Origin of the sequence: Halococcus salsus (assembly GCF_009900715.1) — an archaeon.
Lineage (GTDB): Archaea > Halobacteriota > Halobacteria > Halobacteriales > Halococcaceae > Halococcus > Halococcus salsus.
Map to the genome: position 1 here is coordinate 1 of NZ_JAAAJC010000004.1, position 55,139 is coordinate 55,139.

Sequence of the window (55,139 nt, forward strand, 5' to 3'; positions counted from 1 at the left end):
TGCCATCGTCGCGGAGTCGACGGCGGGTCACTTCGAGGTACGGAACACGCGTATCGGGGTCGACCCCGACGGGGTTCGGGCCGTACTGGGCAAGGAGCCCGACGGCGGCGCGTACGAACCGCCGGCCGAGCCCCACTCGGCCGTCTTCGAGGACGTGAGCATCACCGGCGATGCCGGCGGCAACGAGGCGATCAGGCTCGTCGGCCGCCCGGATTCCGTCGTCGATGGCTGTCGTTTCAAACAGGAGGGAGGGAACCGCGACGGGGTCGTCCTCGTCGACTCGCCTGATACGGCCATCAGCGACACGGTCTTCGACGTCACCGGGACCCCGGTCACACGGGAGAACTCGCCGGGCGTCGACGACTTCACCGTCGAGGACATCTCATCGGTCGATGCGCCCTCGGAGGGGACGGGTTCGGACGACACGGACTCCAGCGACGACGCCGGCGGGACGGGGTCGGAACCCGGGCTCCGCTGGAGTTCCTCCGGCGAGCTGACGATCGAGGCACCGGGGGACGGCGGGGCGTCGTATCTGCTCACCGTCGGCGACAACCTCGAACCGAGCACCGACAACGGCGCGACGATCGACGACACGGACGACGTTTCGCGGAACACGGCCATGGGACAGGTGGGCGACGGCGGCATCGACTCGTACACGTTCGACGGCGGCATCCTCGCGTTCGAGATGGACGGCGACGCGGCGCTCACGCTCAACGGCCAGGAGATAACCGCCGACCAGCTGCCGGACAACACCATCACGATCGCGAGCGACGGGGGCCCGAGTTCGTACCGTCTCGCGGTGAGCGTCGCGCTCGGCAAGAGCGACGCGATGAACGCGACCGTCGACGACAACGACGACCTCTCGGGCTCCCACGCGACGGGCCAGGTCGACGGCGGCGGGCGGGACAGTTACGGTTTCTCCGGCGAGATCACCGGTTTCGACCTCGATGGGAACGCGACGGTCTACCGGAACGGCGAGGAGGTCGACCCCGACGACCTCCCGACCGAGACGCTCTCGATCACGAGCGTCGGCGGGTCGACGTCGTATCGGTTCACGGTCGGCGACGACGTCGAGCGAACCACGACGAACGGCGCGACCGTGGACGACAACGACGTCGTCGACGGGAAGACCGTCACCGGGCAGGTCGGCGGTGGCGGTCGTGACAGCTACTCGATCTCGGGTGGGATCGTCTCGTTCGAGATGGACGGCGACGCGCTGGTCTACCTCAACGACCGGGAGATGGAGGCCGGCCAGTTCTCGAACAACACCATCACGATCGCGAGCGACGGGGGCCCGAGTTCGTACCGTCTCGCGGCGAGCGTCGCGCTCGGCAAGAGCGACGCGATGAATGCGACCGTGGACGACAACGACGACCTCTCGGGTGCCCACGCGACGGGGCAGGTCGACGGCGGCGGCCGGGACAGTTACGGCTTCTCCGGCGAGATCACCGCCTTCAGCCAGGACGGCGACGCGTCGGTCTACCTCAACAGCGAGGAGGTCGACCCGGACTCGCTCCCCGACAACACCCTCACGGTTTCGAGCCAGGGTGGGCGATCCACCTACGAGTTCACCGTCGACGGCGACGTCGGGAAGACCACGACGAACGGCGCGACCGTGGACGACAACGACACCATCTCCGGAAACACCGTCTCGGGCCAGGTCGGTGGCGGCGGCCGGGACAGCTACTCGATCTCGGGGACGGTCTCTGCGTTCGACATCGACGGGGACGCCGCGCTCTACTTCAACGACGAGGAGGTCGCGCCCGGCGACGTCACGAACCGATAGTCGGGCGACGGGGTCGGCTACGAGAGGGGCGCACGAGACGTCGAAGCGTCCATCCTACTGATTCGACGCCCGCGTCTCTATACCACTCGATAGATTCGGGAGTCTAGGCTCAACTACCGTCGGCCCGATACGCGACCAATGTCGGAACGGGTTCTCGCCGACGGGGAGGAGGGCGAGCAGGGATCCACCGAGCGCTCCCTGTCGCGGGCGTACGCGAAACTCGTCGGGATGGCCGACCGTCGGGAGGAGATCCTCGGCCGGTTCCTCGAACGATATCGGCACAGCAGTCGTCTCTCGCCGGTCCGAACCCTCGCGTTCTGGTCGGCGATCGTGCTCCCCTGCATCTATCTCCCGCTGTTCGCGACCGGACTGTCGAGCGGGGCGAAACGCCACGCGTTCGTCATCCTCCTCGCGCTGAACTACCTCGCCTTCCTCGCGGGCTACGACCACCGCCCGTGACCACGGCCAATCTATAACTGGCCGAGCCCCGAAGTCGCCTCACAATGGCTATCGAGAGCCCACGGGAACGCCGTCACGAGGAGATCGAACGGATCGTCGAGGCGAAGGGTGCCGTGACGCCGACGCGCGACGAGGCCGACAAGTACACCGTCGTGGGGGCGGCCCACAGGCGAACCTTCGCGGACTGGCTCACGCCCATCGGGGCCCACTTCGTCTGTCACCGAAACGATATCCCGGCGGCCGACGCCGATTCGTGGACCGTCGCGCTCACGGGCGACGCCGAGGGGAGCCTCACGATGGCCGACCTCCGGGACTATCCGACGGTGGCGGTCGCCCACACGATGGAGTGTGCCGGCAACGGTCGTGGCCAGCACGACCCCGAAACGGGAAGCGTCCAGTGGGGGTTCGAGGCCGCGGGGACCGCGGTCTGGACCGGGGTCCCAGTGAGTTCGGTGCTCCGCGACCACGGCATCGACGCGGCCGACGGTCGCTGGCTGACCGCCGTCGGGGGCGACCCGTCCGACGCCGAGGACATCTTCGCCCGGTCGATCCCGCTCTCGAAGGCGCTCGACGACTGTCTCCTCGCCACCGAAATGAACGGCCAGCCCCTCCCGCGCGAACACGGCTTCCCGGTTCGGCTGATCGTTCCGGGCTGGTACGGCGTCAACAACGTGAAGTGGGTCGACGAGCTCCGGGTGATGGAGACGATGGTCCACGAGGACTCGCTCGACCGGCCGGGGAAACACGATTTCTGGCAGCAGGTCTCCTACCGGATCCATCCCGAGGGCGCCGATCCCGCCGTCAACGACACCGTCGAGACGACCGACACGTGGGAGCAGATCGAGGGCGCGGTCGACCACCCCTACACGTTCGACACCAACGTGATGTCCGTCATCGGCCTCCCGGACGGCGAGGCTCCCGTCACGCCTCGGGACGACGGCACGGTCGAGGTTCGCGGGGTGGCGTGGGCCGGCGACGACCGCGTCGAGCGCGTGGAGCTGTCGACCGACGGCGGCGAGACCTGGGCGGACGCGGAGCTGTTCGGGCCCGACTACGCGGGCGCGTGGCGGCTGTTCCGGTACGACTGGCCCGCCGACGCCGGCCGGCACACGCTCTGTTCGCGCGCGACCGACGAGCGCGGCCGCCGCCAACCCGCACGGATCAGCGGTCCGGAAGAGTGGCGGGACGCGCTCGACGACGACGCGTACCCGTGGAACCAGGGCGGGTTCGCGGCGAACGCCTTCGAGCCGAACGCGGTCACGGTCGAGGTCGAGAGCGGTCCCACCTCGACCGAGTAGCCCTCCGCTCCGGAACGACCCGGCGCTACGCCTCCGTCACCGCCGGCAATCGGCCAGTCGCGCCGAGCAGGGCGAGACCGACGACGACGCCCGCGAGAACGACTGCGAGTCCCTGGAAGACGGCATCGTAGCCGATCCCGAGTTCGACGACCTCGCCGACGAACCAGCTCCCGAGCGCCTGGCTGAACATCATCCCGCCGCTGAACGTGGCGTAGGCCCCGCCGCGGTGTTCATCGGGGAGCGCGGAGAGCAGGAAGGCGTCCGCCGCCGGGAACATGCTGTGGATCACGTAGCCGATGACGGCGCTCAGCACGACGATCCCCGCGAGCCCGTTCGTGACCGTGAGGAGGAGTAGACAGCCGACGAAGGCGACGATCACCCCGAGGATGTACGGCGCGACGCGCACCCGGTCGACGATGGTGCCGCTGAGCCAGAAGGCGGGCACGCCGGCGGCGAACATCACGGTGAGGAGGGTGCGCGAGAAGCCGGGCGAGAAGCCGCGGGCGGTTTCGAGGTACGACGGATAGAAGTTGAACAGCCCCTGCCAGACGAAGCTCGCCGCCCCGAACGTCACGACCCCGACGACGATCAGTCGCCACTCGGCGACGACCGCCCCCCGGAAGTTCCGATCGACGCCGCTGGCCGCCGGGAACTCGACGCGTTTCGCGACCCGATAGAAGACGGCGGTCGTGACGAGCGCCACGACCGCGACCGCGACGAAGACCACGCGCCAGGAGACCGTCAGCGCGAGCGTGACGAGCGGCGCGGCGAGCACCGCCGCGACCTGGCTCGCGGTGCCGTGGATCCCGAGCCGGCGGCCGACCTCGCTGACGTAGAGTTCGCTGAGCAGTGGGTTCGCGGCAACGAAGTACGCGCCCGTCGCCGTCCCCAGCAGGAAGGCCCCGGCCCCGAGGGTGAGAACGGAGTTCGCGAGCGCCGCGACGACCGACGCGCCGGTCAGCATCGCGCCCGAGAGCAGCACGACGTGGTGGCGCGGCAGGACCGTCAGGAGGTAGCCGACGGGGATCCGCGGCAGCGCGCTCCCGGCCCAGACGAGGGTCACGACCAGCCCGACGGTTCCGGGCCCGATCGCGAAGGCCTGCTGGAGCGGTTCGACCAGCGGCGCGTAGACGACGCGAACCAGATTGACCAGGAACGCCATCGAGCACAACGACGTGAAGAGCCTGGCCTTGGACACTGCTCGACCCGACGTCGTGACGGGGTTCAACCCTTCCGGAACGCGACGGACACCACAGGACCGCACCACCGACTCCGTCGACGATCGCCCGACTCGGCTCGGGCGAGGGGCACCGTCATCGACCGGCTGCCGAGAGCGCGACGACGCGGCCGTCGCCGTACATCACGTAGATCTCGTCGACTCCGTCGCCGTCGGTGTCCGCGATCCGAGGGTGTTCCCAGATCGGGACGTTCCGCTCGTAGGTCCCGCGCACCGAACCGTCCGCCGGGTCGACGACCGAGACGGCCCCGCCGTTCGTCACCGCGACGAGCTCCGGGTTTCCGTCGCCATCGACGTCGCCCATGCTCGGCGGTGGTACGACCTGGATGTCCCCGGTATCGAGCGTCGTGGTCCACTCGGTCGCGCCGGTGGCCGCGTCGAGGCTCCGGAGCTTGCCGTCGCGTGCGACCGCGTACACCTCCGGTCGGCCGTCGTCGTCCCCGTCCCCGAACGCGTGAACCGCCGCGAAGTCGCCGAGGTCTCGCTGCCACTCGACACGACCGGTGCGTCCGTCGACGGTGACCACCTGTCCCGTCACCGTTCCGACGACGACCTCGACCGCCGGGTCCGCGTCGGTCTGCCCGGTGACCATCCACGTGATGGTTCCGTCCGACGGCGGGGACCGACGCCAGGCGACCGTGCCGTCGGGCTCGAAGACGACCAGCGCCTTGGCACCGAACCCGACCGCGAGCTCACGGGTGCCATCGCCCGTGAAGTCGGCGAGCGCCGGCTGGGCGTTGACGTAGCCGGGAACGGTGCGTCGCCACACCGTCGTCCCGTTCGCGTCTCGTACGACGACCGTTCCGCTCGTGTCGACACCGATGACCTCCTCGTCCTCGTCGCCAGTGAAGTCCGCCACGATAGGCTGGGTGTAGCCGTAGGACGCGAGGGGATAGCTGAAGCGTTGGCGACCGGTGAGCGCATCGAACCCGTGTATCAGGTTCTCGGTCGTCTCGGCAAGCACTTCCTCGGTCCCGTCCCCGTCCAGGTCGGCGATCGCGGGGTCGGCGACCGAGTGAATCGTACAGTTCGTCGCGGGCACCTGGTAGTTCCAGAGCCTCGCGCCCGTCGTCGCGTTGAGCGCGACGAGCGCACATTGCGCCGAGCTGTAGTTCCCACTGATGGGGGCGTAGACGACCGGGTGGCCGTCGACCCGTCCCGCCGTCGGTGCGTGGTGGTTGCCCAGCACGGGTCGCTCGGTGTCGCTGACCCACAGCGTCCGGAGTTCGCCCCCGCCCGTCCCTATCGTGACGCCGTACGCCACGACGCCACCGAGCGCTATCGCCACGACGACGAGCACGACCGTAGTCCTCCTCCGCATTCCGTTCGGTGCACGACGGGGCAGGTGCTAAGCCATGTGGTTCACGTCTCGATAGCGGCCGCCGGACGGCCACGCGACGAGTCGTACGAGAGCGCGACGACCCGCCCGTCGCCGTACATCACGAGGACCTCGTCGGTCCCATCACCATCGAGGTCGACGAGCGTCGGATGCGTCCAGACGGCGACGTCGCGTTCGTAGGACGCGAGGCGGTTCCCGTTCGCCGGGTCACGGACCGAGACGGCCCCGCCGTTCGTCACGGTCACGAGTTCCGACTCACCGTCGCCGTCGAGGTCCCCGAGTGCCGGCGGCGGGGTGACCGAATCCTCCGTCGAGAGACCCGCGTGCCACTCGACCTCGCCGGTCCGCGCCGAGAGCGCGTCGAGGTTGCCGTCGCCGGTCGTGACGTAGAGTTCTTTCGACCCGTCCCCGTCGCCGTCGCCGAGCGCGTGGATCGCGGGTCGGTTGTTCGAGGTGTTCCAGCGCCACTCCGTCGCCCCGGTCGCCCCGTCGAGCGCCGCCACACCGTCTCCGGTGGCGACGAACAGCGTCTGCGCCCCGTCGACCGACCCGCTCGCCGCGAAGGCGGCGTAGACCGAGCGCTCCCAGACGACGCTCCCGTTCGGTTCGTAGAGCGTGACGTTCCCCGGCGCGCTGACGGCGACCTCCGGACCGCCGTCACCGTCGAAGTCCGCCCTCCTCGTGTCGGCGGTCACGCCGGCCGCGACCCGGTCCCGCCACGCGACGGTTCCGTTCGGCCGCACCGCGAACACCGAGCCGTTGAAGTCCGCGACGACCGCTCTACGGGCCGGTTCGGCGAGGACCGCGGGCGCGCTGTAGCCGAACGAGGTGAGGTCGAAGCGGAGGGTTTCGGTCCCATCGTTCACGTCGTAGCCGTAGAGCACGTTCTCGGTCGTGGGAACGAGCACGTCCGGTTCACCGTCGCCGTCGAGATCCGCGATCGTCGGGTCGCCGATACCGTGAGTGGCACACGACCGGTTCCGGATGGTCCGCTCCCACTCGACCGTCCCAGTACCATCGAGCATGACGAGCGCGCACTTCGCACCGGACGAACCGCCGACCGAACTCACTGGGGCGGCGATTATCGTCCGATTGTTGGTCCGGACCGCGGCCACGGAGTGGTGGTTGACCTGGTTCGGCCGCGGGGTGTCGCTCACCCACTCCTCGGTGAGCGTCCCACCGGACGCCGTAACCGTATCGTAGCCGACCACCGCCGCCCCGGCGAGCGCGGCGACGACGACGGCCACGACCAGCCCGGTCCGCACCTGCATACCCGCTCCTGTCCTCGTGCCCGAATAAGGTCTCGCGTTGGTCCCCCCGATTCGAGACCCGTACTACGAGTCGTACGAGAGCGCGACCACCCGGGCGTCGTCGTAGATCACGAATATCTCGTCGTCGCCGTCGCCGTCAAAGTCAGCCACCCGCGGGAAGGTGTTGATCGGGACGTCACGCTCGTAGGAGTCGACCGTCTCGCCGTTCGCCGGGTCGATCACGAGGACGCGGCCGGCGGCGGTCACAGCGACGAGTTCGGGGTCGCCGTCGCCGTCGAGGTCGCCGAGGCTCGGCGGCGGCATCACCCGCGCGTCCGTCTCGGCCGTGAGTCTGGTTCGCCAGTCGAGGCTCCCGTTCGCGGCGTCGAGGCTCCGGAGCACGCCGTCCCGCGCGACCACGTAGACCTCCGTTCGACCGTCGCCATCGCCGTCGCCCATCACACGGACCGACGCCCCCTGCGCACTGAAATTCCGCCGCCACTCGACCGACCCGTTCGCGCCGTCGAGCGTGACCACCTCACCGAAGAAGGTCGCGAAGGTGAGTTCGAGCGGGGCGTCGTCGTCGGCCTGCCCGGTCGTCATCCACTTCGTGGCGCTCGCGTTCGGGATCGCTTGCCGCCACGCCACACTCCCATCTCGTTCGAGGACGATCGCCTCACCGCCGAGCTGTCCGATGGCGATCTCCGGATCGCCGTCGCCGTCGACGTCGGCGATCACTGGCTGGCGGACGCGGGCGTCGCCGAACGACCGCTGCCACGCGATGCTGCCGTCGTCCGCGAACGTGAACACGCCGCCACCGAGGTCGACGACGACCGTCTCGTTGCCCGCTCCCGGGAGGAGGTCGCCGACGAGGGGTTTCGAGTAGCCGTACGACGAGAGGTCGCGACGGAACTCGACGCTCCCGTTTCGGAGGTCGTAGGCGACGACCTCCTCGGCGCTCGTCGCGGCGATCACTTCCGTCTCGCCGTCGCCGTCGAAGTCGGCGATCGTCGGGTCCGAAATCGAGTGGATCGTACACTCCTCGGCGGCGATGGTTCGGTTCCAGCGCTCGGTGCCGTCGCCGTCGAGCGTGGTCAGTCGACACGTCGTCCCCCGCCGGCTGTTGATCGGCACCACGACGAACGACTCGCCGTCGACGAACGCCGCCGCCGGTGTGTGGTGATTGGATTCGAGGACCGCCGGTGGGGTGCTCACCCACCGCTCGGAGAGGGTTCCGTTGTCGGCGCTCCGGCCGGTGGGGTCGCCGGTGTCGGTCAGTCCGACGACCGCCGCACCGACCAGCCCGACCAGAACGACGGCCACCACCAGCGCGGTCCGGGGACGCATTGGTCGGGAGTATCAGCAGTCGATCATAAGCGCTCGGCTTGGCCGCCCGGATTCGAGGATCGGACCAATACACCAGATCAGTTACCTTTTTGTGTCCGTCGCCGAAGCCGCGGTATGAGACCGCGTCGGGCAGCCGCCGTTCTGCTCTCCCTGCTCGTCGCCGCGGTCGGGACCGCGAGCGCCCACCAGATCCAGGGTTCGCGGTTCGCCGCGCCCATTCCGCTGAGGTTCCTGTTCGGCGGTGCGGGCGTCACGGTCGCCATCACCGCCCTCTGGGTCGGCCGAACCGGCGACGCGACGGGCGGTCGAACCTGGCGCACGCCGCTAGCGATACCACATCGCGTCGCGACCGCGCTCCGCTACGGCGCGAAGGCCGTCTTCTTCGCCGGCTTCCTCGTCACGATCGGGCACGGTCTCGTCGGCCCGCAGATCGAGGCCGAGAACTTCTCGACGGTGTTCGTCTGGTCGGTCTGGATCGCGGGGCTGGGGCTGTTCTCCGTTCTCTTCGGGAGTCCGTGGCGGGTGCTCTCGCCCTGGCGTGCGGTCTACGACGCGCTGGTCCGCCTCGAAGGCCGAGCGATCCGGCTGGTCGACACGTATCCGTCGTGGCTCGCGTCGTGGCCGGCGGTCGTCGTCTTCGTCGTCGGCATCGGCGTCCTCGAGAACCTGACGGTGGTCCCGCGCTCGCCGGCGTCGACCGCGGTCGTCGTCGCGGGCTACGCCGCGGCCATGATCCTCGGCGGGGTCGTCTTCGGCGAGGAGTGGTTCGAGCGCGCCGACGGACTGGCGGTGCTCTATCGGCTGTTCGGCCGGGTCTCCCCAGTGACGTTCGTCGAAGCCCGAGGTGGCTACCGACTCCGACTCCGCCCGCCGTGGACGGGCTGTACGGACGCGGTCGCGGACCTCAGCCTCGTGGCGTTCGTCGTGGGGACGGTCTACACCGTGAGCTTCGACGGCTTCACGAGCACGCCGGAGTACCAGAACCTCCTCTTCGGGTTACGCGATTTCCTCGATACCGGACCGACCACCAGCGTCCTGATCTACGTCGTTGGGCTGGGTGGATTCCTCGTCGCGTTCGTCGTCGTGAGTATTATGATGGCGCAACTGAGCGCCCGGGAGTCAGCCTGGCGGGAGACGGCGCTGGCGTTCGCGCCGACGGTCCTCCCGATCGCGGCGGCCTACGAGGTCGCCCACTACTACCCGCTCGTCGCCGAACGCCTCGGCGTGCTCGCCGCGCTCGCGTGGTCGGTCACGATCGCACCGGCGGACCCCGTGACGGTCCTCGGCTGGCTCTCGCTCCCGGCGTTCTGGGGGTCGCAGGTGCTCCTGATCGTCGTCGGCCACGTTATCGCGGTCGTGGCCGCCCACGCCGTCGCCGTCGAGCGCTCGACGAACCTCGCGGCGGCTCGCCGGACCCACCTCCCGCTCGTGGTGCTGATGGTCGGCTACACCGTCCTCTCGCTCTGGATCGTCTCGCGACCCGTCGTCTCGTGACGATTCGATAGGCACACCAGAATCGTTATTCGCCCGAGCGCGTATTCTCGATCGATGCACTGCCGCCGGTCCCGCCGCACCGCCGCTTCGCCCGATCCGTGGGTCGAAACGCCGGCTCGTGGCCGAACCGACCGACGGCCGGCGGGGCGCGAGCGATGACGCCCGCCCTCCACCTCGCCCGTTTCGCCGTCGCCGAGTGGCCGGGGGTCGGAACGTTCGCCCTCCCCAGCGTGCTGGTGGTCGCGGGTATCTCCTCGGTGGCCATCGTGGGGCTCGGCGTGGCGGCGCTCTCCCAGCGACGCTCGCGGTCGTACCTGCTGATAACGCTGGCGCTCGCGACGCTGCTGGTGCGAACGCTGGTCGGGGGGCTCGCACTCGAAGGGATGCTGAGCATGCACCTCCACCACCTGATCGAACACGCCTCCGACGGGGTGATGGCGGTCCTGCTCCTGGCCGCAGTCTACTTCGCCCGGACCGCGAACCCACGCTCCGACGAGGACACCATATGAACGGAACCAGACGCCGCGTCGCCCGCTGTGTGCGGGCCACGCCCGGCATCCATTTCAACGAACTCGTCCGAACGCTCGACCTCGCCCCGGGCCAGGTCCAGTACCACCTCAAACGCCTCATCGCGACCGACTCGGTGGTCGACGAACAGCGCTACGGCCGAACCCACTACTTCGCGCCCGAGGTCGACGACTGGGAGCGCGGGGCGCTCTCGCTGGTACGCCGCGAGACCGCCGGCGACGTCGTCGCCGCTCTCCACGACCGAGGCCCGATGTCGCCCGGTGCACTCGCCGACGTCCTCAACGTGGCCCGGAGCACGCTCGAGTGGCACCTCGACCACCTCGCCGAACAGGACGTCGTCCGCAAGGACCGCGACGAGCGAAACCGCGTCACGCTGGTGCTCACCCGACCCGACGAAACCGCAGCGCTCCTGCGAACCGTCCAGCCCTCGACCGCCAGCCGGATGGTCGACCGCTTCACCCGACTCGCGGACCACCTGCTCGACGACGCGGACCGGTAGGCCGCTCGGCGGCTCGACTGGACATCGGTGGCTCGGTGCTCGCCCAGCGCCACGGGACGGCTATCGCGACCGACGACGGTCGTCTCCCGGCGAACGTCGCCGTTGCAGGTCGGAACTATCATCCTCTGTGGCCCGTCTCACCCGGATAACCGACGAAAACCGCGACCCGCCGCTCGAATGACAGACTACGATCCTATTGTCGAGTTATCATAAAATATGCAATATATCTTATGCTGGTTGCCGACCTCCCCTTACGGGAGGGAGAACAATGAGTTCGAACATCGAATCCAGTCGGGAAGACACGCCGCTCGCGGCGAGCTGGCGTGTGCTCGCAGGTGTCGGGACGCTCATCGCAGTGCTCGGCCTGATCGCGATCGTTTCACCGTTCATCACCGGCGTCGCGCTATCGGTGCTACTCGGCGCACTGCTCGTCGTCGGCGGGGTGGGTCACGGGGTTCACGCCGTCTCCGCACGGGGCTGGCGGGGGTTCGTCTGGGAAGCCCTGCTCGCGGTGCTCTACGTCGTCGGCGGCGTGGCGCTGTTCGTGAACCCAGTCGTGGGGCTGTTGACCCTCACGCTCGTCCTGGCGGCGTTCTTCGTCGTCGAGGGCGTCGTCGGGGTCGTGCTGGGGCTCCGACTCCGCCCGGCGGATGGGTGGGGCTGGATGTTCGCGAGCGGGCTCGTCGGCGTCGCCGCCGGAGCCGTGGTCTGGCTCGGCTGGCCGTCGACCGCGCTCTGGGTGATCGGCCTCGTCTTCGGCATCAGGCTGCTCGCGGCCGGCAGCGCGATGGTCATGCTCGCGATGGGGTCCCGCCGGGTGGCTCGCGAGACCCGATCGATCGGGGCCACGCCCCGCGGTGGCTGAGCGGCCGATGGATCCGGACGACTCGTCGGTGACCACGCGACACGACCAGCGATGACCGCGGACGAAGACCGGGAACCGGTCGGCGGGAGGGGGCGGTCGTGAGCTTTCTGACCGTGCTTCCACTCGCGGTCGTGATGGTCTCCGGCCCGCAGATCCTGAGTGTCGTCTTCCTCGCCACGAGCAGGGAGTGGCGACGCAACTCGCTCGCCTTCGTCGCTGGCGCGGCGGCGTCGGTATCGCTCGTCGTCAGCCTCGCGTTCCTGCTCGGCTTCGGTGCCGTCGGGACGGGCCGGTCGCGCCCGGTGCTCCACGTGCTGATCCTGGTCGTCATCCTGGCCGCCATGGTCTCCACGTACCTGCAGCGCGAGCGATCGGAGCCCCCGAAGTGGATGGGACGACTCGAACGCGCGACCCCGCGGTTCTCGCTCCGACTGGGGTTCCTGCTGCTCGGCTTCTTTCCCACCGACGTCATCACGTCCGTCACCGTCGGCTCCTACCTCGCTACCCAGGGGCTGCCGCTGACGGACGCGGTCCCGTTCGTCCTGGCGACGTTACTGCTGCTGGCACTCCCGTCGCTCGCCGTGGCCATGCTCGGCGAGCGCGCGAAGACCGTTCTTCCGACGGTTCGCGACTGGATGAACACGAACTCCTGGGTCGTCAACGAGGTGGTGCTCCTCTTCTTCGCCGGCATCGTTCTGAACGGACTCCTGAACTAGGTGAACCGCCCACACCGCCGGCCGTGAGGGCCCGGATCCCGCACCGACGCCGAACGGTGACCTACTCCTGTTCGTCGAGGAGTTCGCGCGCCCGCTTGCGGTCTTCGAGGTCCTCCAGCGTCTCGGTTTCGAGGAGGCGCTCGAGTTTGCGCTCGAACTGCGCGTCCGTCAGCTCCCCCCGAGCGTAGCGTCGGCGGATGATCGAGAGGGAATCCTCCGACGGCTCCGCGTCGGCCTCCGTCGACGCCTCGGCTTCGTCCGTCGTCGAGCTCCCCCACCAATCGTCGAGCCAGTCGTCGTCGCCCCACCAGTCGTCCCACCACTCCGAACGGTCGTCCTCGTCGCCGAACAGCAGCGCGACGAGCGGGACGACCACGAGGAAGCCGAGGGCGAAGATGACCCAGAAGTTGCCCACCCCCAAGAAGAGCGCGGCGAGCCCGAGCCCGACCACGAGCGTCGACGCTATCTCGACGGCGTTGTCCTTGGCGCGCTGGGTCGGCGTGTCCCGGGAGTTCATCGGTGAAACGAGGGTCCGGCGGGCTAAAAACTGCTGTGCTCACTCGTCGAAGACGGCCCGCGTGTGTGGATAGGCGAGCTCGACGTTCGCGTCCGCGAAGCCCGCTCGCACGTTTTCGAGTATCGCCGACCGAACGGGGAGCTGCGCGTACGGGCTCTCGACCCAGTAGAACAGCCTGAGCGCGACGCCGTTCTCGGCGAACGACTCGACGACGCACGCCGGCGCGCTCGCGTATCGGGCGCTCCCGATCCGGATGTTCCGCCCGCCCGCGACCACACCATCGACGCCCTCGGCGGCTCGTTCGGCGATGGCACGTGCCTGCGCGATGTCGCTCTCGTAGGTGACGAGCAGGTCGAGCGAGAGCCACGTCCGCGGGTCGTCGGCCGATCGGTTGACGATGTCCCGGTTCTGGGCCTGTTCGTTCGGGACGACCAGAAACGTGTTGTCGAGCGTGTATATCTTGGTGTACCGGAGCGTGATGAGCTCGATGAAGCCACGGTGGCCGATGTCGGGAAGCTCGACCATGTCCCCGATCTCGTAGGCGTTGTCGCTCAGTACGGAGAGGCCGTCGACGAACGCCCTGATGAACGGCGTGAGGACGGCCCCCGCACCGGCGAGCAGTATCGCCGCCGCGAGCCCGAGTCGTCCCGGCCCGACGCCGTAGACCCCGAGCGCGACGAACGCGCTCAGGATGAGCACCACGATACGCACACCCCGAACGACCGCCAGGCTGAGGCTCCGTCGGTGGACCCGGCGCGCGACGGGCTCCCGAAGCGCCTCGACCAGCAGCCGCGAGCCGCGCCAGGCCACGAGCAACACCGCCAGCGCCAGCCCGGTTCGCACCGCCCACCCGGGGACACCCCGGAGAAGCGCCTGAGCAAGCGCTCGGCCGACGCTCGACAGCAGGCCGTCGCCGACCCCGCTCATGCGGACGGAGCGCCCGCCGTTTCGATCACCCGCCGCGCTCTCGACATGGTCGTGACTCCAACGTCCCTTCCTCCATGGGTTCGGCAGACGATCCGCGGAAAAAGCGATTTCGAACTCGTCGTGGGTCCCGGAAGCGACGCCCCTACCCGACTGGCGACCCGAGCGATCCCGATGACCGACGAGATGACCGCCTACGTGATCGAGGAGTACGGTGACCCGGACGTCTTCACCCGAACCACCCGCGAGGTCCCCGAACCCGAGGCGAACGAGATCCGCGTCTCAGTCACCGCCTCCAGTGTGAACCCTGTCGATTACAAGATCCGCCAGGGCGCGCTCCCGGACTTCGCACCCACCTTCCCCGCGACCCTCCACTGTGACGTCTCGGGGGTCGTCGACGCCGTCGGGGCGGACGTCGAGACGTTCGAGGCGGGCGATAGGGTCTACGGGATGCCCGGCGGCGCGGGACGACAGGGCGCGCTCGCCGAGTACGTCGTCGGCCACGCCGGCACCTTCGCCCAGGCTCCGGAGGCGATATCGCTCGAAGCGGCCGCGGCGCTCCCGGTCGTCGCGCTCACGGCCTGGGAGATGCTGACCGACAAGACGGCCGTCGGAAGCGACGACGACGTGCTCGTCTACGGGGCGAGCGGCGGCGTCGGCCACGTCGGCGTCCAGGTCGCCGACCGGCTCGACGCCGACGTGACGGGGACCGCCTCCAGCGACGAGAAACGCGACCTCGTCGAGTCGCTCGGTGCCGACGCGGTCGTCGACTACACGACGACGGACGTCGGGAGCTACGTCGAGGAGCACGCCAACGGGGCGGGGTTCGACGTCGTCTTCGACCCGGTCGGCGACGACCACCTCGCGACGGCCTTCGAGGCGGTCCGACCCTACGGGACGGTGGTGACGACCGAATCGAGCTCCACGCAGGACCTCTCGCCCATGCACGCGAACTCGCTCGACCTCGGTGTCGTGCTCGTGATCCTCCCCGTCCTGCTCGGCGACCGCCAGGAGCGAATCGGCGAGGAGCTCGCCGAGATCGCCGACCTCGTCGACGACGGCGCGCTCGAACCCCACATCGTGGAGCGCTTCGGGTTCGACGAGGTCGCCGAGGCACACCGACGGGCCGAGGCGGGCGACTTCAGCGGGAAGCTCCTGCTCGTCGACGAGTAGCGTTCCGGCCGGATCGGTGCTCGTTCGCCGTCGACACGACGGGTACGGCCGTCTTCTGGCACTGCCGAGCCGCCGCGGAACGACTTCAGTAGGAGAGTGACGGTCTGTGGTCCGTTGGGATATCAGTTCCAAACCGTCTCGTAACCGGCATCGCGAATGACCCCATCTGTCGTGAGAATCGCGTCCGTGTCGTGTGCTCGGTGACTGCTGACGATCAGGGCGTCGTGGATGCTGAACTCGTCCACCACCTGCGCGTACTCGACCAGCTCCGCGTCGTCGACCGGTGCGACAGCGACAGGTCCGTTCCCGATCAGTGCCTTCCGAGCGTCTTCCGGCGTTCCTGTGAGGGTGATACCTCGGATGTCTTTGTCACGGGAGACCGAGTACAGCACTTCGGCGAGCGCCGTGCTCGGTGCCTGGATGACCGTTTTCGCCGCTTCGGCTTCGGCGAAGATTCGATCGACCTTCTCTGGAAGCGCATCAACCAGGTAGACGAGGAGGGAGACGGCGTCAGCGGTGTACGTCGACATTCAGGCTTCCTCGTAGTTATGGTCTCGGCGCTTGCGGACGCGGCGCTCCAGCTCTTCGGCGATCTCCTCACGCTTCCCTTCAGAGGTATCGTCGGGCACAAGCATCCCACGCCCACCGGTGCGGGTACGCTTCTTCACGACGATACCCTCATCTGAATCTACCCAGACGACCTCATCGCCGGGCTCTAAGTCGTATTTTTCGCGAAGGTGCTTCGGGATCGTTGCTTGTCCCTTCTCCGTGACACGTGTGGATTCGCTCATATTCAGTAATACCCGTTGTATTACATTAGTTTTGTGGGAGGAGAATTGCTCTATCGAGTGATTTGGGGGTGGTGCGTCGGTTGAGGCTGGTTCGCGCCCGGTCGCCGACGATATCCAGCACCACCTCGTCGCCGATGACGAGGGCGGACGACCCGAGGGGAGCGACGCGGTCCCCGAGTTCGGTCACGACACCCCGTCCCTGAACGTACGCCGCGGGCGATTTGAACGAGTACATTGCTATCCTTCACAGGCTTGGAGCGGCTACCTGATGAGGTTGCCGGGCCGGTCGATCGACGACCGAACGGGGTCGATCCACTCGCTCCCGACCGCCTCGACGTGCCGTCGGCACCGAGGTCGGTGGGTCACTCACGGTTCGGCCGGGGACGGGAACCGAGTGTCCCGGTTTCGACGGCCGGTTCGGGTGAACGGTGCGCTTTTGCTCGTTCATCGGTGACACACCGTATGAACCCAGCCGACGGCTCGTCCGCCGGAAGCGACCCGCCCCGCCGGGAGGACCGCGGGCTCCTCACGGGTGCGGCCACGTTCACGGCCGATTCGAGCGCGCCCCGGCTGGCCCATCTCGCGTTCGTCCGGAGCCGGTACGGCCACGCCCGTATCGGGAGCATCGAGACGGCTGCCGCGGCTCGACGGGAGGGGGTGCACGCGGTGTTCACCTGGACGGACGTGGCGGCTTCGGACACACCGGGGGTCCTCCCGCTGGCGAGCGAGCAGCTCGACGTCGACGTTCCCGGCCACCCCGTGCTCGCCCGCGACCGGGTCCGGTATCAGGGCCAGCCCGTCGCGGCGGTCGTCGGCGAAACGCCCGCGCTCGCGGCCGATGCCGCGGCGGCGGTCGCCGTCGAGTACGACCGACTCGACGCCGTCGTGGACCCGGTCGACGCCACGGCGGACGACGCACCGACGGTCTTCGAGGGTGCCCCGGACAACGTCGCCGTCAGCGGGACGCTGGGCGACCGCGAGGCGACCGACCGCGCGTTCGCCGAGGCGGACCGGACGGTGGCCCTCGACCTCGAGAACAACCGCCTGATCCCGAACGCGATGGAGCCACGGGCCGCGCTCGCGAGCTACGAGGCCGCCGAGGGCCGATTCCGAGTCGAGATGACCAGCCAGTCGCCCCACGGCCACCGGGGCGACCTCGCGACCACCCTCGGGGTCCCCGAACGCACGATCCGCGTCGTCGCGCCCCGCGTCGGTGGCGGGTTCGGCCACAAGGGCCACCACTACCCCGGGGAGGCCGTCGCGGCGTGGTGTGCCCGCGAACTCGACCGACCCGTGAAGTGGACCGCGACGCGGAGCGAGAACTACGCCGCCGGCGCGCACGGCCGCGACCACCGAACCCACGCCGAGCTCGCGCTCGACGAGAACGGTTCGATCCGGGGGCTCCGCGTCGAGACGCACGCCAACGTCGGCGGCTACGGCCTCGGCGGCGCGCCCGTCCTCCCGACGGGCTACGGTCGGTTGCTGTCGGGCCAGTACCGGATCCCGGCGATCCACTGCCGAACCCACAGCGTCTTCACGAACACCGCGCCGGTGCACAGCTACCGGGGTGCCGGACGGCCGGAGGCGGTCTACGTCGTCGAACGGCTGGTCGACGTCGCCGCCCGCGAACTCGACGTCGACCCGGTCGCGCTTCGCCGCGAGAACCAGCTCCCGCCCGACGCGTTTCCCTACGAGACCCCGGTGGGGGCGACCTACGACAGCGGCGACTACGGGACCGCGCTCGAAGAGGTGCTGACGGAGGTCGGCTACGACGACCGCCGTGAACGGGAGACGAAACCCCGTGCCGACGGTCGGTACGTCGGGGTCGGGGTCGCGTGTTACGTCGAGTCCACGGGTCTCGGTTTCGAGAGCGGCGTCGTTCGCGTCCACCCGGACGGCGGCGTCACCGTCTACGCGGGGACCCACTCGCACGGACAGGGCCACCGGACGACCTACGCACAGATCGTGGCCGCGGAGCTCGGGGTGCCCTACGACGACATCGAGGTGGTCGAGGGCGACACGGAACGGGTGCCAGCGGGGACCGGGACCTTCGGCTCCCGAAGCACCATCGTGGGCGGGAACGCGGTCGCCGAGAGCGCGCGGGCGGTCACGGCGAAGGCGCGGCGGATCGCCGCCGACCGGCTCGAAGCCAACGCCGACGACGTCGCGTTCGAGGACGGCGAGTTTCACGTCGCGGGGGCTCCGGACCGGAACCTCTCGTTCGCGACGGTCGCGGAGGCCGCCTACGGCCACGGACTCGGCGAAACCGAACCCGGACTCGACGAAACGACGTTCTACCGGCTCGACGAGACGGCCTACACCTTCGGAACCCACGCCGCGGTCGTCGCGGTCGATCCAACCACAGGCGAGGTCTCGATCGAGCGCTACGTCGCGGTCGACGACTGCGGTCCGCGCGTCAACCCCACCATCGTCGAGGGGCAGGTCCACGGCGGCGTCGCACAGGGCATCGCTCAGGCACTCTCCGAACACGCGCTCTACGACGAGAACGGCTCGTTGCTGACGGGCTCGCTCCAGGATTACGCCGTCCCGAAGGCCGTCGACCTGCCCTCCATCGAGACGGGTTCGACGGTGACTCCGAGCCCGACGAACCGACTCGGGGTGAAGGGGATCGGCGAGGCCGGCACCATCGCCGCACCGCCGGCGGTCGTGAACGCCGTCTGTGATGCCCTCTCGCCGTTCGGGGTCCGACACCTCGACATGCCGCTCGACGCCGAGTCGGTCTGGCGAGCGGTCGAGGACGCGTCCCCACCGGCGTGAACGGCCCGACCCGTCACGCCGGGGCGGGGTCGGTCGCTGGCCGGGCCGTCGCCATCGCGTTCCGGTCGTCGACCGGTCGAGTTTGCCTGGGGAGCAAGAGTTATTTTTGTCGGTAGATAGTAGTCGGTGTAAAATGGAGTTCGAGTGGCAGCTCCGTACCCGGCGGGAACGTTGCGATAGCACGTGCCACGCCTTTTCGGGGACCGCCGGGAACGAGCGATGAGCGACTGTCCACTCTGTGGGGCACCCCTCCCCGAGGAGCGACCCCGGCACAAGGTCACCCTCAAAGCCCGCGACGACACCCGGTCGGTCGCCGGGTCCGAGACGACGGCTCCGGAGACGTCGACGGGACACCGCCGGTACCAGGTCTGCCGCGACTGCTGGGAGACCCTGAAGACGGACCTCACCGGGCACGACGCCGAGTCCTGACGGCCTCCCTTCGCTCGACTATGGAACCCTGCCTCGACGAACGGGTCCCACAGATCACCTCGGACGTCCTCGGCGAAGCGGTGCCGTTCCGCCACCCGTCGCTACTCGAACGGAGTCACGGTCGTGTCACCGGGAACGGAACGCACCGGTCGTGTCGAGCTAGTCGCTTCCCGGCCCCTCTCGGGGACTGACGGGACCCTCGTCGCGGTCGGCGATCGTCCGGTGGCGTTCGATGGTCACCGTGTAGGCCTCGCTCACTCCCTCGTCGGAGGCCGCCAGCAGGGGGTCGGTCGGTTCGATGTCGCACACGCTCCACCCCGCCTTCCCGAGCGTCGTCGTCACTTCGTCGGGGACGGTGCGGACCCGTTCGTCGTCGGCTGGTCCCGTGGCGTCCGTCGGGAGGTCGATCGTCCGAACCCGTGGTTCGTCCCTGAACCAGCGTCGTAGTCTCTCGAGCATCACTGACTGTGGTCGTGTTCGATACTCGTTCCGCGGACGCTTAACCGTAGGCAATGAGGAAGCGTACTGCACCGTTTCGCACTCGCCCGTCGTCCCGTTCTCCGGGCGTGCAGGGGTCTCGAAGGCGTTCTACCGTCGAGAGGCCAGCACGTCGCTCCGAACGAGCGTGTCGCCGGCGAGGCACTTCGCGAGCGTGTCACCGTCGTCCTCCAGGGTCGGGAGGTGTCGCCGGAGGATCTCGCCCGTTCCCGTATCGCCCAGCCGCTCGGCCAGCTCGATGTGCTCTCGCATCCCCACGACGAGCGTCGCGTAGCCGTCGAGGTCGCGGGCGAGCGACGATCGGACGTCGTACCGGTGGGCGGCCTCGATGTCCATCGGCGCGTACTGGCGGATACCCATCGGCCCACAGACGGGAACGCCGCCGAGCGCGTGAACCCGGACCGCGACCTCGTCGGTGATCGTCGAGAGCCGGTCGGCGGCGTCCGCGAGGAACGCCTTCAGGAGTTCGAACTCGGGCCCCTCGACGCACCACTTGTGTTTGCGGACCTGGTTGAACAGGAGGTAGAGTCCCGAGACGTCACGATTGAGGGCCTCGACCACCTGTTCGGCCGCTTCCCGTTCGATCCCGAGGGCGTTGTCGGTGACCGTCCCCCACTCCTGACGGAGATGGACCGGGTCGGGGCTGCGGAGGTGGGGCGCGCTCGCCACGGTCAGCGCACCTCCTCGGCGCGGACGAGGGTGTCGTCCTCGAGGAACTCCTCGACGGTCTGGGCGTCGTCCTCGAGGACTTCGAGGTGTTCGCGGAGGCGCTCCGCCGTGTCGGGGTCGCCGAGCTCCTCCGCCAGCCCGATGTGTTCGCGGAGGCTCACGACCAGCACCGCGTAGCCGTCGAGGTCCCCTTCGAGCGAGGTGCGCACGTCGTAGAGGTTCTCGGCTTCGAGGTGGACCCCGGCGCGCGCCTGGATCGTCGGCGGCGTGTTCGGCGGGATGCCGCCGAGTTCGACGATCCGTTCGGCAAGGTCGTCGTTGATGTCGCGGGCGCGTTTGTAGGCGGCTTCGAGGAACTCGCTCACCTCCTCGTGTTCGGCACCCTCGACGGTCCAGTGGTGTTTTCTCAGCAGGTAGAACAGGTTGAACGACCCGGCGAAGTCGACCCCGAGCGCCTCGACCAGCTTCTCGGCGACGTCGCCGGGGATGCGGAGTTCGTTCGGTTCGAGCGTCTCCCATTCCTGAAGCCGCTCGCCGGTCTCGGGCTCGCGGACCAGTCGACCGTATCTCGTTGCCATTACGCGTGGTATAGCGGACGGCGACTTCAAGGATGGGGTCGACCCGCGAGACCGGTGCCGTCGGTAGAACTTCGACGGTCTGGATGGAGGTCGAACGGGGAAGTTCCCTCAGAGACCGAGCTTCGAAGCGAGCGCGTCGTCGAGGTCGCCCTCCGTGGCGAACAGCCGCCGCATCTCCTCGTCGGTGAGTTCGAAGTCGAAGACGTCGTAATTCTCGCGGACGTGTTCCGGGTTCGACGACCGCGGGATCGTCGACACGGAGGGCTGCTGGAGCAGCCAGCGGATCGCGACCTGTCGGGGTGTCTTCCCGTGTGTATCGGCGATCCCCTGGACGACGTCGTCTTCGAGTCGGTCCCCGAGCTTGATCGGGCTGTAGGCGGTGAGCATGACCTCCTCGTCGAGACAGAACGAGAGGAGGTCGTCCTGGCGCTCGGCGAGGTTGTACTCGACCTGGTTGGTGAGGATCGGTGCCGAGGAGTGTTCGATCGCGTTCTTCGTCTCCTCGACGGAGAAGTTCGACACGCCGATGTGTTTCACGACGTCCTCGGCGACGAGTTCGTTCATCGCGTCGAGAGTCTCCTCGTGTGAGGGCTCCTGGTCGGGCATGTGGATCAACAGGAGGTCGACGTAGTCGGTGTCGAGCCGGGTGAGGCTCTCGTATGTCGAGTCGACGACCGACTCGTGGTCGCGGTTGCCGCCGTCCAACTTCGTGGTGACGAACAGCTCCTCGCGGTCGATCCCCGAGTCGGCGATCGCCGCCCCGACCGCGGACTCGCTGTCGTACATCTGTGCCGTATCGATATGGCGATAGCCGGCGTCGAGCGCGGCCGAGATGGCGTCGTATCGTTCCTCGTCGGTGTCCATGCCTGCCGTCCCGAACCCGAGCGCCGGGACCTCGGTGTCCGCGATCGTGATGGGGTCCACGCGTGGTCTTCACGGTGAGCGGGTAAAGCCGTTCGTGGTACGTGATTTTACGACCAGCGGTGAGGTCGAAACTATCGGCATGGTATTTACCCCCGCCCGTCGTCGTGGGACGAATGGAGACCCGCCCGCTCGGCGACATCGGCCACGACAGTTCGGTCCTCACCTTCGGTACCATCGCGTTGGACTTCCTCGATCAGGACGACGCCGACCGGATGGTCGAGGACGTTCTCGACGCGGGCGTCAACCACTTCGACGTCGCGCCGACCTACGGCGACGCCGAGCTCAAACTGGCCCCGAAGCTCGCCGAGCACCGCGATGAGGTCTTCCTCGGTTGCAAGACTCAGGAGCGAACCTACTACGGCGCGTGGGGTGAACTCCAGCGGTCCCTCGACCGGCTCGGCACCGACTCGATCGACCTCTATCAGTTCCACGCGGTGACTCGGTACGACGAACTCGACACCATCACGGGCGACTACCACCCCGAGATGTCCCAGGGCGAGCACGACCCGGGCGCGCTGCAGGCGTTCGTGGACGCAAAGGAGGCGGGGTTGATCGACCACATCGGGCTGACGAGCCACGGCGACCCGAGCCTCATCCGCACGGCGATCAAGCGGATCCCCGAACTCGAATCGGTGATGTTCCCGTTCAACTACACCCTCGATTCGAAGGCCGGCCCCGAGTACGACTACCGCTCGGTGCTCGACCTCGCCCACGAGCGCGGCCTCGGGACCCTCTGTATCAAGGGATTCGCGAAACAGCCGTGGCCGGAGGACCTCCCCGAAGACGACCGCCCCTACGCCACGTGGTACGAACCCTACGACGAGAAAGAGGACCTCGTCGACTGTCTGCGATACGCCCTCTCGCAGGGAATGACCAGCATCCCGAGCGCGGGCGACCCCCAGCTCGTCCCGGCGATCCTCGATGCGGCGACCGCGTACGAACCGCTCAGCGGGGACGAAGAGGCGCGACTGCTGGAGGCGGGCCGAACCAACGAATCCCCGGTTCCCGACCCGTAACGGCGTCGGTCCGTTCGCCAGTCATTTGTTCTCGTCTCTACCGAAGGAGAGTCCACAATCTCGACGAAATTCACCGATCGAACCGTTCCGAGTGGGTTCGGGGAATCACCGACTCGGAATCGGGGCACCCGGTCGAATCGGTTGTCTCGACCTACTGCACGGCGTCGTCGTCGGTGACGATGTCCTCGGCGACACTCCGAACGTGCCGTTGATGCTCCGAGGACGTGTTCGTCGCTCGTGCGGCTTCGAGCTGGTCGTCGACCAGCGCGTTCTGTTGTGGGCCCCAGACGTCCGGTGGCTCGCGTTCGATGTATCGTACCCACTGTTTGATCGCTTCTATGCGCCGTTCGCGGTTCGCTTCGTGCTTCGTGGTGAGTGTTTCATGCACGTCTGAGTCGGTCATATTTGTCCTCGATATCGAGTCGCTTGGCCCACTGTTCGAGCCGCTGGGTACTAAGGTTTGGCTCGAAGAGCGTGTACAGGTGCACCGCGTCCTCGACGTCCTTCTGCGCCCCCAGATAGAGCTTGTACGCGATCTGTAGTTCCAGCGGCCCGATCGGGATCGTCTCTTCACCGACCTGCGCCGTGATAGCGGTCCGTAACGACGCTCGGTCGAACTCATCGCCGACGAACTTCACTTCCAAGTGCGGAGTCATCTGGTCTTCCGGTGCAACCCAGATGTTATCGCCGTTCGAGAGCATTTCGTACGCGGACGCGAGTGGCATCGCGGGACCCCAGAATCCTTCCGCATCGAGCGCCGCCGTGAGGTCGTCGACCTGTTGTTCAGTCAGCGATTCGACGAGCACATCGATATTCTGCGTTGCCCGTGCTCGCCCGGAGAGAATCGCGACATAGCCAGCAACGAAAACGTGGCCAATGTCGAACCGTTCGAGAAGTCGTGAGAACGCGATCGCTAGCTCGTCAAGCCGGTTTGGGTCTCGATCGACGACAAGGGTTTCATCGGTCAGCGTGACGCCACTCATCGTCGGTCGAGGAATGGTCCCGTCTCAGCCGCCGGACGTGAATCCGGAGAGCCGCTTTCGGGTTGTCTCTTGTAACCCATCTCGTCGCGGGCCTATGAAGCGAGATGTTTTGTGGTTGTCGCCTCCCTCAGTGCTTTTGCACGCGGTTCTACTCGCGTCTACTCGATGTCGACGACGACCTTCCCTTGGTGGTCGCCGCTCTCCAGATATCGGTAGGCGTCACGCGCCGCGTCGAACTCGAAGACGCGGTCGACGACGGGCGTCGTGCCGGTCGTTTCGAGCGCGCGGTTCATCCGGTCGAACATCGCCCGACTGCCGACCCCGAAGACCCCTTCGAGCGTGACGGCCTTCCCGAGGACCGGCGACGGGTCGATCTCGCCCTGTTGACCCGTCAGAACCCCGATGAGGTGGACGTGGCCGTTGATACCCACCGCCCCGAGCGAGCGTTCGAGCGTGCCCTGGCCACCGACCTCGACGACGTGGTCGACGCCCTCGCCGTCGGTGCGTTCCATGACCGTCTCGTGCCAGTCGGGCGTCTCCTCGTAGTTGATGGTCTCCCAGGCACCCAGCTCGCGGGCCCGGTCGAGCTTCTCGTCGCTGGAGGAGGTGACGACCGAGCGCGCGCCGTGCATCTCGGCGAACTGGAGCGCGAACGTCGAGACGCCGCCCGTTCCGAGCGCGAGGACGGTCTCGTCGGCGCTGAGGCCGCCGTCCTCGACGAGCGCGCGCCACGCCGTGAGCCCCGCGCAGGAGAGGGTCGCCCCCTCCTCGTACGAGAAGTGATCGGGGAGGCGAGGCACGCTCTCCGCGGGGAAGGTGGCGTACTGCGCGAGCGCGCCGTCGACGTTCCCGCCGGTGCTCGTCGCGAGCTTCTCGGCGGTCCCCGGCCCGTCGACCCAGTTCGGGGCGAACGGGGTCGCGACCCGGTCGCCCTCGGCGAGGCGTTCGACGGCGGTCCCGACCTCGACCACGTCCCCGGCCCCGTCCGAGAGCGGGACGACCGGGAGGGACGCGCCGGGGTATTCGAGCTCGCTGTTCGCGATCGCGAGGTCGCGGTAGTTGAGCGAGGCGGCCCGCAGCCGGATCAGTACCTCGTCGTCCGCCGGCGTCGGTCGGTCGCGCTCCGTTCTGGTCACCCCGTCGTAGTCGGGGTCGGTCTCGCGGACTTCGTAGGCGTCCATCGATCGATAGATGTCGTCGGCGACGGGAAAGGAACCCGATTACGGTGGTCGATCGGACGGCCGGGTGATGTCCTGTGAGGACGAGTGGGTTCAGTAGTGAGCCATGACGCCCTCGCGGCGCGCCCATCGCTGGCAGTACTGGAGAACGACGTACCCGACCAGGAGGTAGCCGACCGCCGTCGCGAGGAGGATACCGAGGTCGGTCGGGTTCATCGCGACGACCGAAACCCCGTCCGCCATCGCGCGTGTGAGCAGGTGGCTGCCCTCGGCGAGCGGGAGCCACTTGAGCAACGGATACTGGTCGACCGGCGCGGCGATCAGCCCGATGAAGACGAACTGGACGAGTTGAAACGCGTTCTCGATCCGTTTGAACCGGATCGCGAGCCCCCCGAAGACGAACCCGACGCCGACCGCCGGCGCGACGGCGAGGGCGGCGATAGGGACCACGGTCAGCGGGTCGAGCGCCAGCGTCCGCCCGGTTACGAACAGCATTACGGCGAGCGTCACCACCCCCCAGAGCAGCGACTCACACAGGTTGACGACCGTCTTGATCACCATCACGGCACCGAAGCCGAGCGGCGACATGAACAGCTGTTCGAGCGTCCCCCACTGCGCTTCACGGGTGACGGCCCAGGAGAGCCCCGAGTACGCCGTCAGCGAGAGGGTCCAGAGTAGATAGCCGACGATCAGCCCCGAGAGCGAGTCGCTCATCGCGGCCGGCGCGAGCGCGCGGCCGGTATAAAAGAGGATGACGAAGAAGAGCAGTATCGTTCCGAACTGCGAGAGCGTGTTCACCGGGTAGCGAACGAGCAGGATGATCGTCTTTCGCAGCGAGGCGACGAAGAACCGGAGGTAGTCCCGAAAGCCGGGGTCGATCCGCTCGTTGCCCTCGGCACCGAGGCCGCTCACCGCTCGGCTCCCGTGCTCTCGACGGCACGGTCGGTGACTTCGAGGAAGACGTCTTCGAGATCCGGGTCTTGGCTGTCGATGTCCGCGACCCTGCTGCCCGTCTCCCGAAGCACGTCGAGGACGTCGTAGAGCGACTCGTCGTCGGTCAGCGTCACCTCGAAGCTGGTCCGGTTGCCGCGAGTCTCCCACCCCGTCGCGTCGAAGCGTTCGTCGAGCATCCCGCGTGTCCGGTCCTCGACCGGTCCGTCGGTCTCGATCCGATAGGCCTGGGTCTCGAAGAGGTCCACGAGGTCGGTCACGGTGTCGTCGGCGATCACACGACCGTTCGAGAGGATGACGACGCGGTCACAGAGCTCCTCGACGACGGCCATGTCGTGGCTGGAGAGCACCACCGTCACGTCGTCCTCGTCGGCCAGCCGACGGAGCTCGTGGCGGAGTTCGAGCGAGGCCTCGACGTCGAGCCCGAGGGTCGGTTCGTCGAGGAAGACGACGTCCGTCCCTCGTGCGAGCGTACAGGCGAGCGAGACCTTCTGTTTCTGCCCGCGCGAAAGTTCGTTGACGGGCTCGTCGGCCATCCCCGAGAGACCGAACTGTTCGAGCAGGCGCTCCCGGCGCTCCCGCGTCGCTTCACCCCCTTGCCCACCGAGTGCGGCGAAGAAGGAGAGGTTCTCGCGAACGGTGAGCCGCCAGTAGACGTTCCGTGCACCCTCCAGCATCGCGCTGACGTGACCGTAGGCCGCGCGGGGGTGTTCGCTCGCGTCCAGTCCACAGACCTCGATCCGACCCGCCGAGGGGACGATGAGACCGAGGATGGACTTGATGGTCGTGGTCTTGCCCGCGCCGTTCGGCCCGAGCACACCGACGACCTCGCCGCGTTCGACATCGAAGGAGACGCCGTCGGCGGCCGTCACCGCCCCGTCGCCCTCACCGTAGGTCTTTTCGAGGCCGTCGATACGAAGGACGGTCTCACGGGTCGATCGCGACCGTTCCGCCGCGTCCCCCCGTTGCTCCGCTCGTTGCATGGTTGTATTCGAACTAGTCGGGACCTAAAGGTTTCTTCGTAGACCCTGGTTTCTACACCATCGATTTCGCTTTCTGGGTATCGTTGTCGCGACACCGCTCTCTCGTTCCCTTCGTCGGCTACACGGAGGATTTAGTCAATATCTCGGTCCCCTCGATCCGGTAGCGGTGTTTCTCGCCCCACGCCGTCTCGATGGTCTCGGGGGTTCGCTCGCCGTTGACGATCGATTCGAGGTGGTCGCGGAGCGTATCGAGGAGCGAGAGCTCCTCGTCCGCTATCGGCGGGTTGTGGCCTGTCAGTAGCGTCGAGAAGACGTTCGCCTCCCGAAGCTCGATGGTCCGTTCGAAGCTCTCGATGTACTCCCGAACATCGCAGTCCCGAAAGTGGACGTAGAGGTTTCGGTCGCCGTGGACGAGGTCGCCGCCGTAGAGCCGGCCGCGGTCGCGGTCGAGGACGCCGAGCTGGCCCGGTGAGTGGCCCGCGAGGTCGACGAGTTCGAGCCGTCGGTCCCCGAGCTCGATCACGTCCCCGGCCTCGACCGGCTCGACGCCCGTGACCGGCGGCACGTCGAACGTCTCGGGGTCGACCGCGTCCGGGAGCGAGCCGCCGGCTTCCAGGTGTTCCTCGACGAACCGTTTCGGACGGCCAACGAACTCCTCCGAGAGCGAATCGATCCGAACCTCGCCCTCGGCGGACTCGGTCGGGTGGACGTGCGCCCGGTCGAACCGATGTCCGGCCCCGATGTGGTCCCAATGGGTGTGGGTGAGCAGCAATCGGTCGGTATCGCCCGCGAGTTCGCCGCACGTACTCCGGAGGTCGCCGACGCCGAACCCCGAATCGACGACCAACCGCTCCTCGCCGTCGGTCAGGAGGTACGCGTTGCTCGGGACGCCGTTCAGGGTCTCGGTGAGCCGGTAGTCGCCCGCCGTCGTCGACGCTATTCCGTACCAGTCCGTCGTGCGATCCATCCCGGCACGCGGACCGCCGGCGATTTGGGGATTTCGACCGTTCCGCCCCGCGGGGATCCGTCACCGTTCGACACACTGGCGGAGACTCGGCTTCGTGAGAAGAACGGGTTCGTCAGTCGTCGGCGACCGAATCCGCCGCCGTGCTCGTTCCGCCATCGACCCAGGTTCCGCTCCCGAAGTCGATCGCCCGGTTCCACTTCGCGGCGAGCGCCGAGACCGCGAGGTCGCCGGTCACGTTGTTCATCGTCGCGATCCGACCCAGAAGTGGGTCGACGGCGGCGACGAAGCCGACGACGGTCAGCGGGAGGCTCGCCTGCTGGAGGATCACGGTGAGCATGATCAGCCCCGCGCCGGGAACCCCGGCGGTGCCGATGCTGATCAGGACCGTTACGAGGAGCACCGAGACCTGGGTCCCGAGGTCGAGCGGCTGTCCCACCACGTTCGCGGCGAACACCACCGTCACGGTCTGTCGGATCGCCGCCCCGTCCATGTTGGCGGTCGAACCGAACGGCAGCGAGAAGCCGTAGACGCTCTCGTCGATCCGGAGGTTCTCCTCGGCGTCGCGCATCGTGACCGGCAGCGTCGCGCTCGACGACCGGGTGCTGAACGCCATCACCATGGCGTTCTTCGCCCCGTGGAGGAACGCGACGGGTGACTTCCCGAGGAGCCCACCGACGATGCCGCCGAGGTACGTGACCCCGATGTGGACGACCACGCCGAGGGCGACGACCCCGACAAGCGACGCCAGCGCGAGGACCGCGCCGACGTCCTCTCCAGCGAGTTCGGCGGCGACGAGCGCGAAGACCCCGACGACGCCGAACTCCATCACACCCCAGACGATGGTGAACAGGGCCTCCATACCGGCCTCGGCCAGCGAGAAGAAGGTCTCGGCCCCACGGCGCACCGACTCGTCGGTGGCCGTGTCGCGGGCGATCGCCAGCGCGATCCCGAAGACGATCGTGAAGAAGATGATCGGGAGGAGGTTCCCCTCCGCGAGGGCGTTCAAGGGGTTCTCGGGGACGATCCCGAGAACGAGTTCCTGAAGGCTCGGGACCTGCGCCGACTGTGCTTCGCCCCCGGTGAAGGCGAGGCCGGTCCCCGGATCGAGGAGGTTCGCCACCGTGAGCCCGATGACGCCGGCGACGGTCGTCGTCACCGCGTAGAGCCCCACGACGCTGCCCCCGACGCGCCCCATCTGCGTTGGCGAGAGCTGTCGAACGCCGACGAGGAGGCTGAAGACGACGACCGGAACCACGATCATCTGGAGCAGCCGGAGGAAGAGGTCGCCGACGGGGGCGAGCACCGTCGCCGGTTCGCCAACGCCGAAGGCGACGACGACGCCGAGCACGAACGAGACCGCGAGACGATACACGACCGGTATCGACCGATATCGATTCCAGAGGGACCGTACCGAACGCCCTGTTTCAGACACACTGACAGTACCCTTCTGAGACGGGTAGGCGTGTCGGGATGGAACGGATCGGGTGGGCCAGGAACGAGATCGTCACCGACCGTCGCCCGGTTAAATCAGCGGGAACTGGTATCAGGATTTATCAGGTCGCGGTCGGTCGATCGGCGCATGACCGAACCGCTCGCCATCGAAGCCGACGGCCTCGAAAAGCGGTACGGGGGGACGCGGGCCGTCCACGACCTCCAGTTCTCGATCGACCGCGGGACGATCTACGGGTTTCTCGGGCCGAACGGCGCGGGCAAGACCTCGACGATCCGGATGCTCACCACGCTCACCCGCCCCTCGGCCGGGTCGGCGCGGATCATGGGCCACTCCGTCGAGGATCGCTCGAAGGTGACCCCGCACATCGGCTACCTCCCCGAGGAACCGCCGTTGTACGACGAGCTCACGGGCCGCGAACAGCTCACCTACATCGCCGGGCTGCGCGACATGGCGACCGAGCGGGCCGCCGAGCGTATCGGGACGCTCCTCGACCGCTTCGACCTCACCGGGGCCGCCGACGACCGGATCGCGACCTACTCGAAGGGGATGAAACAGAAGACCGGCATCATCCAGGCGCTGCTCCACGAGCCGTCGGTCGTCTTCCTCGACGAACCCACCTCCGGGCTCGATCCCCGGGCCGCCCGGACCGTCCGGGAGATCATCGCCGAGGTCGCCGCCGGGGACTCGACCGTGTTCCTCTCGACGCACATCCTCCCGGTCGTCGAGGAGCTCGCGGACACGGTCGGCGTGCTCTTCGACGGCACGATGGTCGCCGAGGGCGCGCCCGACCGTCTCAAGGACCGCGTCGAAACCGGTGCCGGGAGCTCCCTCGAAGACGTCTTCCTCGAACTCACCGCGGAACGGCCCGTCGAACGGGAGGCCGGCCCGGCCGAATGAGCTCGCCCGATGGCCTTGGGCACGTTCTCGACGACGCCCGACTGGTCGTCCGGACCGAGCTCCGCCGCCGCCGTCGAACGCTCGGCGAGAACGACCGGATGCTCGTCGTCTGGGCCTTCGGCGCTCTCTTCGGGCTGGTGTTCGTCCTGGTGTTCCTGGGCGGGGCCTACTCGTTCGGGACGATGGTCGGCACCGAGGGATTCGCCGACGCGCTCCCGATCGCCCGCGGCATCGTTCTCGGCGTCTGTGGCTACGTCGTCTTCATCACGGGGGTTCGAACGGTACAGAACCAGAACGCGCTCGATGCGCCCGCGGGGATACTGACGGCCACCTCGCCCGCCGCGGCGGCGGTCGGGCTGCTCCTCGCCGACTACGCGGTCGTCGCCGGGATCGCCGTGCTCCCGCTCGTGGTGGCGGGGCTCCTGTTCGCCCTCGGCGCGGGCACACCGGCGAGCGTCGTCGTCGCCCCGGTCGTGCTGCTCGCCGCGCTCGCGCTCGGCGTCGTCCTCGGGTTCGTGCTAGGGCTGGTCATCAAGACCCTCGTTTCCCGCTTCGCGATAGTTGCACGGCTCAAGACGGTGTTGAGCATCGCGCTCTTTCTCGCCTACCTGGCGATGCTGTGGAGCGACGGCCTGAACAGCATCCTCGGGCAAGCGTTCGGCGTGGTCCAGCGAACGCCGCTCGGTTGGATCACCGACCTCGCGCTGTTCGGTACCCCCGACCCGGCCATCGGGGTCGTGCGACCGGCGGTGGCCGCGGTGACACTGGTGGTCGCCGTGCCGCTGCTGACGTGGGTCGTCGTCCGGCTCGACCGTGGGCTCTGGTACAACGACTCCGTGCAGCCCGGCCACGGCGGGGGTTCGATACTGGGCGGACGGTCCTCGGCGACCTCGAATACCTCCGAAAGCGGTTCCGCTGAAACGACCGCTTCGTCGGTACCGACCGCCGAGACCGACGTGCTCGCGACGGGGGTCTCGGACCGGCTGTTCGGCGAGCGCGTCCCGCGACCGACGCTTCGGGTGGCCCAGAAGAGCTGGCGGCGGGCCTATCGAGCGCCGATGAAGCTCCAGTACGCGGTCATCCCGGTCTTCTTCCTCGTCGACCCGATCCGCCGAAGCATCGAATCGGGGACGGTCGCGCCGGTGTTGCCGGCGGCGGTCGCCATCTACGGGGCGTGGGCGACGGGTGCGTCGTTCACGCTCAACCCGCTCGGCGACGAGGGGGCGGTGTTGCCAGTCACGCTCACGACGCCGGTCTCGGGCGAACAGGTGCTCTCCGGACTGATGCTGGCCGGGCTGGTCGTGGGGGCACCGGTGACCGCGCTCGTCGCGACGGGGCTCGGGATACTGAGCCCCCTCGACGTCGTCGGCTCGGTCGCGGTCGGCCTGCTCGGCGTCGTCCTGTGTGCCGGTGCCTGTGCGGTCGGTGCCGGCGTCGGGACGGCGTATCCGAAGTTCGAGCGCACGCGGATCAGCCGGAGCCGGAAGGCCGTCGTGCCGAGCCTGTCGGCCTTCCTCGTCTACTCGTTGGTGCTGCTGGCCGTCTCGCTCCCGGGGCTCGTGATGGGCGTTCCGGTCGTCGCGGCGTGGGCGGGCGACACAGTTGGGGTCCCCCGGACGGCGGTCACGCTGGGTGGGTTGGTGGCCACGGTAGTGCTCGCGGCCGTGGCCGGTCGGGTCGCTATCCGGTCGGCCGGCGAGACCATCGGCGAGTTCCGGTTCTGAGATCCGTCTCGTGAGTGGCGAACGCCGTTTCTTTCGCCGCGGACCGATTCGACGCGCTCTGCGTCGCCGATATCGGCCGGTCGCGTTCGTTCGTATCACTTCGATATCTTTTTCGGCGTATAGCCACGACGACGCAAGACATGACGAACATACCAGGGACGCCCGATACGCCGACGTTCACTGTGGGGACGAATGCTATCCCCCGACACTCCTATTGAGAATGACATCAGAGACGAACAGTAGAACGGGGCCGCGGGGGTCGCCATGACCGGGTTCGTCGGTGGGGCGGTCACCGGACGACCGCTCCAGCAACTGGCCGACGGGATGTACCACGAACCCTGGTACGAACACGAGTTCTTCGAGGGCGGAACCCACGGTATCGGGTTCGCTCACCACGGGGACCGCGACCCGCTCGGCCACACCACGTGGCAGGGCGACGGCCGCATGGGTATCGTCTACGGCGGGATACCCGACCACGACCGACCGGCCGAGGTGTTCGACCGGCTGCTCGATGCCCCGGCGACGCTCGCCGACCTCGATGGGTCGTTCGCCGTCGTCTGTCTCGACACCCGGGGTGAGACCGACCGGGTGCTGGTCGCGACCGACAAGCTCGGTACGCGACCGTGTTACTACGTCGAGGACCGGGCGCTGTTCGGCTCCTCGCTCAGTACGCTCCTACCCGAGCTCGACGACCCGATCGTCGACGAGCAGGCGGTGAGCGACATGCTCCTTCTGGGGAACCTCTGGGGGGACCGAACGCTCGTCGACGAGGTGAAGGCACTGCCACCGGCGACGGTACTCGAGTACTCCGAGGGGGAGGTGCGAACCGAACGCTACTGGAAGCCCGACTTCGAGAGCGCGCCGCGCCGAGGGTACATCCCCGAGCTGAAGACCCGGTATCGAGAGGCGGTCGACGAGGCCTCCTCGACCTTCGGCGACACCGCCGGACTGTGGCTCTCCGGCGGGCTCGACAGCCGAACGCTGGCGGACGGGTTGGCTCGGAACGCCGGTCGCACGTTCGATTCGCTCGTCGCCTACACCTACGACGCGAACCCGCGAGGTGGCGGCAATCCGGCGATCGCCCGACGGGTGGCCGCACAGCTCGGCGTCGAGGTCGAGGAGCTCGTGATGACGCCCGATCGCTTCCTCGACGTCTTCGAGACGAGCGTCGACCTCACCGACGGCATGCTCCGGTGGTCGTCGCTGCTCAACCTCTCGACGATATTCAACCTCGATGGCGAACCGGCGAACGTCCTCCTCGAAGCGTCGGGACAGGGCGAGCTGATCGGCCAGCATCCCCGCCGATACAACTTCGTCGAGCACGACTCGGCGGTCGAGGGGCTGGTCCGAAGCGAGCAGATGGTCGATACCGACACCGTCCAGTCCCTCCTGGCCATCGACGCCGACCCGCTCCGGACCTTCAAGGAGACGGTCGCCGAGAGCGACGAGACGACACAGCGGGGGCGGATGCTCGACGTCCACTATACCAACTACTACTCGCGGATGACCCTCGCGAGCAACACGGTGCCACGGAGCCAGGCCGGGACGCGCGTACCGTTCGTCAACAAGGACTTCCTCGAACACACCGCGGCGCTGCCACAGGCGTACCGGATGGGGACGTTCCCGCTCACCGGTGGCTCGATCCCGTACGGGATGACGCGACCGAAGCACGAGCTGGCGCGCGAACTCGACAACGGGCTGGACCGGATCCCCTACGAACGGACGGGGCTCGGCCCACGTCGACCCTTTTTGGCCCATCTCGCGGGTTTCGTCGTCAAGACCGGTACCGCCCGACTCCGCTCGAAGGTCGCCTACGGCGGGGCCCACGAACCCGACATCTGGTACCGCGAGCACGAGGGGTTGCGCGAGCGCATCGACGACCTCCTCCGCGGGGCCTGCGATCGGCCGTGGTTCGACGCCGACGAGATCCGCCGGCTCCGACGCGAACACCTCCGCGGGGAGGCCAACCACATGACGACCTCGCTCGCGGCGATCACGACGCTCGAGTGCTGGTTCCAGCGCCACCTCGACTGAGGACCGAAACCGGTCAGCTCGTATCCCGCACGGCGAGCGGCAGGGCCCAGTCGTCCGCGGTCTCGAACCCGACGGTCGTGTCGTCGAGCGCCGTCACGAACAACACGTAGCCGGTGCGAAACCGGCGCAGCAGCGGGACGTCGTCCGGGACGAAGCCGCTTTTCAGGAGCAGGGTGCGGGGAAGGCTCGTCTCCGTCGCAACGACGACGTCACTGTCTCGGTGCTGGCCGAGTGCCCGTGTCAGCAGGGCTCCGAGCGTGGGTTCCTCGATGCCGGTCATGGGGAGCACGTCCGCGATGTGGGTTATCCTCGTCCCGAAGGCCGTCCGCGTCCGGGTGACGATGGCACCGACGGGGTCGCCGGCGCGCGTCGCGAGGTGGGTCGCCGTCGACCACCGAGGGCTGTCGTATCGCCACTCGTAGTAGGGCTCGTCGCCGCCGACGTGGAGTGCGTCGGGGACGTGACGGCGATACAGCGAAGCCAACGCCGCGGCGGGGACCCCCGACTCGTGCTCGATTCGGACGTCGGGATCACGCCGGACGAGCCGGTCACAGGCGGCGAGGTAGCCGCGGGCGAGACCGCGTCCGATCCGTCCGACGGCTCGCGTGACCCGGTCGTCGCGGAACACCGAGAGCGGGGCGGCGGGGTTCTGGACGCGATAGTACATCCGTGCGGTCGTCACGTCGTGCCAGCCCCAGTGGGCGTAGATCGGTCGCGAGTTCGCGTTCGTCAGGCAGAACAGGAGCGAGACGCGCCCGTCGAGGTGGTCGATCGTCCGCCGGTTCAGTCGGGTGAACAGCCCTTCGCCGCGATGTGCCGGATGCAACATCATGTTCTGGAAGTAGCCGGCTCGGAGCGCCGTCCCACCCGCGGACAGGGGAACGACTTGGTACGGTCGGATCCCGACGATGTCGTCTCCGTGTTCGGCGACGAACATCGGGACGTCCTCGGCGAAGGGGCTCCGGGCGAACTTCCACTCGAACCACTCCGGGTCCGGCCCGTGACCGCTCACGGTTTCGTAGAGGGCGCGAACACGGTCCTCGTCGCTCGGTTCGTACGGTCGGATCCGATACGCGTCGCTCATTCGTGGGTCGGTCGGCGTCGGTGGCTCCGTTCGAACCGGCGCTCACCGGTCACTGGGTCGTCCATCGAGTGACCCAACGCGGGCCCGGGTAATCATCGTTGCTGAGACGCGGTCGGGTTCGGTAACCATCGAGGCCGTCCGGGGACGGTTCACTCCGAGTCGTCCAACTGGGCGGTGAGATCCGACTCCCCTTCGTCGTTCCCCTCGGGGATGTATCGTCGGACGAACGGGATCGTTACCGGGAGCTTGTCCTCGACCAGTTCGAGCGGGATCGTGTCCTCGGCCTGGAGACAGCCCGTGAGCGCCGCGACGACGACCGTCGAGACGACGCACGCGACGACCACCACCGGGAAGACGACGATGGTCAGCGTGAGATACTGCGAGACGAACACCATCGCCGGGATCAGGATGCCCGGGAGGAGCACGTAGGTCCGTACCGTCCACTTCGAGAACGGTGTGATGCCGTGGGTGTACCAGAGCACGACGAACGCGATGACGTTGAGGGCGACGAACGAGATGGCCGTCGCCGTCGCGGCACCCATCAGCCCGAACGCGGGTATCAGGACGGCGTTGAGCACGATGTTGAGGACGGCGGCGACGGTGTTGACCGCGAGGATGATCCGCGTATAGCCGATCGCCGCGAGGGTGTCCTGGGCCCGACCGACAGCCGCGCTGATGAAGAACCCGGTCGCCAGAAGCCAGAGGGCGTCGCTCCCGCCGGCGTACTCCGTACCGAAGACCAGCGAGACGGTGTCGTAGGGGAACGAGACGAACAGTAGGTAGAGGGGAAAACCGGCGATGAAGAGCCACTTCGTCGTGACCTTGTAGATCTCGTTTATCTCGTCGTAGCTCTTCTCGGAGTCGAGCCGGGAGGTCAGCGGGAGATACAGGAAGCCGAACGAGCTCAGTATCACCGGCAGGCCGGCGGCGAGCTGGTAGGCGGGGTCGTAGAGCCCCACGACGACGTTGGTCTTGAAGTACCCGAGCATCAGGGTGTCGACCTCGCCGAGGACCTTCGAGACCATCGCCGCGAGCACCAGCGGGATCGAGAAGGTGAGGAGCCGGCGGGGGTAGAGGTTGACCCCACCCCGGAGCGGGAGGAGACGGTTCAGGAAGAAGTGGGCGACCACGACCGTCGCCATCGCGGCGGCCAAGTACGCGTAGCCGACGGCCATCACGCCGACGCCGGCGACCAGCAGCGCGACGATGAGGAAGAAGCGAAAGCCGTTGTAGAAGAGGTCCTGGCTGTAGGTCCGATAGATCGTGTTCTCGAAGCCCCTGATCGCCCCGACCGCCATGTAGAACCCGACGTTGAAGGGGATCGCGAGGATGAACAGGTTGAGGAGCGCCTGTGAGTCCGGCGTGTCGTAGATCAGCCCGACGATCGTCCGTCCGTTGAGGAGGAGGAGGGTAGTGAAGACGAGCGAGACCCCGACCGCCAGCACCAGCCCGGTCAGCCACAGCCCGCGCACGTCCCGTTCGTCGTCGAACCGGGACATGTACCGGGCGATGCCCTGGTTCAGACCGAGGACGGTGAGCGTGGTGCTCAGCGCGAGCACGGAGAGGCCGAGCGCGACCTCCCCGTAGACTCCCGGGTCGAGGACCCGCGTGATGACGATGCGCTCGACGAGCTTCGAGGAGGAGCCCAGTATCCCGCCGACGAGCATGAGACTCGCGCTCGAAGCCAGACTCGAGAGATCGGTGGTGGTAGACTGAGACAAGGTAGACCCTTCTGAGCCTCCGTTTTGTCGGCTCGGACTTATCAACCTTGATTCATCCACGCGGGTGCGATGGACGAGATCGTTGCGACCACGGGTCGCACGCGGAACGAACGTATCGATAGCAGCGACAGCCACTACGGAGTCGGTCGGGAAACCGACGCGAGTGTGAGACGATCCGTCCTCACGACCGTTCGACGGTATCGCCGTTCGATTCGAATCCGGCCGACGTGAGGGATTCCCGAGTCTCCTGCCGACCTGTGCGAGCGGCGTGCGAGGCGACCGGTCCGTCAGCCGGTGGGCGTCTCGCCGGGTGTGGTCGGTTCGCCCCCTGCGATCCCGGCCCCCTCGCGCTCGGGTCGTTCCCCGAGGGTGACGTCGAGGGTCCGTCGGTTCCCGTCCCGGCGGACGGTGACGGGCACCGTCTCGCCGGGCGAGGTGTTGAGCGCGAGATACGAGGAGAGTTCCTGGCGGGTGTCGATCGCGGTGCCACCGACCCCGACGATCACGTCACCGCCCGTCGGGACCGCGCCGCCCTCGACTTGCTGTCGACCCTCGGTCCCCTGGAAAACGCCGGCGGCCGGGCCGTCGCGGGAGACGGCGTCGACGTAGACGCCGCGGGTTCGGTCGAGACCGTTGGCCTCGGCGAGTGACGGCGTCATCGTCGCGGAGGCGACGCCGAGGTACGCGTGGGTGTACGTCCCGTCCTCGATGAGCGCGGGGACGACCCGCTCGACGAGCGCCGCCGAGATCGCGAAGGCGATGTTCTCGCCGCCGCCGGAGTTGATCACGCCGACCACCCGCGAGTCGAGGTCCATCAGCGGGCCGCCCGAGTTCCCCGGGTTCACCGCCGCGTCGGTCTGGATCGCGTCTGGGATGGTGTAGCCGTTCTGGGCGGGGATCGAACGATTGACGCCGCTCACGATCCCGGCCGACGCCGAGCCGTCGAAGCGGCCGTACGGGTTGCCGATCGCCACCACCTCGGTGCCGATCGGCGGTCGCGTCTCGACGAGCGGGAGCGCGGTCGCGGAGCCCGGTTTGTTCGAGACTTCGAGCACCGCGAGGTCGCTCGAAACGTCGGTTCCCACGACCGACGCCGAGCGCCAGCCGCCCTCCGCGAACCGCACCCGGACCGACGAGGCCTCGCTCACGACGTGTTCGTTCGTCACCACGTAGCCGTTCCGGTAGACGAAGCCCGACCCCGTGGCGGGTCCCGCCGGGGTGGTCGCGTCGATCAGCACTACCGACTGGATGGTGTCCCGGTAGACACGCGTGTAGGGGCTAGTCGTCCCGTTCGCGGACCGGGTGGCGTTCGCCGCGGTCGTCGGGCTCGTCGTGTTCGTCGTGGCCGTCGCGTTCGTCGTCGTTTCGTTGCCGGTGGCGGTGCCGTCGGTATCACCGAGCGCGTTCGAACAGCCCGCGAGACCGGCCGCGAGGAGCGCCCCCATCCCGCCGAGGTACGCCCGTCGGCTGGGGCCGTCGGTCATCGCTTCTCCCTGGTCGCCGTCGTTCCCTCGGTGGATCCGAGCGGACCCGCTCCGAGCGTCGTCCGTCGCGGTCGTCGACCGAATCGTTCCATTGTGGCCGGCCGTTGGAACGCATCGAATAAAGCTCCCGGCCGTGGTTTCACTCGTTGAAGACACCCCGATTCGAGGACGACCGGCGGTCAGTACCGATACAGCGAGTAGAGCAACGACAGGAGCCCGACCACGACGAGCACGCCGCTGAGGGTCTGTATCCTGAGGAGTTCGAGGCCACCCAAGAGGAACGAGCCCTTGACCCCGACCTGGTAGACCACGATGACGAGGTTGCCGGCGGTCACGAGCCCGAAGCCGAGCGCCGCGAACTGGAACGACCGGTCGCGTTCGCGGCGATAGGCCAGATAGCTGATGGTCGCGAGCACACTGCCGGCGAGGAAGACCAGCACGCTGGCCGAGAGGGTCGTCCAGAACTCCGTCGGCTGGCGTAGTGGGACGAAAGCGGTCGTGATGATCGCGACGGTCGTGACCGGGGTCATCGCGTTCGGCCGACCTCCTCGGGGCGGTCACCGAGGTCGCGCCAGAACGCGCCGAAGCGGTCGACGATGTCGCGTTTGAGTCGGACGGTCGCGCTGAAGCCGGTTCGTTCGATATCGAGCCGAACCGTTTCGAGGTTCGAGACGTAGAGCGTGTAGTGGTTGCCGTCGTCGGCGACGCGGACGACCTCTTCGAGGAGGTCCTGTTCGACGAGCGCGTTGACCCGGCGATAGACCGTCGGCAGCGAGGTCCCACACCGTTCGGCGAGGCTCTGAGCGGACCGGGGCTCGTCCTCGGCGGCCACGAGGATCTCGCGGGCGTGGTTGCTACAGAGGGCCTCGAAGACGGCATCGGGGTCACGCGCTTCGCTCACACGTGGACCAGTGGCGCTCGGACGAAAAAACTGGCCATGACCGCCTCGTTTCCCTCCACCGCGGGCCGACCCGAGAGCGATGCCCGACGGATAGTCGTTGAAAACGGACACGTCCACGGAGAATCGTACGTTTCGCCACCTAGTGGTGGATTTTCGTGGTTTCGTCCACCAGATTTAACCGCTGTAGATTCGTTGGCATACGTATGACATCGATCGAACTCACCGAGAGCCAGAAGACGATCCTCCAGGAGCTCGTCGACCTCTATCGGGACACCGAGACCGCGGTCAAGGGCGAGACGATAGCGGAACAGATCGACCGGAATCCAGGGACGATCCGCAACCAGATGCAGAGCCTGAAGGCTCTCCAGCTGGTCGAGGGGGTTCCGGGGCCGAAGGGCGGCTACAAACCGACGGCGAACGCGTACAACGCGCTCGACATCGAGGAGATGGACGAGGCCGAACCCGTTCCGCTCGGTCACAACGGCAACCCGATTGAGGAGCAGGTCATCCAGGAGATCAACCTGATGAGCGTCCACCACCCCGAGAAGTGCCGGGCCGAGATCCGTCTGCAGGGCTCGGTGCGCGACTTCCACGAGGGTGATTCGATCACCGTCGGCCCGACGCCGAAATCGAGCCTCGCCATCACGGGGACGATCGACGGGGTCGTGAACGCGGACAACAAACTGATCATCAACACCGAGACGATGGAAGCCCCCGTCGACCAGTAGGTCGCCTTCGAGCGTTTCCCGATATCGAAACCTCGAGATCAGCAGCTATATCGATCGAACCCGATTCGCGCTGCCTGATCGGCGTCGGCGGACCTCTCACACGTAGATGTGGCCTTCGATGCCGACCACCTCCCGATACGCCTCGTCGGTACCGTCGAATCCCTCGGGGGCGGACAGGTCCCCCATCGACAGCGGACCCTCGCGGGCCGCCCGGAACGCCGCACACGCGGCCACGATGCTGTCGAGCGCGTCGCCTTCGTCGTCCGCTGCCACCGTTTCTCGGAGCGAATCGGCCGTCCGCAGGTCCGCCCGCTCGACCAACCCCTCCAGGTTCCGCGTTCGGCGCGTCCTCGCCCGCTCGGTGGCCTCCTTGTAGCCGTCGCGGTGGAGACCGTATCGAGCGAGCGTGGCCGCCGGGTACACCTCGACGAGCCCTCTCGGATCCGCCTCGGGGTTCGTCATCGGTGAGACCGGAGTCCCGTGGTCGGTCACCAGCGGGTGGAGCACCGCGGCGACCCCGTAGTACGTCTGGTACTGAATACGGATGTTGTACGGACACATCGCACCGGCCAGCGCGTCCGTCGCGCGGAGCCGGTGACCGTCTCCGTCCTCGGTACAGGTCTCTCGGAGATGGGCCGGGTCCGCAAAACGGTCTACGAACCCGTCGATGACCGTCGTCCACTCGTCGCCGTCGACGACCCCTCTCGGGAGCCCGAACGGGAAGTCGAAGCCGAAGAGACAGTACGGGTGCTCGCGAACGAACCCCCGCAACTCCTCGAAGACCGCCGTTCGGTCCGTCGTCCCGAACCTGTCGGCGGCGGACCGGCAGTCCTCGACGACGAGTTCGTCGTCCGCGACGTATCCACCAGCGATCCAGACCTTCCTGCCCGCGTCCCGTGCCCCGCTGAAGTCCACCCCGTAGATCCGCCGTCCCGACGAGCTCGTCATGACGAGAAGTGGCGTCGAATGTGTGAAAACCCAGGGGTTGATACGACGCGCGTTCCTACGGGAGGCCATGCCCGCAACCCTGGAAGTCGTCTGTACCGACGACGACTGCGAGATGGACATGTTCGAGCTGCACTACACCTACGACATGCCCGACGACGTGGGCGTGGAGGACTTCCAGTGTCCGTACTGCGGGGGCACCGACTGCCTCGAAGCCATCGAGCTATGAGGCGGGAGATCGAGGCGTTCGGCGACGCGCTCGTCGGTCGTGCGGGCCGCCTCGCGGGCCGCGCCCAGGAGCGCCACCCGCTGCCGAACGACCTGCTCGAAAGCGACGACGCCTACCTCGTCGTCTTCGACGCGCCGGACGTCGACATCGACGACGTCCAGGTCCGGTTCGCGGATGGAACCGTACACGTCCGTATCGACCGCACCCGCGAACACCGCGCGGGCTTCGAGATGCGCTTTCCCGGTCGCGGGATGACCCTCGACGGCCACGTCGACCTCCCCGCCGGCGTGACCGTCGACCCCGACGGAGCCACCGCCAAACTCACCGACACCGGAGTCCTCCGGATCGAGATCCCCAAGGTCGACGACCCCGACGACGGCCCGGTCCGGATCCCGACCGACGAACCCGTCGACGAACCGGACCCGATCGACGCCGACGAGGGAACCGACGACCCCGACGCCTACGACCCCGGTGAGGAGTAGGTTCGGTCACGCTGGTCGAGCGGTCGCGTTCAGCTGCTTTTCGGTCCGACAGCCACCACTACCACGACAACGGTTTCGGGATCGTCCCTCAACGGTTATGCCCGAACGACGCTTCACGGTACGATATGACGGTCACCGTGGAGTTCCTCGTCAGTTCACCCTTGCTCCCGTTCGTCAGTTTCGCCGAATCGTTACCATCCGGTCGCATCGAGTGTGTCCATGGGCTCTGCCTCGGGAGGGACTCTCGGGTCTTCGTCGTCCATCTCGACCCGGCTGACGAGGTTTCCGAGGACGACCTCTCCGCCCTCGCTGAAGTGCGAGAGACGACCGCACTCGGGCGCGCAAACGACCGAGATGTCTATCAGCTAAATATCGAACTGGACGATGCCGTCTCGGACGTGTTCGTTCCCGGACGGCTCGCGAAGACGCAGGTAGAACCAACGGTCGTTACTCCCGAAGGCTGGTACGAGAAGAAGATCTTTCCGGATTACGAGGCGTTCAACGACATGCAGAACCATTGCGACGAGTACGGCCTTTCGGTCGAACTCATCTCGATCGCACAGGATTCCCCGTCGTCGGACGAACACACACGGTACGGACTAACTGACCGGCAATACGAGGCGTTGCTGCTCGCCATCTCTCGTGGCTACTACGATCGTCCCCGAGGGGCCACGGCCGGCGAGTTGGCCGAAGAGATGGATATTTCGCAACCTGCGATGTCGAATCTCCTTCGTCGAGGGGAGCGTCAGTTGCTCACGTCGACGATCGGGACACGACTACAGCGACCTCTCTCTTCGACGTGACACGCGCCGGATGATGATGGAGACCTGCAAAGCAGCCGCTATTCGACCGTCGCTGCCTTCATCGAGAGTGTCGTTGTCTTAGCATCCGTTCTCGTTCTCGACCGCGTACTGGATCCCGAACCGGATACACCATCCAGGATGCTCTATGAAGCCGTCTTCGAGCCAGCCGGGGACTTAAACGGGTTTTCAAAATAGCATCGGGTCCAAACGGGACGCGGTCCACGTTCCGGTGTGGAAAGCGAAACCGTCGAGCTGAACAACGGTGTGGAAATGCCGGTCCTCGGGTTCGGTACGTACCAGATCGAGGACCTCGATGTCTGTGAACGAAGCGTGGCCGACGCGCTCCGTACCGGGTACCGTCTCGTCGATACCGCGGCCGGGTACGAGAACGAGGAGGCCGTCGGCAGGGCGATCGAGGCGAGCGACGTCCCCCGGGAGGAGGTGTTCGTCACGACGAAGCTCTGGATACAGGATGCTGGCTACGAGAGCACGAAGCGGGCGTTCGAACGATCGCTCGATCGACTGGGGCTGGATTATCTGGATCTGTATCTGATCCATCAACCCTTCGGTGACGTTCACGGCTCGTGGCGGGCGATGGAGGACCTCTACGACGAGGACGAGGTCCGGGCTATCGGTGTTAGCAACTTCGACCCGGATCGCCTGGTCGACCTGGTCGTCCAGAACGAGGTCGTCCCCGCCGTCAACCAGATCGAGACACACCCCTTCTGTCAGCGGACCGACGATGCTGCGTTCTTGAACGAGTACGGGATTCAACACGAGTCCTGGGGACCGTTCGCCGAGGGACGGAACGACCTCTTCGAGCACGACGTACTGGTCTCGATCGGCGAGCAGCACGGCAAATCGGCCGCACAGGTCGTTCTTCGATGGCTGATACAGCGGGGGATCGTCGCGATTCCCAAGTCGGTCCACGAGGAACGGATCGTCGAGAACTTCGACGTCTTCGATTTCGAACTGCGCGTCGAGGACATGAACTCGATTGCGGGGCTGAACGAGTCCGAGTCACTGTTCGGCGACCATCGAGATCCGGAGTTTGTCAGGCAGTTGAGCAACGTGAAAGCCAACACCTGAGCGCTCACGAGCGCCAACCCCGTTTCGGCTCCACCTAGCGACGAACATCGTACCGGCCAGAACGGCTGTCGGATGCAGCGAATCGTTGCGTCCTGAGGAGGGAGCGATCCTACGTGTCCATTGACGTCCCTAACCGATGATCGATACTACTAGAGACGCATGTTGATCGTCTTGGTCTGTGAGTAGTGGTCGAGGGTCTCCTTCGCCTGTTCGCGGCCGATGCCGGAGTGTTTGTAGCCGCCGAAGGGCTGGCCGGCGGGGAAGTCGTTGTACTGGTTGACCCAGATGTTGCCCGCCTCGATGTCCCGGGCCGCTCGATTCGCCTTCGAGAGGTCCTGGGTGATGACCCCCGCCGCGAGGCCGTACTCGACGTCGTTCGCCCGCTCGATCATCTCATCGTAGTCGGACCACGCGAAGACCTCCTCGACGGGGCCGAAGATCTCCTCTTGGACGGGTTCGGAGTCGTGGTCGATCTCGTCGATCACGGTGGGCACGACGAAACAGCCGTCCGCGAGCGCTTCGTCCTCGGGCTGGCCACCGCCGGTGACGATCCGCGCGCCGTCCTCGCGGGCCTGCTCGACGTACGACAGCGTGCGCTCGACCTGTTCTTCGGAGACCTTCGGGCCGAGACGGGTATCTTTCGAAAGCGGATCACCCATCTGAAGTCCCTGTGCGCTCTCGACGAACGCGTCCATGAACGTCTCGTAGATATCCTCGTGGACGAACAGCCGCGTGCCGGCAGTGCAACACTCACCGGTGTTGTAGAACATCGCGAGCATCATCACCCGGACGGCCTGGTCGATGTCGGCGTCGGGGAACACGACGACCGGGCTCTTCCCGCCGAGTTCGAGAGTGACATCGGTAATGTTCTCGGCGGCGGCCTTCATGACCTCCCGACCGACCGCCGTGGAGCCGGTGAAGGAGACCTTTCGGACCTCGGGGTGTTCGGTGAGCGGCGCGCCGGCCTCCGCGCCGTAGCCCGTCACGACGTTGACCACGCCGTCGGGGAGGACGTCGCCGACGAGCCGCATGAGTTCGAGAATCGAGAGCGGGGTCTCCTCGGCGGGTTTGAGGACGACAGTGTTGCCGGCCGCGAGCGCCGGTGCGAGCTTCCAGGCCGCGATCAGGAGCGGGAAGTTCCAGGGCACCACCGCACCGACGACCCCGTAGGGCTCGCGAATGGTTTGGATGTTCTTTCGGTGGTCGGTGGGGACCGTCTCGCCACCGTGGGTTCGGGCCGCGCCCGCGAAGTAGCGGAACTGGTCGGCCACCAGCGCCACGTCGGCCCGCGCCTCCCGTATCGGCTTGCCGTTGTCGAGGGTTTCGAGCGTCGCGAGGTCGCTCCGGTGCTCCTCGACCTGGTCGGCGATCTCGGTCAGCACGCGCTGGCGTTTGGTGGGGTCGGCATCCGACCACTCGGATTCGTAGGCGTCCCACGCCGCCGCGACCGCACGGTCGATGTCCTCGCCGGTACCGGCCTGGGCCTCGCCGAGCACCTCGCCCGTCGTCGGGTCGCGGGTCTCGAACGTCTCGCCCGAGGCGCTCTCGACCCACTTGCCACCGATGTAGTGGCGGACGGGGTCGTCGGGGACGAGTTCCTCGCGGGCTTCGGTGTGGCGCTCCTGGATCGCGTCGCGCGTGTCGTCGACGGGCTGGGTTTCGGATGACATGGTGGAACGGGTGGCGTCCGTCCGGACGCGGTCGGCGTCCGTCGGGCCGCTGGTCGGCTCTTCGGCCCGCTGGTTCTTGCCGTTTGCGCCAGCGACGATGGCGTCGACGAGTGTGAACCGGCTTCTACAGCAGCCAGCGCACGAGTGCCGCGAACGTCGCCGTCGCTACCGGGATCGCGAGGCTGACGACGGCGATCTCCCCCATCGCGAGGTACTGCCAGAGGTCGCCGCTCGCGAGCAGCGTCGCGAGGAAGACGACCCAGACCAGAACGCCGAATCCCAGCCCCGCGAGCAGCGCACGTCTCCGGGTGACGGCGGCGAGCCCCACGAGGGCACCGCCGAGGAACAGCCCAGTCCAGTGGAGGGCGGCGGCGACCAGTCCCACGAGGATGGCGACGACCATCGTCGCCCATCGCGATCGCTCGTCGGCACGGAGCTCGCGAACGCGGCCCGTGAGGCTCACCGGTCGCCTCCGTTCTCGAAGGATATCGTGGGCGTGCCCCGTATCTCTCGGGACATGGACTTGTACTCGCCGTCGGCCCAGCGGCCGAGCTGGTCGTCGTAGTGGTCGGAGAAGTAGTTCCCCGAGTTCCCGCCGGGGAGGACGCCCGCCGACGGTCCGTCCATCGGGACGACCATCCGCCAGCTACTCCCCGTGGGGTTCTCGAGGGCGTAGTTGTTCACCGTCGCGCGCGACCCGTCCATCGGTCGCGTGGGGTATTCGAGGAAATCGAGACCGAGCGGGTGGTCGAGCGCGTCGGTGGTGTTGTAGTCGCCGTAGGTCTCCTCGCTTGCGTCCTCGATGTCGCCGACGGCTTGTCGAAGCGCGCGCACCATCACCTCGTCCCGCGACTCGTCGCCGAACCATCGACTGTCGGGGCCGAGGTGTTGAAGCACCCAGTCGGCGGGGTAGGAGGACTCGTCGAGGCCGTGGCGCTCGAACGCGGGCGAGAACGTCAGGTCGCGGTAACGCTCGAACCAGTGGACGAAGACGAGCGCGGCCAGCGAGTCGCGCTCCATCCGGTAGCCCCACGAGTCGAGCGCGTCGAGGTCGTTCGTGAGGTCGTCTGTGTCGTCGGCCTCGCGGGTGGCGCGAACGAGAACGGGGGTAAGTGCTTTCGCGCGCAGGTCGAGCGTGTCGCGTTGCATCCGTTTCATGAACGCCGGATCCATCGGCTCCCCCGAGTTCGCGCGCCGGTCCAACAGGTCGTAGATCCGGATACCACGATAGGGATCGGAGTAGGCCTCCGCGAGGTAGTGGTTCGGCCGGTCGACGACCCGCTGGTTCGCCGTCCCGAGGTAGTCGGGATTCACGACGTGGGGTTTCTCATCGAACGGGACGAACCCCTCCCACGACGAGGTTCCAAAGGGGGTGAACCCCCGCCACTCGCCCTCGCCCGCCGAGCCATCGAAGACCCGATCCCCCGCGACTTCCTCGCCGTCGACCGTCCGGATCGGGATCTGCCCGGTGACGTAGTAGAGGGTGTTGCCGTCGCGGTCGGCGTAGACGAGGTTCTGGGTCGGCGAGTCGAAGCGCTCGGTCGCCGCCAGCATGTCGTCGAGCCCCGAACACTGGCTGTACTCGTAGATCGCCCGTGTGGTCCGGGTCGCGGTGTGGCCGGTCCACGCCACCCCGACCCGTCGACCCTCGCGTTCGATCACCGGCCCGTGAACGGTCTTTCGCACCGTCACCCGCCGGTTCTCGCCGTCACTGACCGCGATCTCGCGCTCTTCGGTGTCGAACTCGCGCCAGTCCCCTTGTACCGATACTCGCCGTCTCGGGTGTCGTAGCGATAGAAGTCGATGACGTCCGCGCCGGCGTTGGTGAAACCCCACGCGCCGGCGTCGTTCTCGCCGATGACGACGAACGGCACCCCCGGAAACGTCACGCCGCGAACGCTCACGTCGTCGGTTCGGAGGGTCATCTCGTACCATACTGGTGGGGCCATCAGGCTCAGATGGGGGTCGTTCGCCACGATGGGCGCGCCGCTCTCCGTGTACTGTCCCGAGACGACCCAGCTGTTCGAGCCGATCCCCAACGGGGACTCGAACTGTCCCAACCACTCGACGAGCGCCGGCTCGACAGCGTGGGCTCCTGCCGCCGAGCCGTGGTCCGCTTGGTTTCCTGGCCCGTTGTTCCCGCCCCGAACGATCGGCGAGTCGAAGTCGAACCGGTTCGGGTAGAGGTCGTTCGCTGCACCCTCGCCAAGACGGTCCGCGACGAGCGCCTTCCGGAGGGTGCGGAAACTCCCCGTGAGGTTCCAAGCGATCTGCTTTTGCATCAACATCGTGTCGACCGGCGTCCACGGGTCGGGGTCGTACGCCAGCAGCGCGAATTCGACCGCCGACGGGTCGTTCGCCAGGACTCGGTTGACGCCCGCAGTGTAGGCTTCGACGAGCGCCCCCGCACGGGTGTCGCCGAGGAGGTCCCAGTTCGCCCGCGCCGCGCCCGCGAAGTCCATCTTCACGTGAAACTCGTCGGAATCGAGCGTCACGTCCCCGACGACCGCCGAGAGTTCGCCACGCAGTTGCCGGCGCTGGAGATCCAGTTGGAACCCCCGGTCGCGTGCCTGGGCGTACCCGACCGCGAAGTAGAGCGCTCGTTCGCTCTCGCCGGTGACGTTCGGAACGCCGTACTCGTCGTAGCGTACCGTGGCCGCTCCGTACGGGCTTTCGACCGTCCGATCGGTTTCGTCGGTCGCGTCCCACGCCGACCCCGAGAGCGGCGCGAACCGTTCGAGATAGCCCCGTACCGGCGAGAACGCCGTCCCGACCGCCCCACCCGCGAGGATCGCGCCGACGAGCGCCCGGCGCGTGAGGTCACGACTCATTGACTCCGTGAATCGTTTATGAGATATAACGGCGTGGATCGAAGCCGCCGCTCGTGTCGTGTGGTTTCGATCGGTCCGAAAACGGATCGGCCGCGAACGTGACCCGGTTCAGTGGTCGTCGGCGTCCTCGTAGACCCAGGTCGCGGTGCCCTGCTCCCAGTCGACGAGTTCGTCCTCGTCGAAGAACAGGTCGATCTCGCGCTCGTTCGCGCCCTCGTCCTCGTGGTCGCTGCCGTGGATGAGGTTGTGCCCGAGGTCGTTCCCGAGGTCGCCGCGGATGGTACCCGGCTGGGCCTCCTGGGCGTCCGTCGCGCCCATCATCCGGCGGACCTGTCGGGTGGCGTCCGCGCCCTCCCAGACCATCGCGAAGACCGGCCCGGAGGTGATGAACTCCACGAGACCGTCGAAGAACGGCTTGTCCTCGTGTTCGCCGTAGTGTTCGTGGGCGAGTTCCTCGTCGATCTGCATGAACTTCCCGCCGACCATCTTGAGACCCTTGCCTTCGAGTCGGGAGACGATCTCGCCGACCACGCCGCGCTGGACGGCGTCGGGTTTGGCCATCACGAACGTCCGCTCGTCGTGGTGGCTCACTGGTCGTCCTCGTTGTCGTCGCTTTCCTCGCGGTCCTCGTCGACGACCACTTCGTCGGCCTCGTCCTGGGAGACCGTCTCGTCACTGGTGCGGTCGACGTCGTCCTCGTCGAACTCGGCGTCCGCGTCGGTCTCCCGCGTGGTCTCCTCGTCGACGTTCACCTCGGCGTCGCTCTCTTCGAGGTCGGGGACGTCCTGGTCCTCCTCGACGTCGGGGTCGCTCCCGCCGGCGCGTCGACCCTCGACCTCGTCGAGTTCGTCGGTCTCGGCCCCGGTGTCGACGACCTCGTCGGGGTCGTCGGTCGGTACGTCCTCCGACTCCGTCTCGACCGCCGCCGCGGCGACCGCCTCGGCGTCGGATTCGCCTTCGACGGTGTCGATCTCGTCCGCGACGGTCTCGCTTCCACCTGCGGACGGCTCCGCCGCGACCTGCTCGGCCTCCTCGGGGGTGCCCGCCTGGCTGGCCCCGATGCGCTGGCCCTCGGCGGTCCACTCGAGGTCGCGCGAGGCCCGACCGAGTTCGGCGTTGTTCTCGCACTTCGACGAACAGAAGTGGACGACGCGACCGTCGACGTGGACGTACATCGTGCCGGTGCCGGGCTCGATGTCCGACCCGCAGTAATCGCACGAACGCGTCTCGACCATCAGCGACCCCCGATGGCGTCGGCCTCGCGGGCGGTCTCCTTGAGCTGGATGATGTCGCCCTCGCGGACCGGGCCGATACAGTTGCGCGTGATGATCCGACCACGGTTCTCGCCCGCCTGGATCCGACAGTTGACCTGCATCGCCTCGCCGTGCATCCCGGTCTTCCCGACGACCTCGATGACCTCGGCGGGCGTGGAGTCAGTTCCTTCGGAGCTCATCGTCCTATCGGAGGTCCTCGACCTTGCCGGTGATCTCCTCGACGTCGGACTCGGCATCGCCGGCGTCCACGATGGCCGCTGCGGCGCTGCCGACTTCGAGGCCGGCCGCGTGGCCGACGTCGTCCTGGGTCTCGACGAACACGAACGGGATCTCCTTCTCGTCGGCGAGCTCGGGGAGGTGCATCACGATCTCCTCGGGGCTCACGTCCTCGGCGATGTAGACCAAGGAAGCGTTGCCGCGCTCGATCGCCTTGGTGGTCTCGTTCGTGCCTTTCTTCACGGTGCCGGTGTCCCGAGCGACCTCGAGCGCCTCGATGGCGTCGTCTTCGAGGTCCGCCGGAACGTCGTAGGTAACGTAAACTGACATTGGTTGGTCCTTCCCGCGCGCGGGTTCGGGCTCCCCCGCCGTTGCGAGGACCGACGATGGTCCTCGGCCGCACGTCGAGACCGCCTCGACGGCGAGCGATTTCCTGAGAGGCTAGGAGCTTCACAACCCCGCGCAGGTTGTAGACTGCGGTAGCGGAGCACCGCATAAAAGCGCTTTCAAACCGCCCACGCCGTGTGATCCGAGCGCACGCAGGAGGGCCGGCGACCCGATCGGGTCGCCGATCCGGGTTCGCGAGACGGTCCTGCTGTCGGCTCGCGGAGGGAGTAGATTCAACTCCCCCGTGCACATCGGTTTCGTATCGTGACCACACCCGACGTCCTCGTCGCCGGGGAGACGTTGATCGACTTCATCCCCGATCAGGCCGGCTCGCTCTCGTCGGTCGAGACTTTCTCGCGGCGGGCGGGCGGCGCACCCGCGAACGTCGCGGTCGGGCTGGCACGGCTCGACCGCCCACCGTGGTTCCTCACCAACGTTGCCGAGGACGCCTTCGGCGAGTTCCTCGTCGACGGCCTCCGCGAACACGGGATCCCTCAGCGGTTCGTGACCCGCGACCCCGACCACCAGACGACGCTGGCGTTCGTCGCCCACGACGCGGCCGCCGACCGGGAGTTCTCCTTCTATCGCACCGAGACCGCCGACCAGTACGTCGACCCGAGAGTCGTGGACGACGACGCGCTCGATTCGACGTCGTGGGTCGCGCTCGGCGGGGTCGCGCTCGCGAACGAACCCGCGCGGTCGCGCCTGTTCGAGTTCGTCGAGCGCGCCCGGGACCACGGCTGTGCCATCGTCTTCGACCCCAACACCCGACCCGAACTCTGGGAGTCCGACGAAACCTTCGAGGCCGTGCTCGAACGGATGCTCTCGCTGACGGACGTCCTCAAGACCTCGGCCGACGACCTCCTCGGGACCGGATTCGCCGACCGGGGGTCGGTAGCCGAAGAAGCGCTGTTCGACGTCGGGCCGCACACCGTCGTCGCGACCCGTGGGGCCGCGGGTGCGCGCGCCGTTTCGAGCCCCGACGCCCCGTGGGGGGCGCTCGACGAGACTCATCCCGGCTACGCCGTCGACCCCGTCGACACCACGGGTGCGGGCGATGCGTTCCTCGCGGGGGTGCTCGCGGGACTCGTCGACGACGAACCGCTCGACGAGGTGCTCGGGTTCGCCAACGCGGTCGCGGCACTCACGACCACCGATGCGGGCGCGAGCACCGCGCTCCCCGACCGTGCCGCCGTCGCCGAGTTCCGTGCCGAGAACGAGTAGCTACCGAACCTACCGACGGACCGCGTCGCGCTCGCCGACGAAGACGTCGAGTTCCTTTCTCGTGGGGAGCCCCTCGGTGTCGCCCGCGACGGTCGTCGCGAACGCGCCGACCGCGTTCGCCGTCTCGGTGGCCGCGACCGGGTCCTGGCCCTCGATCCGACCCGCGAGGAAGCCGGCGGCGAAGCCATCGCCCGCGCCGACGGGGTCGACAACGCGCTCGACGTCGTAGCCCGACACCCGTTCGGTCGTCGAGCCGTCGGCGACGACCGCGCCGGCCGCACCGAGTTTGACGACCGCGACCCTCGCACCGTGGTCGAGACACGCCGCCGCGATCGCCTCGGGGTCGTCCGTCCCGAACAGCGCGGCCCCCTCCTCGATACCCGGGAGGACGATGTCCGACAGCGAGACGAGTTCGAGCATCGTCTCGCGCATCCGCTCGTCGGACTCCCAGAGCTTCCGGCGAACGTTCGGGTCGAACGAAACCGTCATCCCCGCCTCGGTAGCGCGTTCGGCCGCCAGGAGCGTCGCCTCACGACACGATTCACTGAGGGCGGGCGTGATCCCGGTGAGGTGGAGGTACTCCGCGTCCGTGAGGTAGTCCACGGGGAGGTCGTCGGGAGCCATCAGCGACGCCGCGGAGCCGTGCCGATAGTAGTGGACGGCGGGTTCGCCGAGTTCGCGGCGCTCCTTGAACATGATGCCCGTCGGTGCCTCGTCGGTGAACTCCACCGTCGAGGTGTCGATGCCCTCGCCACGGACGAAGAACTCGAGGTACTCGCCGTGCGGGTCGGCCCCGAGCTTCGAGTACCAGCCGACGTCGTGACCGAGCCGCGCGAGACCGATGGCGACGTTGGTCTCGGCACCGGCGAGGCTCTTTTCGAACTCGTGGGCGTGTTTCATCGGGCCCGTCGTCGATGGGTAGACGAGCACCATCGTCTCGCCGAGGGTGACCACGCGGGGTGACATGATGGTCGGTGTTTACCCAGGGTGGTGGTATGCGTTCCGGGTTCGGACGGCAGACCGGGCCCAGGTCGACGTTCGGGTTCCTGCGTTCGGTGCAGCCGACCGGTTATCGCCGTCTCAGTCCCCAGTTCCACTGGGGAAGCAAGCTATCCAAGACCGCTACGAGGCGGGGGAACAGCCGGACGGCACCGAGCGAGAGGCCGACCGCGACGACGAGCGACCCGACCGTCGACCCCGTGGCGACGTCGACCGCCGCACCGCCGGCCGCCACCGCGACGACGGTGAGGCTGTGATAGACGGGGCGGACGAGGAAGAGCACCGGCGTCGCCGCCGGCCAGTCGAACGACGTGAGGCCGGTCCGAACCGTTCCGATCGCCAGCGTGAGGGTCGTGACGCCGACCAGCGCGGCGAACTTCACCGCCGCGTTCTGCGGTGCGGCCATCAGCGCCAGCAATCCCGGAATACCGAGCACGGCGACCTCCGCCAGCCCGAAGAAGACGTTCTCGACCCATCGCTCGACCCCGACCTTCCGGACGGCTCGCGGCCCCGCCTTACGCCGCTCGGTGGTCGGGTCGGTTCCACGGTCGCTCATGATGGTTCGGGAGGCTCCACCCGCCGGCTCACTCCTCGTCGCGGCTCACTCGGATGACCTGCATCAGCGATTCGACCGGGACGCCTTCGAGCTCCTCGACGCCGCTCTTGTCGACGAGCACACCACAGCCGACCGGCGTGCCGCCCTCCTCGGTGATGGCGTCGATGGTCTCGGTCATCGTCGTCCCGCTGGTGATGGTGTCGTCGATGACGTAACACTCCCGGCCCCGGATCTCGGCGAAGTTCCGCGAGAAGTTCCCGCTGAGGTCCTCGATGTCGCCCTCCTCCCACTGGTGCTTTCGGGGCGCGTAGGTCGCGAGGTCGGCCCCGAGTTCGAGCGCCACGGTGGTCGCGAGCGGCGTGCCGGCCTTCTCGATCCCGACCACGAGGTCGATCTCGCTGTCGTCGTGGCCGCCGAGGAGGTCCGCCATCGCGTGCCCCACGTCCGAGAGTCGGGTGCTGTCCCGCCCGAGCGCGCTCCAGTCGATGTGGATGTCCGAGAGCGGGCCGGCCGGCTCCGCGCTCTCGGTGGTCGTGGGCTGGGTGCTCCCGCCGCCACGTTCGACCAGCCAACTCGCGGTCTCACGCGAGACGTTGAGCTCGTCGGCGATTTCGCCGTTCGAGAGCCCCTGACCAGCAAGCTCGTTCGCGCTCTCGATGAGGTCGTCGACGTTTTTCATGCGGGAGGGTTGGCCCGGGCTGTAATAGGTGTGTTGTCCCACTTTTTTCCGACTCGGGTGCGCTTGCTTCGCTCGCGCACCACTCGTCGCAAAAACCTGGACTAAAAACTGCCGCTCACTCGCTCCGCTCGTTCGCGGTACAATCACTTACCAGCTACCGCAACCGCTTCGCACAGCACCGCCCCGCGACAGCCACGAGCCTCCCCAACCGATTCGCTCTGCTCGCGGTGCTCGCGTCGCTCATCCCTCGCACGTCCTGGCCCTCCGGGCCATTCCTCGCGCGCCACGACGGTTATCCCGGCCAGGATCACCACGCCCCCGACCACGGTGGCGGCGGTCGGGACCTCGCCGAGCAACACGAGCGCGAGCAGTGCGCTCCCCACGGGTTCGCCGAGCAGCGAGGCGCTGACGACACTGGATTCGAGGTGACCGAGCGCCCAGTTGAGGACCGTGTGCCCGAAGACGCCGGGGCCGACGGCCATCCCGAGGAAGAGCAGCCACTCGCGCGGCGGGTAGTTCGTCAGGGCTGCGCCGTCGGCGAGGACGAGCGCGAGGAGCACGATGGTACAGGCCGAGTAGACCACGACGACGTAGGGGATCAGCGCGATCCGCTGGCGGAGCACCCGCCCCACGAGGACGTAGCCCGCCGAGAAGGCCGCGCCGGCCACCGCGAGCGCGTCACCGAGAAGCGGGGCGCTCCCTGCGACCACACCCCCCGACGCGTCGCCGACCGAGAGCACCACGATGCCGGCGAGCGCGAGGAGCATCCCCATGACGGTACGCCGGGTGACGAACTCGTCGAGGAACACCGCCGCGCCGGCCGCGACGAAGAGCACCTGACACTGGACGATCGTCACCGAGGCGGCGACGCTCGTGAGTTCGAGGCTCGCGAACCACGACGCGAAGTGGAGGGCGAGCGCGACGCCGCCAGCCCCCGCGGCCAGCCAGTCCCGACGGGTGAGTCGGGCGAAGGCGTCGCGGTGGCGGACGAGGGCGAACGGCAGGAGGAGGAGGGTCGTGAAGAGCACCCGGTAGAACGCCTTCACGAGGCTCGGCGCGGCGCTGTACCGAACCAGGATCGCGCTGGTGCTCACCGCGACCACGGCGACCCCGAGCGCGACGAACGGCAACGTCCCGCGCTCGATACCGACGACCGAACGGGTACTCACACGCGACCCGACGACGAGTGCGTGTTTACGGGTTGTGTTTCCCGGTTATTCGGCGTCACCGGACGTGCGACGCACGTCCGGTTGGCACGAAACTCGATTACTCGGCGTCGTCGGGCACGTCGAAGTCGTGGAAGTGCTCGCCCTTCTCCTTCGTGAGGATGTTGAGCGCCGCCGCGGCACCGTCGCCGGCGGCGATGACCGCCTGCCACTCCTCGGCGCGGACCATCGCGCCCGTCGCGTAGGCGTCCTCGACACTCGTCTCGGTCGTCACGTCGATGTCGACCACGTCCTCGTCGGTGAACGCACAGCCCAACTCCTCGGCGAGGTCGCGCTTCGCGCCCGTCGCGAGGATCACGTAGCTCGCCTCGTACTCCTCGTCCGCG

The 55,139-nt window shown here is 67.7% G+C and carries 57 protein-coding genes and 2 pseudogenes (1 of these 59 running past the window's edge); 21 read left to right on the plus strand and 38 right to left on the minus strand.

The annotated features are described in order from the left end of the window. The 3 genes and pseudogenes from GT355_RS11455 to GT355_RS11465 form a co-directional block, all read left to right on the plus strand. Positions 1-1,786 (plus strand): annotated as a pseudogene (locus tag GT355_RS11455) (hypothetical protein); the annotation flags it as partial. 138 nt (positions 1,787-1,924) lie between these two features. Continuing rightward, the gene (locus tag GT355_RS11460; protein WP_160134763.1) at positions 1,925-2,245 is read left to right on the plus strand and encodes a DUF8028 family protein; all 321 of its coding nucleotides are present in this window, start codon (positions 1,925-1,927) and stop codon (positions 2,243-2,245) included. A gap of 44 nt (positions 2,246-2,289) precedes the next feature. After that, positions 2,290-3,543, plus strand: a complete 1,254-nt coding sequence (locus GT355_RS11465; protein WP_160134764.1) for a sulfite oxidase — start codon at positions 2,290-2,292, stop codon at positions 3,541-3,543. A 25-nt stretch (positions 3,544-3,568) separates the two neighbouring features. Here GT355_RS11465 and GT355_RS11470 read toward each other — a convergent pair whose 3' ends face one another. The 4 genes from GT355_RS11470 to GT355_RS11485 all read right to left on the minus strand — a co-directional run bounded on the left by GT355_RS11470 (position 3,569) and on the right by GT355_RS11485 (position 8,716). Continuing rightward, the gene (locus GT355_RS11470) at positions 3,569-4,705 is read right to left on the minus strand and encodes an MFS transporter (protein ID WP_160134952.1); all 1,137 of its coding nucleotides are present in this window, start codon (positions 4,703-4,705) and stop codon (positions 3,569-3,571) included. Between the two features lie 151 nt (positions 4,706-4,856). Next, on the minus strand, positions 4,857-6,101 hold the full coding sequence (locus GT355_RS11475; protein WP_160134765.1) for an outer membrane protein assembly factor BamB family protein: 1,245 nt from the start codon (positions 6,099-6,101) through the stop codon (positions 4,857-4,859). Positions 6,102-6,142: 41 nt separating this feature from the next. Then, positions 6,143-7,390, minus strand: coding sequence for an outer membrane protein assembly factor BamB family protein (locus tag GT355_RS11480; protein ID WP_160134766.1), 1,248 nt, complete (start codon positions 7,388-7,390; stop codon positions 6,143-6,145). 63 nt (positions 7,391-7,453) lie between these two features. After that, complete coding sequence (locus GT355_RS11485; protein WP_160134767.1) at positions 7,454-8,716, minus strand: outer membrane protein assembly factor BamB family protein; 1,263 nt, start codon at positions 8,714-8,716, stop codon at positions 7,454-7,456. Between the two features lie 114 nt (positions 8,717-8,830). On the opposite strand from GT355_RS11485, the gene GT355_RS11490 reads away from it, so the two are divergent. The 5 genes from GT355_RS11490 (at position 8,831) to GT355_RS11510 (ending at position 12,818) form a co-directional block, all read left to right on the plus strand. Then, positions 8,831-10,210, plus strand: coding sequence for a hypothetical protein (locus tag GT355_RS11490; protein ID WP_160134768.1), 1,380 nt, complete (start codon positions 8,831-8,833; stop codon positions 10,208-10,210). A gap of 155 nt (positions 10,211-10,365) precedes the next feature. Beyond that, positions 10,366-10,719, plus strand: coding sequence for a DUF7471 family protein (locus tag GT355_RS11495; RefSeq protein ID WP_160134953.1), 354 nt, complete (start codon positions 10,366-10,368; stop codon positions 10,717-10,719). Continuing rightward, positions 10,716-11,237: a winged helix-turn-helix transcriptional regulator gene (locus GT355_RS11500; RefSeq protein WP_160134769.1), complete on the plus strand. Its 522-nt coding sequence runs from the start codon at positions 10,716-10,718 to the stop codon at positions 11,235-11,237. The genes GT355_RS11495 and GT355_RS11500 overlap by 4 nt, the downstream gene beginning before the upstream one ends. A gap of 268 nt (positions 11,238-11,505) precedes the next feature. Continuing rightward, complete coding sequence (locus GT355_RS11505) at positions 11,506-12,102, plus strand: HdeD family acid-resistance protein (protein ID WP_160134770.1); 597 nt, start codon at positions 11,506-11,508, stop codon at positions 12,100-12,102. A gap of 98 nt (positions 12,103-12,200) precedes the next feature. Beyond that, positions 12,201-12,818: a GAP family protein gene (locus GT355_RS11510; RefSeq protein ID WP_160134771.1), complete on the plus strand. Its 618-nt coding sequence runs from the start codon at positions 12,201-12,203 to the stop codon at positions 12,816-12,818. 61 nt (positions 12,819-12,879) lie between these two features. Here GT355_RS11510 and GT355_RS11515 read toward each other — a convergent pair whose 3' ends face one another. Then, positions 12,880-13,335, minus strand: a complete 456-nt coding sequence (locus GT355_RS11515; protein WP_120072635.1) for an SHOCT domain-containing protein — start codon at positions 13,333-13,335, stop codon at positions 12,880-12,882. 39 nt (positions 13,336-13,374) lie between these two features. Continuing rightward, positions 13,375-14,262 (minus strand): mechanosensitive ion channel family protein, encoded by an 888-nt coding sequence (locus GT355_RS11520; protein ID WP_160134772.1) that lies wholly within the window; start codon positions 14,260-14,262, stop codon positions 13,375-13,377. 171 nt (positions 14,263-14,433) lie between these two features. Here GT355_RS11520 and GT355_RS11525 point away from each other — a divergent pair, with 171 nt between their 5' ends. Then, positions 14,434-15,432 (plus strand): zinc-binding dehydrogenase, encoded by a 999-nt coding sequence (locus GT355_RS11525; protein ID WP_160134773.1) that lies wholly within the window; start codon positions 14,434-14,436, stop codon positions 15,430-15,432. A gap of 122 nt (positions 15,433-15,554) precedes the next feature. Here the strand turns inward: GT355_RS11525 and GT355_RS11530 are convergent, their stop codons facing one another. From GT355_RS11530 to GT355_RS11540, 3 genes are read right to left on the minus strand one after another with little or no spacing between them, the layout of a single operon-like run. Beyond that, positions 15,555-15,962: a hypothetical protein gene (locus GT355_RS11530; RefSeq protein ID WP_160134774.1), complete on the minus strand. Its 408-nt coding sequence runs from the start codon at positions 15,960-15,962 to the stop codon at positions 15,555-15,557. Next, the gene (locus GT355_RS11535) at positions 15,963-16,223 is read right to left on the minus strand and encodes an AbrB/MazE/SpoVT family DNA-binding domain-containing protein (protein ID WP_160134775.1); all 261 of its coding nucleotides are present in this window, start codon (positions 16,221-16,223) and stop codon (positions 15,963-15,965) included. A gap of 25 nt (positions 16,224-16,248) precedes the next feature. Then, a complete protein-coding gene (locus GT355_RS11540; protein WP_160134776.1) occupies positions 16,249-16,458 on the minus strand; it encodes a hypothetical protein in 210 nt (69 codons plus the stop codon). A 227-nt stretch (positions 16,459-16,685) separates the two neighbouring features. Here GT355_RS11540 and GT355_RS11545 point away from each other — a divergent pair, with 227 nt between their 5' ends. After that, entirely contained in the window at positions 16,686-19,001 is a 2,316-nt protein-coding gene (locus GT355_RS11545) for a xanthine dehydrogenase family protein molybdopterin-binding subunit (protein WP_160134777.1), read from the plus strand. A gap of 219 nt (positions 19,002-19,220) precedes the next feature. Next, entirely contained in the window at positions 19,221-19,430 is a 210-nt protein-coding gene (locus tag GT355_RS11550; protein ID WP_160134778.1) for a hypothetical protein, read from the plus strand. Positions 19,431-19,589: 159 nt separating this feature from the next. On the opposite strand, the gene GT355_RS11555 is transcribed toward GT355_RS11550, so the two are convergent. The 4 genes from GT355_RS11555 to GT355_RS11570 all read right to left on the minus strand — a co-directional run bounded on the left by GT355_RS11555 (position 19,590) and on the right by GT355_RS11570 (position 22,099). Then, entirely contained in the window at positions 19,590-19,889 is a 300-nt protein-coding gene (locus tag GT355_RS11555) for a hypothetical protein (protein WP_240145797.1), read from the minus strand. 129 nt (positions 19,890-20,018) lie between these two features. Then, entirely contained in the window at positions 20,019-20,597 is a 579-nt protein-coding gene (gene dpsA / locus GT355_RS11560; protein WP_160134780.1) for a DNA starvation/stationary phase protection protein DpsA, read from the minus strand. 2 nt (positions 20,598-20,599) lie between these two features. Then, positions 20,600-21,175, minus strand: coding sequence for a DNA starvation/stationary phase protection protein DpsA (gene dpsA, locus GT355_RS11565; protein ID WP_160134781.1), 576 nt, complete (start codon positions 21,173-21,175; stop codon positions 20,600-20,602). A gap of 108 nt (positions 21,176-21,283) precedes the next feature. Next, the gene (locus GT355_RS11570; RefSeq protein WP_160134782.1) at positions 21,284-22,099 is read right to left on the minus strand and encodes an aldo/keto reductase; all 816 of its coding nucleotides are present in this window, start codon (positions 22,097-22,099) and stop codon (positions 21,284-21,286) included. A 113-nt stretch (positions 22,100-22,212) separates the two neighbouring features. Between GT355_RS11570 and GT355_RS11575 the strand changes: the two genes are divergently transcribed. Next, on the plus strand, positions 22,213-23,115 hold the full coding sequence (locus tag GT355_RS11575) for an aldo/keto reductase (RefSeq protein WP_160134783.1): 903 nt from the start codon (positions 22,213-22,215) through the stop codon (positions 23,113-23,115). Positions 23,116-23,266: 151 nt separating this feature from the next. Here the strand turns inward: GT355_RS11575 and GT355_RS11580 are convergent, their stop codons facing one another. The 7 genes from GT355_RS11580 to GT355_RS11605 all read right to left on the minus strand — a co-directional run bounded on the left by GT355_RS11580 (position 23,267) and on the right by GT355_RS11605 (position 29,609). Beyond that, positions 23,267-23,518, minus strand: a complete 252-nt coding sequence (locus GT355_RS11580; RefSeq protein WP_160134784.1) for a DUF8150 family protein — start codon at positions 23,516-23,518, stop codon at positions 23,267-23,269. After that, on the minus strand, positions 23,496-24,098 hold the full coding sequence (locus tag GT355_RS11585; protein WP_160134785.1) for a hypothetical protein: 603 nt from the start codon (positions 24,096-24,098) through the stop codon (positions 23,496-23,498). The genes GT355_RS11580 and GT355_RS11585 overlap by 23 nt, the downstream gene beginning before the upstream one ends. Before the next feature lie 158 nt (positions 24,099-24,256). Further along, positions 24,257-25,279 carry a zinc-dependent alcohol dehydrogenase family protein gene (locus tag GT355_RS11590; RefSeq protein WP_160134786.1) on the minus strand — a complete coding sequence of 341 codons (1,023 nt, stop codon included), beginning with the start codon at positions 25,277-25,279 and terminating at the stop codon, positions 24,257-24,259. A 90-nt stretch (positions 25,280-25,369) separates the two neighbouring features. After that, the gene (locus tag GT355_RS18045; protein ID WP_240145798.1) at positions 25,370-26,188 is read right to left on the minus strand and encodes an ABC transporter permease; all 819 of its coding nucleotides are present in this window, start codon (positions 26,186-26,188) and stop codon (positions 25,370-25,372) included. Further along, entirely contained in the window at positions 26,185-27,210 is a 1,026-nt protein-coding gene (locus GT355_RS18050; protein ID WP_192928007.1) for an ABC transporter ATP-binding protein, read from the minus strand. The genes GT355_RS18045 and GT355_RS18050 overlap by 4 nt, the downstream gene beginning before the upstream one ends. Positions 27,211-27,328: 118 nt before the next feature. Beyond that, on the minus strand, positions 27,329-28,177 hold the full coding sequence (locus GT355_RS11600) for an MBL fold metallo-hydrolase (protein ID WP_160134787.1): 849 nt from the start codon (positions 28,175-28,177) through the stop codon (positions 27,329-27,331). Between the two features lie 112 nt (positions 28,178-28,289). Then, positions 28,290-29,609 (minus strand): dicarboxylate/amino acid:cation symporter, encoded by a 1,320-nt coding sequence (locus tag GT355_RS11605; protein WP_420825967.1) that lies wholly within the window; start codon positions 29,607-29,609, stop codon positions 28,290-28,292. 147 nt (positions 29,610-29,756) lie between these two features. Here GT355_RS11605 and GT355_RS11610 point away from each other — a divergent pair, with 147 nt between their 5' ends. The 3 genes from GT355_RS11610 to GT355_RS11620 all read left to right on the plus strand — a co-directional run bounded on the left by GT355_RS11610 (position 29,757) and on the right by GT355_RS11620 (position 34,285). Continuing rightward, positions 29,757-30,527, plus strand: coding sequence for an ABC transporter ATP-binding protein (locus GT355_RS11610; RefSeq protein ID WP_160134789.1), 771 nt, complete (start codon positions 29,757-29,759; stop codon positions 30,525-30,527). Beyond that, positions 30,524-32,251 (plus strand): hypothetical protein, encoded by a 1,728-nt coding sequence (locus tag GT355_RS11615; RefSeq protein WP_240145799.1) that lies wholly within the window; start codon positions 30,524-30,526, stop codon positions 32,249-32,251. The genes GT355_RS11610 and GT355_RS11615 overlap by 4 nt, the downstream gene beginning before the upstream one ends. Before the next feature lie 264 nt (positions 32,252-32,515). Then, on the plus strand, positions 32,516-34,285 hold the full coding sequence (locus GT355_RS11620; RefSeq protein WP_160134790.1) for an asparagine synthase-related protein: 1,770 nt from the start codon (positions 32,516-32,518) through the stop codon (positions 34,283-34,285). A gap of 13 nt (positions 34,286-34,298) precedes the next feature. Here the strand turns inward: GT355_RS11620 and GT355_RS11625 are convergent, their stop codons facing one another. From GT355_RS11625 to GT355_RS11645, 5 genes are all read right to left on the minus strand, one after another. Then, positions 34,299-35,369 carry a GNAT family N-acetyltransferase gene (locus GT355_RS11625; RefSeq protein WP_160134791.1) on the minus strand — a complete coding sequence of 357 codons (1,071 nt, stop codon included), beginning with the start codon at positions 35,367-35,369 and terminating at the stop codon, positions 34,299-34,301. A gap of 149 nt (positions 35,370-35,518) precedes the next feature. Next, positions 35,519-37,036, minus strand: coding sequence for a flippase (locus tag GT355_RS11630; protein WP_160134792.1), 1,518 nt, complete (start codon positions 37,034-37,036; stop codon positions 35,519-35,521). A gap of 341 nt (positions 37,037-37,377) precedes the next feature. Continuing rightward, positions 37,378-38,574, minus strand: coding sequence for a S1C family serine protease (locus tag GT355_RS11635; protein ID WP_160134793.1), 1,197 nt, complete (start codon positions 38,572-38,574; stop codon positions 37,378-37,380). Between the two features lie 179 nt (positions 38,575-38,753). Further along, positions 38,754-39,104 (minus strand): DUF7521 family protein, encoded by a 351-nt coding sequence (locus tag GT355_RS11640; protein ID WP_160134794.1) that lies wholly within the window; start codon positions 39,102-39,104, stop codon positions 38,754-38,756. Next, the gene (locus tag GT355_RS11645; protein WP_160134795.1) at positions 39,101-39,475 is read right to left on the minus strand and encodes a transcriptional regulator; all 375 of its coding nucleotides are present in this window, start codon (positions 39,473-39,475) and stop codon (positions 39,101-39,103) included. Before GT355_RS11645 ends, GT355_RS11640 begins: the two co-directional genes overlap by 4 nt. A gap of 203 nt (positions 39,476-39,678) precedes the next feature. Here GT355_RS11645 and GT355_RS11650 point away from each other — a divergent pair, with 203 nt between their 5' ends. Further along, positions 39,679-40,203, plus strand: a complete 525-nt coding sequence (locus GT355_RS11650; RefSeq protein ID WP_160134796.1) for an HTH domain-containing protein — start codon at positions 39,679-39,681, stop codon at positions 40,201-40,203. A gap of 96 nt (positions 40,204-40,299) precedes the next feature. Here GT355_RS11650 and GT355_RS11655 read toward each other — a convergent pair whose 3' ends face one another. After that, the gene (locus GT355_RS11655; RefSeq protein WP_160134797.1) at positions 40,300-41,151 is read right to left on the minus strand and encodes a DUF429 domain-containing protein; all 852 of its coding nucleotides are present in this window, start codon (positions 41,149-41,151) and stop codon (positions 40,300-40,302) included. Positions 41,152-41,218: 67 nt separating this feature from the next. On the opposite strand from GT355_RS11655, the gene GT355_RS18055 reads away from it, so the two are divergent. The 4 genes from GT355_RS18055 (at position 41,219) to GT355_RS11670 (ending at position 43,751) form a co-directional block, all read left to right on the plus strand. Then, positions 41,219-41,377, plus strand: coding sequence for a DUF7559 family protein (locus tag GT355_RS18055; protein WP_192928008.1), 159 nt, complete (start codon positions 41,219-41,221; stop codon positions 41,375-41,377). After that, positions 41,374-41,859, plus strand: coding sequence for an Hsp20/alpha crystallin family protein (locus GT355_RS11660; RefSeq protein ID WP_160134798.1), 486 nt, complete (start codon positions 41,374-41,376; stop codon positions 41,857-41,859). The genes GT355_RS18055 and GT355_RS11660 overlap by 4 nt, the downstream gene beginning before the upstream one ends. Before the next feature lie 125 nt (positions 41,860-41,984). Beyond that, positions 41,985-42,662 carry a helix-turn-helix domain-containing protein gene (locus GT355_RS11665; RefSeq protein ID WP_160134799.1) on the plus strand — a complete coding sequence of 226 codons (678 nt, stop codon included), beginning with the start codon at positions 41,985-41,987 and terminating at the stop codon, positions 42,660-42,662. A gap of 231 nt (positions 42,663-42,893) precedes the next feature. After that, positions 42,894-43,751, plus strand: coding sequence for an aldo/keto reductase (locus GT355_RS11670; RefSeq protein ID WP_240145800.1), 858 nt, complete (start codon positions 42,894-42,896; stop codon positions 43,749-43,751). 149 nt (positions 43,752-43,900) lie between these two features. Here GT355_RS11670 and GT355_RS11675 read toward each other — a convergent pair whose 3' ends face one another. The 7 genes and pseudogenes from GT355_RS11675 to rpl7ae form a co-directional block, all read right to left on the minus strand. Next, complete coding sequence (locus GT355_RS11675; protein WP_160134800.1) at positions 43,901-45,421, minus strand: aldehyde dehydrogenase family protein; 1,521 nt, start codon at positions 45,419-45,421, stop codon at positions 43,901-43,903. A 124-nt stretch (positions 45,422-45,545) separates the two neighbouring features. After that, positions 45,546-45,884, minus strand: coding sequence for a hypothetical protein (locus GT355_RS11680; protein ID WP_160134801.1), 339 nt, complete (start codon positions 45,882-45,884; stop codon positions 45,546-45,548). Continuing rightward, positions 45,881-48,252: pseudogene (locus tag GT355_RS18560) on the minus strand (penicillin acylase family protein). Before GT355_RS18560 ends, GT355_RS11680 begins: the two are co-directional and overlap by 4 nt. Positions 48,253-48,360: 108 nt before the next feature. Continuing rightward, the gene (ndk, locus tag GT355_RS11690) at positions 48,361-48,843 is read right to left on the minus strand and encodes a nucleoside-diphosphate kinase (RefSeq protein WP_160134802.1); all 483 of its coding nucleotides are present in this window, start codon (positions 48,841-48,843) and stop codon (positions 48,361-48,363) included. After that, positions 48,840-49,487, minus strand: coding sequence for a 50S ribosomal protein L24e (locus GT355_RS11695; RefSeq protein ID WP_160134803.1), 648 nt, complete (start codon positions 49,485-49,487; stop codon positions 48,840-48,842). The genes ndk and GT355_RS11695 overlap by 4 nt, the downstream gene beginning before the upstream one ends. Further along, on the minus strand, positions 49,487-49,705 hold the full coding sequence (locus GT355_RS11700) for a 30S ribosomal protein S28e (protein WP_007695120.1): 219 nt from the start codon (positions 49,703-49,705) through the stop codon (positions 49,487-49,489). The genes GT355_RS11695 and GT355_RS11700 overlap by 1 nt, the downstream gene beginning before the upstream one ends. Before the next feature lie 4 nt (positions 49,706-49,709). Continuing rightward, a complete protein-coding gene (gene rpl7ae / locus GT355_RS11705) occupies positions 49,710-50,072 on the minus strand; it encodes a 50S ribosomal protein L7Ae (RefSeq protein ID WP_007695122.1) in 363 nt (120 codons plus the stop codon). Positions 50,073-50,393: 321 nt separating this feature from the next. On the opposite strand from rpl7ae, the gene GT355_RS11710 reads away from it, so the two are divergent. Further along, positions 50,394-51,353, plus strand: a complete 960-nt coding sequence (locus tag GT355_RS11710; RefSeq protein ID WP_160134804.1) for a carbohydrate kinase family protein — start codon at positions 50,394-50,396, stop codon at positions 51,351-51,353. 9 nt (positions 51,354-51,362) lie between these two features. On the opposite strand, the gene GT355_RS11715 is transcribed toward GT355_RS11710, so the two are convergent. The 5 genes from GT355_RS11715 to GT355_RS11735 all read right to left on the minus strand — a co-directional run. Continuing rightward, a complete protein-coding gene (locus GT355_RS11715) occupies positions 51,363-52,319 on the minus strand; it encodes a sugar kinase (protein ID WP_160134805.1) in 957 nt (318 codons plus the stop codon). Between the two features lie 103 nt (positions 52,320-52,422). Then, a complete protein-coding gene (locus GT355_RS11720) occupies positions 52,423-52,908 on the minus strand; it encodes a DUF8215 family protein (RefSeq protein WP_160134806.1) in 486 nt (161 codons plus the stop codon). Positions 52,909-52,936: 28 nt separating this feature from the next. Continuing rightward, entirely contained in the window at positions 52,937-53,587 is a 651-nt protein-coding gene (gfcR, locus tag GT355_RS11725; RefSeq protein WP_160134807.1) for a transcriptional regulator GfcR, read from the minus strand. Positions 53,588-53,730: 143 nt separating this feature from the next. Further along, positions 53,731-54,756 carry a DMT family transporter gene (locus tag GT355_RS11730; protein WP_240145801.1) on the minus strand — a complete coding sequence of 342 codons (1,026 nt, stop codon included), beginning with the start codon at positions 54,754-54,756 and terminating at the stop codon, positions 53,731-53,733. A gap of 97 nt (positions 54,757-54,853) precedes the next feature. After that, positions 54,854-55,139 carry the 3' portion of an NAD(P)/FAD-dependent oxidoreductase gene (locus tag GT355_RS11735; protein ID WP_160134808.1) on the minus strand. 278 nt of this gene lie beyond the right edge of the window, so the window shows 286 of its 564 coding nt (coding positions 279-564); the start codon falls outside the window, past its right edge; its stop codon occupies positions 54,854-54,856.

What these genes read in the sequence shown, in the direction of transcription:
- GT355_RS11460 (WP_160134763.1), top strand. Translation starts at nt 1,925, where the DNA reads ATGTCGGAACGGGTTCTCGCCGACGGGGAGGAGGGCGAGCAGGGATCC.
- GT355_RS11465 (WP_160134764.1), top strand. Translation starts at nt 2,290, where the DNA reads ATGGCTATCGAGAGCCCACGGGAACGCCGTCACGAGGAGATCGAACGG.
- GT355_RS11470 (WP_160134952.1), bottom strand. Translation starts at nt 4,705, where the DNA reads ATGGCGTTCCTGGTCAATCTGGTTCGCGTCGTCTACGCGCCGCTGGTC.
- GT355_RS11475 (WP_160134765.1), bottom strand. Translation starts at nt 6,101, where the DNA reads ATGCGGAGGAGGACTACGGTCGTGCTCGTCGTCGTGGCGATAGCGCTC.
- GT355_RS11480 (WP_160134766.1), bottom strand. Translation starts at nt 7,390, where the DNA reads ATGCAGGTGCGGACCGGGCTGGTCGTGGCCGTCGTCGTCGCCGCGCTC.
- GT355_RS11485 (WP_160134767.1), bottom strand. Translation starts at nt 8,716, where the DNA reads ATGCGTCCCCGGACCGCGCTGGTGGTGGCCGTCGTTCTGGTCGGGCTG.
- GT355_RS11490 (WP_160134768.1), top strand. Translation starts at nt 8,831, where the DNA reads ATGAGACCGCGTCGGGCAGCCGCCGTTCTGCTCTCCCTGCTCGTCGCC.
- GT355_RS11495 (WP_160134953.1), top strand. Translation starts at nt 10,366, where the DNA reads ATGACGCCCGCCCTCCACCTCGCCCGTTTCGCCGTCGCCGAGTGGCCG.
- GT355_RS11500 (WP_160134769.1), top strand. Translation starts at nt 10,716, where the DNA reads ATGAACGGAACCAGACGCCGCGTCGCCCGCTGTGTGCGGGCCACGCCC.
- GT355_RS11505 (WP_160134770.1), top strand. Translation starts at nt 11,506, where the DNA reads ATGAGTTCGAACATCGAATCCAGTCGGGAAGACACGCCGCTCGCGGCG.
- GT355_RS11515 (WP_120072635.1), bottom strand. Translation starts at nt 13,335, where the DNA reads ATGAACTCCCGGGACACGCCGACCCAGCGCGCCAAGGACAACGCCGTC.
- GT355_RS11520 (WP_160134772.1), bottom strand. Translation starts at nt 14,262, where the DNA reads ATGAGCGGGGTCGGCGACGGCCTGCTGTCGAGCGTCGGCCGAGCGCTT.
- GT355_RS11525 (WP_160134773.1), top strand. Translation starts at nt 14,434, where the DNA reads ATGACCGACGAGATGACCGCCTACGTGATCGAGGAGTACGGTGACCCG.
- GT355_RS11530 (WP_160134774.1), bottom strand. Translation starts at nt 15,962, where the DNA reads ATGTCGACGTACACCGCTGACGCCGTCTCCCTCCTCGTCTACCTGGTT.
- GT355_RS11535 (WP_160134775.1), bottom strand. Translation starts at nt 16,223, where the DNA reads ATGAGCGAATCCACACGTGTCACGGAGAAGGGACAAGCAACGATCCCG.
- GT355_RS11540 (WP_160134776.1), bottom strand. Translation starts at nt 16,458, where the DNA reads ATGTACTCGTTCAAATCGCCCGCGGCGTACGTTCAGGGACGGGGTGTC.
- GT355_RS11545 (WP_160134777.1), top strand. Translation starts at nt 16,686, where the DNA reads ATGAACCCAGCCGACGGCTCGTCCGCCGGAAGCGACCCGCCCCGCCGG.
- GT355_RS11550 (WP_160134778.1), top strand. Translation starts at nt 19,221, where the DNA reads ATGAGCGACTGTCCACTCTGTGGGGCACCCCTCCCCGAGGAGCGACCC.
- GT355_RS11555 (WP_240145797.1), bottom strand. Translation starts at nt 19,889, where the DNA reads ATGCTCGAGAGACTACGACGCTGGTTCAGGGACGAACCACGGGTTCGG.
- dpsA (WP_160134781.1), bottom strand. Translation starts at nt 21,175, where the DNA reads ATGGCAACGAGATACGGTCGACTGGTCCGCGAGCCCGAGACCGGCGAG.
- GT355_RS11575 (WP_160134783.1), top strand. Translation starts at nt 22,213, where the DNA reads ATGGAGACCCGCCCGCTCGGCGACATCGGCCACGACAGTTCGGTCCTC.
- GT355_RS11580 (WP_160134784.1), bottom strand. Translation starts at nt 23,518, where the DNA reads ATGACCGACTCAGACGTGCATGAAACACTCACCACGAAGCACGAAGCG.
- GT355_RS11585 (WP_160134785.1), bottom strand. Translation starts at nt 24,098, where the DNA reads ATGAGTGGCGTCACGCTGACCGATGAAACCCTTGTCGTCGATCGAGAC.
- GT355_RS11590 (WP_160134786.1), bottom strand. Translation starts at nt 25,279, where the DNA reads ATGGACGCCTACGAAGTCCGCGAGACCGACCCCGACTACGACGGGGTG.
- GT355_RS18050 (WP_192928007.1), bottom strand. Translation starts at nt 27,210, where the DNA reads ATGCAACGAGCGGAGCAACGGGGGGACGCGGCGGAACGGTCGCGATCG.
- GT355_RS11600 (WP_160134787.1), bottom strand. Translation starts at nt 28,177, where the DNA reads ATGGATCGCACGACGGACTGGTACGGAATAGCGTCGACGACGGCGGGC.
- GT355_RS11610 (WP_160134789.1), top strand. Translation starts at nt 29,757, where the DNA reads ATGACCGAACCGCTCGCCATCGAAGCCGACGGCCTCGAAAAGCGGTAC.
- GT355_RS11615 (WP_240145799.1), top strand. Translation starts at nt 30,524, where the DNA reads ATGAGCTCGCCCGATGGCCTTGGGCACGTTCTCGACGACGCCCGACTG.
- GT355_RS11620 (WP_160134790.1), top strand. Translation starts at nt 32,516, where the DNA reads ATGACCGGGTTCGTCGGTGGGGCGGTCACCGGACGACCGCTCCAGCAA.
- GT355_RS11625 (WP_160134791.1), bottom strand. Translation starts at nt 35,369, where the DNA reads ATGAGCGACGCGTATCGGATCCGACCGTACGAACCGAGCGACGAGGAC.
- GT355_RS11630 (WP_160134792.1), bottom strand. Translation starts at nt 37,036, where the DNA reads ATGCTCGTCGGCGGGATACTGGGCTCCTCCTCGAAGCTCGTCGAGCGC.
- GT355_RS11635 (WP_160134793.1), bottom strand. Translation starts at nt 38,574, where the DNA reads ATGACCGACGGCCCCAGCCGACGGGCGTACCTCGGCGGGATGGGGGCG.
- GT355_RS11640 (WP_160134794.1), bottom strand. Translation starts at nt 39,104, where the DNA reads ATGACCCCGGTCACGACCGTCGCGATCATCACGACCGCTTTCGTCCCA.
- GT355_RS11650 (WP_160134796.1), top strand. Translation starts at nt 39,679, where the DNA reads ATGACATCGATCGAACTCACCGAGAGCCAGAAGACGATCCTCCAGGAG.
- GT355_RS11655 (WP_160134797.1), bottom strand. Translation starts at nt 41,151, where the DNA reads ATGACGAGCTCGTCGGGACGGCGGATCTACGGGGTGGACTTCAGCGGG.
- GT355_RS18055 (WP_192928008.1), top strand. Translation starts at nt 41,219, where the DNA reads ATGCCCGCAACCCTGGAAGTCGTCTGTACCGACGACGACTGCGAGATG.
- GT355_RS11660 (WP_160134798.1), top strand. Translation starts at nt 41,374, where the DNA reads ATGAGGCGGGAGATCGAGGCGTTCGGCGACGCGCTCGTCGGTCGTGCG.
- GT355_RS11665 (WP_160134799.1), top strand. Translation starts at nt 41,985, where the DNA reads ATGACGGTCACCGTGGAGTTCCTCGTCAGTTCACCCTTGCTCCCGTTC.
- GT355_RS11675 (WP_160134800.1), bottom strand. Translation starts at nt 45,421, where the DNA reads ATGTCATCCGAAACCCAGCCCGTCGACGACACGCGCGACGCGATCCAG.
- GT355_RS11695 (WP_160134803.1), bottom strand. Translation starts at nt 49,487, where the DNA reads ATGGTCGAGACGCGTTCGTGCGATTACTGCGGGTCGGACATCGAGCCC.
- GT355_RS11700 (WP_007695120.1), bottom strand. Translation starts at nt 49,705, where the DNA reads ATGAGCTCCGAAGGAACTGACTCCACGCCCGCCGAGGTCATCGAGGTC.
- rpl7ae (WP_007695122.1), bottom strand. Translation starts at nt 50,072, where the DNA reads ATGTCAGTTTACGTTACCTACGACGTTCCGGCGGACCTCGAAGACGAC.
- GT355_RS11715 (WP_160134805.1), bottom strand. Translation starts at nt 52,319, where the DNA reads ATGTCACCCCGCGTGGTCACCCTCGGCGAGACGATGGTGCTCGTCTAC.
- GT355_RS11720 (WP_160134806.1), bottom strand. Translation starts at nt 52,908, where the DNA reads ATGAGCGACCGTGGAACCGACCCGACCACCGAGCGGCGTAAGGCGGGG.
- gfcR (WP_160134807.1), bottom strand. Translation starts at nt 53,587, where the DNA reads ATGAAAAACGTCGACGACCTCATCGAGAGCGCGAACGAGCTTGCTGGT.